The organism is Cupriavidus malaysiensis (genome assembly GCF_001854325.1).
Taxonomy (GTDB): domain Bacteria; phylum Pseudomonadota; class Gammaproteobacteria; order Burkholderiales; family Burkholderiaceae; genus Cupriavidus; species Cupriavidus malaysiensis.
Window position 1 is genome coordinate 1,418,404 of sequence record NZ_CP017755.1, and the last position, 56,093, is coordinate 1,474,496.

At 70.4% G+C, this 56,093-nt stretch carries 48 protein-coding genes (2 of these 48 only partly in view); 23 read left to right on the forward strand and 25 right to left on the reverse strand.

Annotated features, from left to right (window positions below; all coding sequences use genetic code 11):
• The 3 genes in view from BKK80_RS25910 to BKK80_RS25920 are tightly spaced (at most 4 nt apart) and all read right to left on the reverse strand, a layout consistent with a single transcriptional unit that may run on beyond the window.
• Nucleotides 1-1,346, reverse strand: partial view of a sensor histidine kinase gene (locus BKK80_RS25910; protein WP_232346362.1) — the 5' portion only. It extends 76 nt beyond the left edge of the window; the window shows 1,346 of its 1,422 coding nt (coding positions 1-1,346); it begins with the start codon at nucleotides 1,344-1,346; the stop codon falls past the left edge of the window.
• The gene (locus BKK80_RS25915) at nucleotides 1,343-2,014 is read right to left on the reverse strand and encodes a response regulator transcription factor (protein ID WP_071020743.1); all 672 of its coding nucleotides are present in this window, start codon (nucleotides 2,012-2,014) and stop codon (nucleotides 1,343-1,345) included. Before BKK80_RS25915 ends, BKK80_RS25910 begins: the two co-directional genes overlap by 4 nt.
• A 4-nt stretch (nucleotides 2,015-2,018) precedes the next feature.
• A complete protein-coding gene (locus BKK80_RS25920) occupies nucleotides 2,019-2,381 on the reverse strand; it encodes a PepSY domain-containing protein (RefSeq protein ID WP_071020740.1) in 363 nt (120 codons plus the stop codon).
• A 111-nt stretch (nucleotides 2,382-2,492) separates the two neighbouring features.
• On the opposite strand from BKK80_RS25920, the gene BKK80_RS25925 reads away from it, so the two are divergent.
• The 5 genes from BKK80_RS25925 to BKK80_RS25945 all read left to right on the forward strand — a co-directional run bounded on the left by BKK80_RS25925 (nucleotide 2,493) and on the right by BKK80_RS25945 (nucleotide 8,439).
• Nucleotides 2,493-2,795 carry a hypothetical protein gene (locus BKK80_RS25925; RefSeq protein ID WP_071020738.1) on the forward strand — a complete coding sequence of 101 codons (303 nt, stop codon included), beginning with the start codon at nucleotides 2,493-2,495 and terminating at the stop codon, nucleotides 2,793-2,795.
• 220 nt (nucleotides 2,796-3,015) lie between these two features.
• On the forward strand, nucleotides 3,016-3,978 hold the full coding sequence (locus BKK80_RS25930; protein WP_071020732.1) for a cyclase family protein: 963 nt from the start codon (nucleotides 3,016-3,018) through the stop codon (nucleotides 3,976-3,978).
• 109 nt (nucleotides 3,979-4,087) lie between these two features.
• Nucleotides 4,088-5,803, forward strand: coding sequence for a class I adenylate-forming enzyme family protein (locus BKK80_RS25935; RefSeq protein WP_236903962.1), 1,716 nt, complete (start codon nucleotides 4,088-4,090; stop codon nucleotides 5,801-5,803).
• Between the two features lie 413 nt (nucleotides 5,804-6,216).
• Nucleotides 6,217-6,678 carry an HU family DNA-binding protein gene (locus tag BKK80_RS25940; RefSeq protein WP_071020729.1) on the forward strand — a complete coding sequence of 154 codons (462 nt, stop codon included), beginning with the start codon at nucleotides 6,217-6,219 and terminating at the stop codon, nucleotides 6,676-6,678.
• Nucleotides 6,679-6,849: 171 nt separating this feature from the next.
• On the forward strand, nucleotides 6,850-8,439 hold the full coding sequence (locus tag BKK80_RS25945; protein WP_071020727.1) for an FMN-binding glutamate synthase family protein: 1,590 nt from the start codon (nucleotides 6,850-6,852) through the stop codon (nucleotides 8,437-8,439).
• A gap of 49 nt (nucleotides 8,440-8,488) precedes the next feature.
• On the opposite strand, the gene BKK80_RS25950 is transcribed toward BKK80_RS25945, so the two are convergent.
• From BKK80_RS25950 to BKK80_RS25965, 4 genes are all read right to left on the reverse strand, one after another.
• Nucleotides 8,489-9,427, reverse strand: a complete 939-nt coding sequence (locus BKK80_RS25950; protein ID WP_071073318.1) for a helix-turn-helix domain-containing protein — start codon at nucleotides 9,425-9,427, stop codon at nucleotides 8,489-8,491.
• Between the two features lie 93 nt (nucleotides 9,428-9,520).
• A complete protein-coding gene (locus BKK80_RS25955; RefSeq protein WP_084545759.1) occupies nucleotides 9,521-10,531 on the reverse strand; it encodes a tripartite tricarboxylate transporter substrate binding protein in 1,011 nt (336 codons plus the stop codon).
• Nucleotides 10,532-10,600: 69 nt separating this feature from the next.
• Entirely contained in the window at nucleotides 10,601-11,644 is a 1,044-nt protein-coding gene (locus BKK80_RS25960) for an NADPH:quinone oxidoreductase family protein (RefSeq protein WP_071073320.1), read from the reverse strand.
• Between the two features lie 29 nt (nucleotides 11,645-11,673).
• The gene (locus tag BKK80_RS25965; RefSeq protein WP_071071860.1) at nucleotides 11,674-12,948 is read right to left on the reverse strand and encodes a CaiB/BaiF CoA transferase family protein; all 1,275 of its coding nucleotides are present in this window, start codon (nucleotides 12,946-12,948) and stop codon (nucleotides 11,674-11,676) included.
• An 88-nt stretch (nucleotides 12,949-13,036) separates the two neighbouring features.
• On the opposite strand from BKK80_RS25965, the gene BKK80_RS25970 reads away from it, so the two are divergent.
• Nucleotides 13,037-13,984, forward strand: a complete 948-nt coding sequence (locus BKK80_RS25970; protein ID WP_071020719.1) for a LysR family transcriptional regulator — start codon at nucleotides 13,037-13,039, stop codon at nucleotides 13,982-13,984.
• Nucleotides 13,985-14,078: 94 nt separating this feature from the next.
• Here the strand turns inward: BKK80_RS25970 and kdgD are convergent, their stop codons facing one another.
• Nucleotides 14,079-14,993, reverse strand: a complete 915-nt coding sequence (gene kdgD / locus BKK80_RS25975; RefSeq protein WP_071020716.1) for a 5-dehydro-4-deoxyglucarate dehydratase — start codon at nucleotides 14,991-14,993, stop codon at nucleotides 14,079-14,081.
• 483 nt (nucleotides 14,994-15,476) lie between these two features.
• On the opposite strand from kdgD, the gene garD reads away from it, so the two are divergent.
• The 5 genes from garD to BKK80_RS26000 all read left to right on the forward strand — a co-directional run bounded on the left by garD (nucleotide 15,477) and on the right by BKK80_RS26000 (nucleotide 22,157).
• Complete coding sequence (gene garD, locus BKK80_RS25980) at nucleotides 15,477-17,024, forward strand: galactarate dehydratase (RefSeq protein WP_071020713.1); 1,548 nt, start codon at nucleotides 15,477-15,479, stop codon at nucleotides 17,022-17,024.
• 170 nt (nucleotides 17,025-17,194) lie between these two features.
• Complete coding sequence (locus tag BKK80_RS25985; protein ID WP_071039843.1) at nucleotides 17,195-17,704, forward strand: sigma-70 family RNA polymerase sigma factor; 510 nt, start codon at nucleotides 17,195-17,197, stop codon at nucleotides 17,702-17,704.
• Nucleotides 17,701-18,720 carry a FecR domain-containing protein gene (locus BKK80_RS25990; protein WP_071071862.1) on the forward strand — a complete coding sequence of 340 codons (1,020 nt, stop codon included), beginning with the start codon at nucleotides 17,701-17,703 and terminating at the stop codon, nucleotides 18,718-18,720. The genes BKK80_RS25985 and BKK80_RS25990 overlap by 4 nt, the downstream gene beginning before the upstream one ends.
• A 110-nt stretch (nucleotides 18,721-18,830) precedes the next feature.
• Nucleotides 18,831-21,344, forward strand: a complete 2,514-nt coding sequence (locus tag BKK80_RS25995; protein WP_084545760.1) for a TonB-dependent siderophore receptor — start codon at nucleotides 18,831-18,833, stop codon at nucleotides 21,342-21,344.
• 3 nt (nucleotides 21,345-21,347) lie between these two features.
• Entirely contained in the window at nucleotides 21,348-22,157 is an 810-nt protein-coding gene (locus BKK80_RS26000; RefSeq protein ID WP_197524001.1) for a hypothetical protein, read from the forward strand.
• Between the two features lie 465 nt (nucleotides 22,158-22,622).
• Here the strand turns inward: BKK80_RS26000 and BKK80_RS26005 are convergent, their stop codons facing one another.
• The 7 genes from BKK80_RS26005 to BKK80_RS26035 form a co-directional block, all read right to left on the reverse strand.
• A complete protein-coding gene (locus tag BKK80_RS26005) occupies nucleotides 22,623-23,570 on the reverse strand; it encodes a LysR family transcriptional regulator (RefSeq protein WP_071039845.1) in 948 nt (315 codons plus the stop codon).
• Nucleotides 23,571-23,578: 8 nt separating this feature from the next.
• Nucleotides 23,579-24,526 (reverse strand): 2-hydroxy-3-oxopropionate reductase, encoded by a 948-nt coding sequence (locus tag BKK80_RS26010; RefSeq protein ID WP_071071864.1) that lies wholly within the window; start codon nucleotides 24,524-24,526, stop codon nucleotides 23,579-23,581.
• Between the two features lie 37 nt (nucleotides 24,527-24,563).
• Entirely contained in the window at nucleotides 24,564-25,343 is a 780-nt protein-coding gene (gene garL / locus BKK80_RS26015) for a 2-dehydro-3-deoxyglucarate aldolase (RefSeq protein ID WP_071071866.1), read from the reverse strand.
• Nucleotides 25,344-25,405: 62 nt separating this feature from the next.
• Nucleotides 25,406-26,929 carry a UxaA family hydrolase gene (locus BKK80_RS26020; protein WP_071071868.1) on the reverse strand — a complete coding sequence of 508 codons (1,524 nt, stop codon included), beginning with the start codon at nucleotides 26,927-26,929 and terminating at the stop codon, nucleotides 25,406-25,408.
• A 105-nt stretch (nucleotides 26,930-27,034) separates the two neighbouring features.
• Nucleotides 27,035-27,406, reverse strand: a complete 372-nt coding sequence (locus BKK80_RS26025) for a 5-carboxymethyl-2-hydroxymuconate Delta-isomerase (protein ID WP_071020691.1) — start codon at nucleotides 27,404-27,406, stop codon at nucleotides 27,035-27,037.
• Nucleotides 27,407-27,470: 64 nt separating this feature from the next.
• Nucleotides 27,471-28,562, reverse strand: coding sequence for a malate/lactate/ureidoglycolate dehydrogenase (locus BKK80_RS26030; protein WP_071071870.1), 1,092 nt, complete (start codon nucleotides 28,560-28,562; stop codon nucleotides 27,471-27,473).
• Nucleotides 28,563-28,785: 223 nt separating this feature from the next.
• Nucleotides 28,786-29,724, reverse strand: coding sequence for a Bug family tripartite tricarboxylate transporter substrate binding protein (locus BKK80_RS26035; protein WP_071039849.1), 939 nt, complete (start codon nucleotides 29,722-29,724; stop codon nucleotides 28,786-28,788).
• 335 nt (nucleotides 29,725-30,059) lie between these two features.
• On the opposite strand from BKK80_RS26035, the gene BKK80_RS26040 reads away from it, so the two are divergent.
• Genes BKK80_RS26040 through BKK80_RS26050 form a run of 3 tightly spaced genes read left to right on the forward strand, consistent with a single transcriptional unit; the run spans nucleotide 30,060 to nucleotide 33,526 of the window.
• Entirely contained in the window at nucleotides 30,060-31,781 is a 1,722-nt protein-coding gene (locus tag BKK80_RS26040; RefSeq protein WP_071071872.1) for a thiamine pyrophosphate-binding protein, read from the forward strand.
• Entirely contained in the window at nucleotides 31,741-32,424 is a 684-nt protein-coding gene (locus tag BKK80_RS26045; protein ID WP_084545762.1) for a tripartite tricarboxylate transporter substrate-binding protein, read from the forward strand. The genes BKK80_RS26040 and BKK80_RS26045 overlap by 41 nt, the downstream gene beginning before the upstream one ends.
• Before the next feature lie 28 nt (nucleotides 32,425-32,452).
• On the forward strand, nucleotides 32,453-33,526 hold the full coding sequence (locus BKK80_RS26050; protein WP_071071874.1) for an Ldh family oxidoreductase: 1,074 nt from the start codon (nucleotides 32,453-32,455) through the stop codon (nucleotides 33,524-33,526).
• A 31-nt stretch (nucleotides 33,527-33,557) separates the two neighbouring features.
• Here BKK80_RS26050 and BKK80_RS26055 read toward each other — a convergent pair whose 3' ends face one another.
• The 3 genes from BKK80_RS26055 to BKK80_RS26065 all read right to left on the reverse strand — a co-directional run bounded on the left by BKK80_RS26055 (nucleotide 33,558) and on the right by BKK80_RS26065 (nucleotide 35,612).
• The gene (locus BKK80_RS26055) at nucleotides 33,558-34,439 is read right to left on the reverse strand and encodes an IclR family transcriptional regulator (RefSeq protein WP_236903964.1); all 882 of its coding nucleotides are present in this window, start codon (nucleotides 34,437-34,439) and stop codon (nucleotides 33,558-33,560) included.
• A 19-nt stretch (nucleotides 34,440-34,458) separates the two neighbouring features.
• On the reverse strand, nucleotides 34,459-34,743 hold the full coding sequence (locus tag BKK80_RS26060) for a hypothetical protein (protein WP_071071877.1): 285 nt from the start codon (nucleotides 34,741-34,743) through the stop codon (nucleotides 34,459-34,461).
• Between the two features lie 275 nt (nucleotides 34,744-35,018).
• Entirely contained in the window at nucleotides 35,019-35,612 is a 594-nt protein-coding gene (locus BKK80_RS26065) for an HAD domain-containing protein (RefSeq protein ID WP_071020669.1), read from the reverse strand.
• A 261-nt stretch (nucleotides 35,613-35,873) separates the two neighbouring features.
• On the opposite strand from BKK80_RS26065, the gene BKK80_RS26070 reads away from it, so the two are divergent.
• On the forward strand, nucleotides 35,874-36,359 hold the full coding sequence (locus BKK80_RS26070; RefSeq protein ID WP_071071879.1) for a MerR family transcriptional regulator: 486 nt from the start codon (nucleotides 35,874-35,876) through the stop codon (nucleotides 36,357-36,359).
• Nucleotides 36,356-36,790, forward strand: coding sequence for a PaaI family thioesterase (locus BKK80_RS26075; protein WP_071039854.1), 435 nt, complete (start codon nucleotides 36,356-36,358; stop codon nucleotides 36,788-36,790). The genes BKK80_RS26070 and BKK80_RS26075 overlap by 4 nt, the downstream gene beginning before the upstream one ends.
• A 34-nt stretch (nucleotides 36,791-36,824) precedes the next feature.
• Here BKK80_RS26075 and BKK80_RS26080 read toward each other — a convergent pair whose 3' ends face one another.
• Complete coding sequence (locus BKK80_RS26080) at nucleotides 36,825-37,151, reverse strand: hypothetical protein (RefSeq protein WP_157903344.1); 327 nt, start codon at nucleotides 37,149-37,151, stop codon at nucleotides 36,825-36,827.
• Nucleotides 37,152-37,368: 217 nt separating this feature from the next.
• A complete protein-coding gene (locus BKK80_RS26085) occupies nucleotides 37,369-38,973 on the reverse strand; it encodes a methyl-accepting chemotaxis protein (protein ID WP_071020659.1) in 1,605 nt (534 codons plus the stop codon).
• Between the two features lie 271 nt (nucleotides 38,974-39,244).
• Between BKK80_RS26085 and BKK80_RS26090 the strand changes: the two genes are divergently transcribed.
• On the forward strand, nucleotides 39,245-41,056 hold the full coding sequence (locus tag BKK80_RS26090) for a phosphodiesterase (RefSeq protein WP_071020656.1): 1,812 nt from the start codon (nucleotides 39,245-39,247) through the stop codon (nucleotides 41,054-41,056).
• 69 nt (nucleotides 41,057-41,125) lie between these two features.
• On the opposite strand, the gene BKK80_RS26095 is transcribed toward BKK80_RS26090, so the two are convergent.
• Nucleotides 41,126-41,872: a response regulator transcription factor gene (locus BKK80_RS26095; RefSeq protein WP_071020654.1), complete on the reverse strand. Its 747-nt coding sequence runs from the start codon at nucleotides 41,870-41,872 to the stop codon at nucleotides 41,126-41,128.
• 479 nt (nucleotides 41,873-42,351) lie between these two features.
• On the opposite strand from BKK80_RS26095, the gene cls reads away from it, so the two are divergent.
• The 4 genes from cls to BKK80_RS26115 all read left to right on the forward strand — a co-directional run bounded on the left by cls (nucleotide 42,352) and on the right by BKK80_RS26115 (nucleotide 46,688).
• Nucleotides 42,352-43,785: a cardiolipin synthase gene (gene cls, locus BKK80_RS26100; RefSeq protein ID WP_418235916.1), complete on the forward strand. Its 1,434-nt coding sequence runs from the start codon at nucleotides 42,352-42,354 to the stop codon at nucleotides 43,783-43,785.
• Nucleotides 43,786-43,857: 72 nt separating this feature from the next.
• Nucleotides 43,858-44,565 (forward strand): TetR/AcrR family transcriptional regulator, encoded by a 708-nt coding sequence (locus BKK80_RS26105; protein ID WP_071071883.1) that lies wholly within the window; start codon nucleotides 43,858-43,860, stop codon nucleotides 44,563-44,565.
• A gap of 264 nt (nucleotides 44,566-44,829) precedes the next feature.
• The gene (locus tag BKK80_RS26110) at nucleotides 44,830-45,261 is read left to right on the forward strand and encodes a hypothetical protein (protein WP_071071885.1); all 432 of its coding nucleotides are present in this window, start codon (nucleotides 44,830-44,832) and stop codon (nucleotides 45,259-45,261) included.
• Nucleotides 45,262-45,410: 149 nt separating this feature from the next.
• Nucleotides 45,411-46,688: a cation:proton antiporter gene (locus tag BKK80_RS26115; protein ID WP_071071887.1), complete on the forward strand. Its 1,278-nt coding sequence runs from the start codon at nucleotides 45,411-45,413 to the stop codon at nucleotides 46,686-46,688.
• Nucleotides 46,689-46,821: 133 nt separating this feature from the next.
• On the opposite strand, the gene BKK80_RS26120 is transcribed toward BKK80_RS26115, so the two are convergent.
• From BKK80_RS26120 to BKK80_RS26135, 4 genes are all read right to left on the reverse strand, one after another.
• Nucleotides 46,822-47,241 carry a hypothetical protein gene (locus BKK80_RS26120; RefSeq protein ID WP_071020643.1) on the reverse strand — a complete coding sequence of 140 codons (420 nt, stop codon included), beginning with the start codon at nucleotides 47,239-47,241 and terminating at the stop codon, nucleotides 46,822-46,824.
• Nucleotides 47,242-47,531: 290 nt separating this feature from the next.
• Nucleotides 47,532-49,112, reverse strand: a complete 1,581-nt coding sequence (locus BKK80_RS26125; protein ID WP_071020640.1) for a long-chain-fatty-acid--CoA ligase — start codon at nucleotides 49,110-49,112, stop codon at nucleotides 47,532-47,534.
• A 171-nt stretch (nucleotides 49,113-49,283) separates the two neighbouring features.
• Entirely contained in the window at nucleotides 49,284-49,952 is a 669-nt protein-coding gene (locus BKK80_RS26130; protein ID WP_071071889.1) for a DUF746 domain-containing protein, read from the reverse strand.
• An 8-nt stretch (nucleotides 49,953-49,960) separates the two neighbouring features.
• Entirely contained in the window at nucleotides 49,961-51,508 is a 1,548-nt protein-coding gene (locus tag BKK80_RS26135) for an efflux transporter outer membrane subunit (protein WP_083384564.1), read from the reverse strand.
• A gap of 165 nt (nucleotides 51,509-51,673) precedes the next feature.
• Here BKK80_RS26135 and BKK80_RS26140 point away from each other — a divergent pair, with 165 nt between their 5' ends.
• Entirely contained in the window at nucleotides 51,674-52,882 is a 1,209-nt protein-coding gene (locus tag BKK80_RS26140) for an efflux RND transporter periplasmic adaptor subunit (RefSeq protein ID WP_071022658.1), read from the forward strand.
• Nucleotides 52,883-52,946: 64 nt separating this feature from the next.
• Nucleotides 52,947-56,093 carry the 5' portion of an efflux RND transporter permease subunit gene (locus BKK80_RS26145; protein ID WP_071020635.1) on the forward strand. 24 nt of this gene lie beyond the right edge of the window, so only the first 3,147 of its 3,171 coding nucleotides appear in the window; the start codon lies at nucleotides 52,947-52,949; its stop codon lies beyond the right edge, outside the window.

The window sequence follows — 56,093 nt, forward strand, 5'->3', positions numbered from 1 at the left end:
CCGGCCACCTCGGTCACGATGGCCAGGCCCAGGCCGCTGCCGGCGGCGCTCTCGTCGAGGCGGCCGAAGCGCTCGGTGGCCAGGGCGCGCGCCTCGGGCGGCATGCCGGGGCCGTCGTCTTCCACCAGCACCTGCAGCATGGCCCCGGCGGTGGCATTGTCCACGGTGCCGGCAGGGGCCGCACCGGACTCCGCGCCGGACTCCGACAGCGAGACCCGCACGCGCGAGTGCGCCCACTGGCAGGCGTTGTCGAACAGGTTGCCCAGCATTTCCAGCAGGTCTTGCCGGTCGCCGGCGAAATGCCCGCTGCCGTCCACCGCGATCTCGAGTCCCTTCGCCGCGTGCAGGCGGCCCAGCGCGCGCGCCAGTTCGGCGGCTGCCGCGGCGGCGTCGATGCGCGTGCCGCGCGAGGCGGCCGCGCCGGCAGCGCGTGCGCGCGCCAGGTGCCGTTCCACCTGGCGCCGCATTGCTTCGATCTGCCGCCGCGCGGATGCCGCCGCCGCGCCGGGCAGCGCGTCCGCGTCGTTGGCCAGCACGGCCAGCGGTGTCTTGACCGCGTGGGCGAGATCCGCCGCCTGCCGGCGCGTGCGCTCCAGCGCCTGGGCATTGTGCGCCAGCAGCGCGTTGATCTCGCGCACCAGCGGTTCGACCTCGCTCGGCCAGGCGCCGCCGAGGCGGCTCTCGCGGCGCGCCTGCATGCCGGCCAGGGCCTGTCGCAAGCGCGCCAGCGGCGCCAGGCCGAATTTCACCTGTGCCGCCACCGCGAGCAGCAGGCCGGCGCCGAGTGCCGTCAGCGACCACCACAGCATCCGGTTGAAGGCCTGGCGCGCGGTGCGCAACTCGGTGCGGTCCAGTGCCACGGCCAGCTCGACCGGCGTGTCGGCCGATGCCAGCACGATGCGCCGCGCCACCACCAGCAGCGATTGGCCCTCCGGCCCCGGCCGCACGTCGGCGGTGGTGCCATCCACCCGGCGGGTGGCGGCGGCCGGCATTTCCGTATCCCACAGCGAGCGCGAGCGCAGCAGCGCCTTGCCGGCACGGGCCTGCCAGTAGGCGCCCGAATACGGCAGCTCGTAGCGCGGGTCGGCCGGCGCGCGGGTCAGGACCAGGTGCCCGCCGTCCCAGTCGAGGGCGGCGGCCAGGCTGCTGAGCTGGTGTTCGAGCTGGCGCACGTAGGTCTGGTCGACATGGCGTGCGAACAGGGCCGACAACAGCCAGCCGGTGCCGCCCAGCGCCGCCACCAGCCACACCGCCGCCACGGCCAGCAGGCGCAGCGCCAGCGAATGGCGCAGCATGCCGCCGGCGCGGCCGCCCGCGCCGGTGCCTGCGCGCGGCGGCGCGCTCATGCCGGCTCCGGTGGCGGCCGCAGGCGGTAGCCCTGGCCGCGCACGGTCTCGATCACGTCGACGCCCAGCTTGCGCCGCAGCCGTCCGACGAAGACCTCGATGGTGTTGCTGTCGCGATCGAAGTCCTGCGCATAGATGTGCTCGGTCAGCGTGCTCTTGCTGATCACGGCGCCGGGATGGTGCATCAGGTAGTCGAGTACCTTGAACTCGTGCGCGGTGAGCGCGACCGGGGCGCCGTCCACGCTCACGGTGCCGGCACGCGCATTGAGCCGCACGGGACCGCAGGCCAGCTCCGGCGACGGCATGCCGTGCGCGCGCCGGATCAGCGCACGGATGCGCGCGAGCAGCTCTTCCATGCGGAACGGCTTGGCCAGGTAGTCGTCGGCGCCGGCATCGATGCCTTCCACTTTCTCGGTCCAGCTGTCGCGCGCGGTCAGGATCAGGACCGGCACCGCGACCGCCGCGGCGCGCCAGCGGCGCAGCACGGTCAAGCCGTCCAGGCGCGGCAGGCCCAGGTCGAGGATGACGGCGTCGTAGGGCTCTTCGCTGCCCAGGTGCCAGCCGTCGATGCCGTCGGCGGCATGGTCCACGGCATAGCCGGCCTCGCGCAGGCTGGCGCCGACCTGCGCGGCCAGCGCGGCTTCATCTTCCACCAGCAGGATGCGCATGATGTCAGGAGCCCTTCCTGGCCTGCTCGATGCCGTGTCCCTTGGCCTTGAGCAGGGCCGCGCTGCGGGCATCGTATTCGAGCTTGGCCACCGAGCCGTTCGGCAGCAGCAGCTTGACTTCGTACTGCCAGGCACCGTCGTCGCGCTCCAGCTTGACGCCGATCACATCGCCGGCGAACTGGCGCGAGACGGTGTCGAGGATGCGCGACAGCGGCAGGATCTCGCCGGCCTGCACGGCGGCGCGCGCGCGGTCCGCGTCCTTGTCGGCGCGCGCGGGCAGGGACGGGCCCAGCGACAGCGCGAGCAGCAGGGCCGCGAGGATGGCAGGGCGCCGGGGCGGCCGGCGGAAGCGGGAGGCATGGAGCATAGGCGAAGGAGCGTGCCAGGGATGCGCTGAACGGAAGCTGAACGGCGGGCTCAGCCGGCGTTCAGGCGGGCGGGCGCAGACTGCGAAGCCTCTCCACCGTCCCGCACCGCCATGCCCGCAGAGCTTACACGCCAGCATGATATCTCTCACGCCGCGCGTCCCGGCGCCGTCCGTTCGCCTGACGGCCGCGCCGCGCCACCCGCTTCGCTCCGCACGCAGGCGCTGCTGGCGCTGGCGGCGCTGTCGAGCCTGCTCGGCGTGGCCGCCCTGTTCGCGCTGCATGCCGGCCTCGGCGCCGTGCTGGCCGAATGGCGGCGCTGCGGCAGCAGCCTGGCGCTGATCGCGCTGGGCGCGCTGGCAGCGGGGCCGCTGCTGGCCGCCTGCCTCGATGAGCGTGACGGCGACGAGGGCTAGCGCCGCGCGCGCAGCGATGCCTGCACGCCATGGCGAATGTACGGCGGCCTGCCTGGGCCGTCTCGCATGGACACCTTTCTCGGGCTGCACTACACTCGACCGCGATAAAACGCACGACCGTTCGAATTTATACGTCCGACGCATGGTCTGCCATGAATGCTCGACATGACCATTGCGGCGGTGTTTCTACCCTCGAAGTGCGAATGGAAGGAGACAAGGCATGGAATCGAAGAACGTTCCACACGTGGCAGAGCTGTTGCGCGACGCGCCGAAGAACTGGGGCAGGTGGGGGCCTGACGACGAAGTCGGTTCGCTCAACTACCTGACCCAGGCGGAGGTGCTGCGCGGCGTCGCCGCGGTGCGCTCCGGCAAGACGTTCACGCTGCAGATCCAGATGGGCCATCCCAAGGGCGACCCGGTCTGGCCCGGCCGCGCGCAGGCGCGCCGTCTCAACGTGATGGACAAGGGCCACTACCTGTGCGGCAAGGGTCCGGTCTTCCCCGGCGAAGGCGAGTACGCGGACGACATGATGATCATGTACCTGCAGGGCTCGACCCAGTACGACGCGCTGGGCCACGTGTGGTACGGCGACCAGCTGTGGAACGGCTTCGATGCCAGGTCGACCATCGGCGGCCTCGACAAGGCCAGCGTGCTGCCCATCGCCGAGCGCGGCGTGGTCGGGCGCGGCGTGCTGATCGACATGGCGCGCCATCGCGGCAAGGACGTGCTCGATCCCGGCGAGACCTTCACCCACCAGGACCTGCTGCAGGCCGCCGAGACGCAGGGCGTGCGCATCGAGAAGCACGACATCCTGATCATCCGCACCGGCTGGATCGGTTCCTTCTACCATCGCGACCAGACCGAGTTCTACCAGAACTTCATCGAGCCGGGCCTGACCTACAGCCCGGAGCTGGTCGAGTGGTTCCACAAGATGGAGATCCCCAACCTGGTGACCGACACCATCGCCAACGAGGTCACCATGGACCCCGTTTCGGGCGTGGCGCTGCCGCTGCACAATGCGCTGATGCGCAACCTGGGCGTGACGCTGACCGAGATCGCGCAGCTCGACCCGCTCGCCGCCGATTGCGCCGAGGATGGCCAATGGTCCTTCCTGTACACGGCGGCGCCGCTGAAGGTGGTCAACGGCAGCGGCGCGCCGGTCAATCCGGTGGTGATCAAGTAGGCGCCGCAGCACGGCCTGCCCCGTCCCGCGCCCGGCGCCCGCGCCGGGCGTTTCCCCGCCGCCGGCGCGCCCCCGGGCCGCGCCGCGGTGTCCGCTTCCAGGAGGGCACATGATGTCCCTGCCCAGCAGCACTCCCTACGACGGCAAACCCTGGCTGGCCCGCTACCAGGCCGGCCAGCCGCATGCCATCGCTCCCGCCTTCACCGATGCGCTCAGCGTGTTCCGCGCCGCCGTGGCGCGTGCCGGAGAGCGGCCGGCCATCCTCTACTTCGACGGCAGCCTGAGTTACGCGGAACTCGATGCCCAGTCCGACGCGCTCGCCTGCGCCTGGCTGGCGCGCGGCTGCGCGCGCGGCGACCGCATCGCGATCTACCTGCAGAACGTGCCCCAGTTCGTCATCGCCCTGGTGGCGGCGTGGAAGATCGGCGCCATCGCGGTGCCGGTGAACCCGATGAACCGCGCGCGCGAGTTGCGCCTGCTGCTCGCCGACTCCGGCGCGCGCCTGCTGGTCTGCCACGAGTCGCTGTATGCCGAGGTGGTGCATCCTCTGCTCGCGCAAGAGGCCGGGCTGGCCGGGCTGGCCGCACGCGGCGAGCCGGCGCTGCAGCCGGCGGTGATGACGACCTCCGAACTGGAGTACCAGTCGCGCCTCGATCCCCGCCTGTTCGCCGGCGGGCGGCGCGTGCCGGCCGAGGCGCTCGCGGGCGCCGAAGACCTGGCCGGGGTCATCGCGGCCCATCGCGGCAGCCGTCCGCCGCCGGTCTTGCTCGGGCCGTCCGACATCGCCATGCTGGTCTACACCTCGGGCACCACCGGGGTGCCCAAGGGAGCGATGAATACCCACGGCAACATCGCCTTCAATGCCCAGGTCTACCGCGACTGGATCGCATTGCAGGAGGGGGCCCCCATTCTCGGCGTGGCGCCGCTGTTCCATATCACCGGGCTGGTCGGGCATATCGGTGCGGCCTTCATCTGCGCGGCGCCGCTGGTGCTGGCCTGCCGCTTCGAGCCGGGCGTGATCCTGGATGCCATCCGCGAGCACCGCGTCGCCTTCACCATCGGTTCCATCACGGTCTTCATCGCCTTGATGAACCACCCGCAGGCCACGCGCGAGCACTTCGCCACGCTGACGCGCATCTATTCCGGCGGGGCGCCGATCCCGCCCAGCGTGGTCGAGGCCTTCCGCGCCCGCTTCGGGCACTACATCCACAACGGCTACGGCCTGACCGAGACCAACTCGCCCACCCACGTGGTGCCCTTCGGCAGTGAGGCGCCGGTCGATCCCGCCTCCGGGGCACTGGCGGTCGGCGTGCCGGCGTTCAACGTCGAGTCCTATATCGGCGACGACGAGGGCCGCCCGCTGCCGGTCGGCGAGGTGGGCGAGATCATCTCGCGCGGGCCGATGATCGTGCCGGGCTACTGGAACAAGCCGCAGGAAAGCGCGAAGGCGATCGTCGACGGCTATTTCCGCACCGGCGACGTCGGCTTCATGGACGAGCGCGGATGGTTCTACCTGGTCGACCGCAAGAAGGACATGATCAACGCCGGCGGCTACAAGGTCTGGCCGCGCGAGGTGGAGGACGTGCTGTACACCCACCCGGCGGTGCGCGAGGCGGCCGTGGTCGGGGTGCCGGACGACTACCGGGGCGAAACCGTCAAGGCCGTGGTCAGCCTGAAACCGCAGGCGCAGGCGACTCCGGAAGAGCTGGTGGCCTACTGCAAGGAGCGCATGGCGGCCTACAAGTACCCGCGCATCGTCGCCATCCTCGACGAACTGCCGAAGACGGTGACCGGCAAGATCCTGCGGCGAGAGCTGCGGGGCTAGCGTCGCGGACCGCGGGAGCGCGGACGGGTAGCGCCGGAGCGCCGGAGCGCCGTCTGCCTGCGCGGTGGCAACGGGGGCCGCCGTCGCGCGTTGCCGGCCTCCTGCGCGCGCGGTTCCGCAAGCTGCGCACGGTCCGCGCGCGCCGTGGGGCCGCGTTGCGCAGCGTTGCCGCAGCGGTGAAATCAGGTACCGCATGTCCATCGCAGTGTGCTGCTGAGGTAAAGCAGCGACAAAACACGGGGTTTTCACCCGGTTTGGCTTGCCGCATGCACGAAAAGTCCTTGACGTGTCGCAGTTTCCGCTATGATTCAGTGGGCGCCGGCAAGGGCGCGTCGGTTGGCGGGAAGCGCTTCCGCGCACCACCGCAGCGACGAACCGGCCGGCACCATTCTGTTCAACTCACGTATATCGATATGGCGACCAAAGCGAAACCGACCGCGAAGACTGCAACCAAGCCCGCTGCCAAGAAGGCCGCGGCAACCAAGGCTCCCGTGAAGGCTCCCGTGAAGGCTGCTGCTGCTGCCAAGAAGGCCGCGCCGGCTGCTGCCGCGCCGACGCCGCGCCCGCTGAAGGACACCTTCAACAAGTCGAGCCTGGTCGCTCACCTGGTTGCTCAGACCCAGCTGGAAGCCAAGGCCGTGAAGTCGGTTCTGGCCCATCTGGAAAACACCATCGTCAGCGCGCTGCACAAGAAGGGCGCCGGCGAATTCACGCTGCCGGGCCTGCTGAAGGTCACCGCGCAGCAAGTGCCGGCGAAGAAGAAGCGCTTCGGCAAGGACCCGTTCACCGGTGAAGAGCGCTGGTTCCCGGCCAAGCCGGCCAGCGTCAAGGTCAAGGTCCGCCCGCTGAAGAAGCTGAAGGACGCCGCGCTGTAATTCGCCTCCGCAGTCCAAGCTTGAAAGGGAGCCGCCTCGCGGCTCCCTTTTTTATTGCCGCGCCGCCGCCGGATCGCAACGGCAATGAGGCGCGTTCCGGCCTGCGGCGGCGGCTCGATGAGAGGATAATGCCCGCGTTGCCGGCACCACGCCGGCGCTCAAGGAGTCCCCATGTTCTCTCGTCGCTACGGTGCGGTGTGGTCGGCCGTGCTGGCCCTGGCGGTGCTGGCCGCCCTGGCCGCCGCGCACCGCGCCTCCGCCTGGTGGCTGGTGCTGCCGTCGGCCTTGCTGCTGGTGGGCCTGCACGACCTGCTGCAGTCGCGCCACGCCATCCTGCGCAACTACCCGATCTGGGGCCATCTGCGCTTCTTCTTCGAATTCGTGCGGCCGGAGATCCGCCAGTACTTCATCGAGGACGACACCGGCGAGATGCCCTTCTCCCGGCAGCAGCGCAGCATCGTCTACCAGCGTGCCAAGAGCGAGGTCGACAGCCGGCCTTTCGGCACCGAGCTGGACGTGCGCGCGGTCGGCCACGAGTGGGTCGGCCATTCGCTGGCGCCGAGCCGCATCGACTCGGCGGATTTCCGCATCACCGTGGGGCCGCAGCGCGCCCAGCCGGTGCAGCTGTCGGTGTTCAATATCTCGGCCATGAGTTTCGGCGCGCTGTCCGGCAATGCCATCCGCGCGCTCAACCGGGGCGCCCGCATCGGCGGCTTCATCCACGATACCGGGGAGGGCTCGATTTCCCCCTACCATCGCCAGGAAGGCGGCGACCTGATCTGGGAGGTGGCGTCCGGCTACTTCGGCTGCCGCCGCGCGGACGGCAGCTTCGACCCGGACAAGTTCGCCGAGCAGGCGCGCTCGCCGCAGGTCAAGATGATCGAGGTCAAGCTGTCGCAGGGCGCCAAGCCGGGCCACGGCGGTGTGCTGCCTGCCGCCAAGGTGACACCGGAGATCGCCGCCACGCGCGGCGTGCCGCTGGGGCAGGACTGCGTCTCGCCGGCCCGCCACAGCGAGTTCTCCACGCCGCTGGGCCTGCTGCAGTTCGTCGACCGCCTGCGCGACCTGTCGGGCGGCAAGCCGACCGGCTTCAAGCTCTGCATCGGCCATCCCTGGGAGTTCTTCGGCATCGTCAAGGCCATGCTGGAGAGCGGCATCCTGCCGGACTTCATCGTGGTGGACGGTGCCGAAGGCGGCACCGGCGCGGCGCCGCTCGAGTTCGTCGACCATATCGGCACGCCGCTGCAGGAAGGCCTGCTGCTGGTGCACAACACGCTGCTCGGCGTGAACCTGCGCGACAAGATCCGCATCGGCGCCAGCGGCAAGCTGGTGACGGCCTTCGACGTGGCGCGTACGCTGGCGATCGGCGCCGACTGGTGCAACTCGGCGCGCGGCTTCATGTTCGCGCTGGGCTGCGTGCAGGCGCAGAAGTGCCATACCGACCGCTGCCCGACCGGCGTGGCGACGCAGGATCCGGTGCGCCAGCGCGCCGTGGTGGTGCCCGACAAGGCTGAGCGCGTGGCCAATTTCCACCGGCACACGCTGCATGCGCTGCAGGAACTGCTGCAGGCCGCGGGTTTGCAGCATCCCTCAGACCTGCGCGCACACCATATCGTGCGCAGGGTCTCGGTCAACGAGGTGCGCCTGCTGTCCGACCTGCTGAAGTTCCTGGCGCCGGGCGACCTGCTCAACGGCAACTACCGCTATCAGCTCTACGAAAAGTACTGGCCGATGGCCCGTTCGGACAGCTTCGCGCTGTAGCGCGACATGGCACGATATGGCGCGACTTAGTGCCCCGGCGAGCCACAGCTCAGGCACCCGGCGCCGGCAGGCGCGCGCGGCCCTGCTGGCGGAAGGCGGTCGGCGTCTGCCCCACGTGCCGCATGAAGAAGCGGGCGAAGTAGGCGGCATCGGTGTAGCCCAGCGTGGCGGCGATCTGCTTGATGTCGAGGTCGCTGTACAGCAGGTCGCGCTGGGCCTCGACCACCAGCCGCGAGTGGATCAGGCGCAGCGCCGAGCTGCCCGCCAGCTGCTGGCAGATACGGTTCAGCTGGGTCGGCGTGACCCCGACCGCGGCGGCGTAGTGGGCGACGTCCTGGTGCTGGCGGAAGCCGGCTTCCAGCAGTTGCTGGAACTGGCGGAAGTGGCGCGCGGTGCGGCCGCCGGCCGGCGCCGTTTCCGCGGCCCCCGCCGCGGCCCGCCGCCGCGCGATGCCGACCAGTATCAGCGACAGCAGTGCTGCCAGCGCCGCCCCGCGCCAGAGCGAGACGGCGTGTATCTCGGCGCGGAACAGGCCGAGCGCGCCGGCCAGCACGGCATCGTCCCCCGCCAGCGGGCCGCCCGGGTTCGCTGAGTCCTCCGTGCCCCCGATCCTGCCCACGCGGTCGTGAAAGGGGCGCGCGAACAGCGGTAGCGCGTCCGGCACGCCGGCCAGCAGGTTGCGCAGGTAGTGGTCGGTCATGGTGATGACGATGCCGTCCACGTCCGGCGTGAAGCGGAAGCCGTGCACGCAGCGCGGGGGCACCGCCACCAGGGTGCGCTCCGCCAGCGCCAGCCGTTCCTCGTCGAGCAGGGCCTCGCCGCCGCCATGGTGCACATAGAGGATCTGGAAGAAGCGTTCGTGCCGGTGCGGCTTGATTTCCCAGTCGTTGACGCGGCTGCGGGCCGGGATCGATTCGAAATGCAGCTGCTCCAGCAGGGGCTCGTTGGAGTTGACCCCGTAGAGGGAATAGGTCGGTACGGTTTTCATCGCGGCAAGGACGGGCGCCGGGGCCGCCATTGTCCCGCCGCGGCAGGGCGCCTGTCTATCGGCTCCGGCCCGGGGCCTGAGCCCCGGCGGGCTTCACTGGTCGGCCCTGGCCCCCGAGCGGCGCACGATCTCGGCCCACTTGCGGCCCTCGGCCTCGGTGTAGCGGGCGAATTCCGCCGGCGTGGAGCCGACCGGTTCCGCTCCCATCTCGGCATACTGGCGCTGCACTTCCGGCTGCCGCAGCGCCTGCGCGGCGTTGGTGGCGAGTGTCTCGACCACCGCCGGCGGCGTGCCGCGCGGCACCCACAGCCCGTACCAGGTGCTGATGTCGAAGCCGGGCAGGCCCGACTCGGCCACGGTCGGCACGTCGGGCAGCGCGCGGGCGCGCTTGCGGGTGGTGACGGCCACCGCGCGCAGCTTGCCCGACTTGATGAAGGGCATGGCCGACGGCATCGAGTCGAACATCAGCTGGATCTGTCCGCCCATCAGGTCCGTCAGCGCCGGCGAGCTGCCCTTGTAGGGCACGTGCTGCATCGACACATGCGCGGCCAGCTTGAAGGACTCGCCCGCGAGTTGCTGCGCCGAGGCGTTGCCGGCCGAGCCGAAGTTGAGGGCGCCGTGCTTCTCCTTGGCCAGCGCGATCAGGTCCTGCACCGTGCGCACCGGCGAATCGGCGTTGACGACGAGCACCAGCGGCACCTCGGCGAGCTGGGTGACCGGCACGAAATCGCGGAAGGCGTCGTAGCGCATCCTGGGGTAGATGCTGGGATTGATCACATGCAGCGAGGCATTGGCCAGCAGGGTGTAGCCATCCGGGACGGCGCGTGCCACGGCTTCGGCGCCGATCATGCCGCTGGCGCCGGGCTTGTTGTCGACCACCACGCTCTGCCCGAGCGTGTCGCCCATGCGCACGGCGACCACGCGCGCCAGCAGGTCGGTCGGGCCGCCGGGCGGATAGGGCAGCACCAGGCGGATGGGCCGTTGCGGATAAGGCTCGGCGGCCGCGGCCGCGGCCGGGCCGGCGCCGAACAGCGCCGCCGCGCCCAGTGCCGCCAGCAGGGCGAAGGCCCGTGCCGGCGCGCGGCGCCGCGCGCCGGGACGCATGGAGCGGGCGCTCGCGCCCGCGGTCGGTTGTCTCATGGTGCTGTCTCCTCGTTCTCGTTCGCCCTTGGGCTAGTTCTTCTTCAGGGAATCGTTCGCGGTATCCGGCGGCCCGTCTGCCGCGATCCGCAGCGCGACCTTGCCCACCACCTGCCGCGTCTCGAGCGCGTGCAGCGCGTCGGCCAGGCCGCCGTGCGGGTACACCTGCGAGACGGTCGGGCGGATCCGGCCCGCGCATGCCCAGTCGAACAGGGTCTGCATCACCGCCTGCAGCGCGGGGGCGTGGCGGGCACGCTCGTCGGCGGGTGTCCAGCCGATGTAGCGGCCGACGAAGAAGCCGTGCAGCGTCAGGTTCTTCACCAGCAGCAGGTTGAGCGGCGCCTGCGGGACGCGCCCGCTGGCGAAGCCGATGCTGAGCAGGCGCGCGTTGGCGGCGGCGGCCCGCAAGGCCTGGTCGAACAGGTCGCCGCCGACCGGGTCGGCCACCACGTCGGCGCCGCGCCCGCCCGTCAGTTGCTTGACCCGGGCGGCGAGATCCTGCGGCGCCACCGCATGAGCGGCGCCGCGCCGCAGGGCTTCGGCGCGCTTGGCCTCGGTGCTGGCGCAGGCGATCACGGTGGCGCCGAGCTGGTGCGCGATTTCTACCGCCGCCAGCCCGACGCCGGCGCCGGCGCCGAGCACCAGCACGGTCTCGCCGGCCTGCAGCGCGCAGCGCCATACCAGGCCGCAGTAGGCGGTGCCATAGGAAAGCGGCACTGGCAGCGCCTGCAGCGCTTCGAGGGCGTCGGGCACCGGATAGACGGTGTATTCGGGCAGCCGCAGCACTTCGCCGAAGCAGCCCCAGTCGGCGATGGCCACCACGCGGTCGCCCGGACGCAGCCGCGTCACGCCGGCGCCGCAGGAGAGGACGCGGCCGACCGCTTCGGTGCCGGGCACGAAGGGCAGGGGCGGCCGCGTCTGGTAGCGCCCGGCCACCATCAGGCCGGTGGCGTGGCTGACGCTGGCGTACTCGACCGCCAGCGTGACGGTGTGCGCATCGTCCGCCGGCGGGCGCGCGACCTCGGCCAGTCGGGTGGATCCGGGCGGGCCGAAGGCTTCGCACAGCACGGCACGCATGGTGTCCGGGCCGATGGCGGCGGCGGGGCTCATGCCAGGTCTCCGTGCGCGGCGGGCAGCGCCGGCGCCTGCCGCACCACGCCGTCGCGCAGCCAGGCGGCGATCTGTGCCGGGGCGATGCCCGCCTCGCTCAGCACCGCCTCGGTGTGCTCGCCGATGCGGGGTGCCGCGCCGGCCGGCCGCCGCAGGCCCCGCGCCGGCACGCCGGCGAAAGGCAGGGTGCCCAGGCCCGGCTGCGCAAGCGGCTGGAAGCTGCCCTGCTGCGCTGCCTGGGGGTGGTCCAGGACCTGGTGGTAGTCGCGCACCGGCGCGTGCAGCACGTCATGCGCCTGCAGCACGCGCTGCCAGTGCGCGGTGTCGTGGCGGGCCAGGCAGTCGGCCACCGCGGCATGCAGCCATGGCGCGTGCGCCATGCGTGCGGCGTTGTCGGCGAAGCGTGCATCCTGCAGCCATTCCGGCCGCTCCAGCGCCTGGCACAGGCGGCTGAACTGGGCATTGTTGAGCGCCAGCACGCTGAGGCTGCCGTCGCGTGTGGCGAACACCCCATTGGGGGCGCTGACGGGCCCGGCGGCGACCGCGCCCTGGATCGCGTACTCAAGGATATTGTTGGCCTGCAGGGCGCAGCAGGCGTCGAACAGGCTCAGCTCGACATGCGCGCCGGATGGCGCTCCTTGCGGAGCCGGCATGGCTTCACGCCGGAAGCGGCGGCACAGCGCGGCCGCGGCCGCCTGCGCGGCGTACAGGCCGGTGGCGGCATCGGCCAGCAGCATGCCGACGCGGCGCGGGGTGCCGTCCGCGCCGCGGTTGGTGAACATCAGGCCGCTGTCGGCCTGCATCACCGAGTCGGAGGCGGGGTGGTCCGCGTAGGGGCCGTCGGCGCCGTAGCCGCTGATCGACACATAGACCAGGGCCGGCTGCTCCGCCGCCAGGTCCGCGTAGCCCACCCCCAGCCGCGTGGCCACCTGCGGGCGGAAGTTCTGCACCACGACGTCAGCCTGGCGCGCCAGCGTGCGCAGCAGGCGCCGTCCATCCGGGGTGGCGGCATCGATGCAGACGCCGCGCTTGCCGCCGTTGTAGGCGATGGCCAGCGCGCTCAGCTCGCCGCGTACCACGCCGACATGGCGCCCCCAGTCGCCGGAGGGCGGGTCCACCTTGATCACCTCGGCGCCCTGCTGCCACAGGATGTGCGCGCAGTAGGGGCCGGCGATGCCCTGGCTGATGTCGAGCACGCGCAGGCCGGCGAAGGGCAGCTCGGAGGCGGCGGGCGGGGAAGGGAACGCGCGGGATGCAGCAGGGGTTGCCATCTCGGAATCAGGGAAGCGGACGATGGCTTATGCTAGGCGGCGCGCCTGCTTCGAACAATCTGCCGACCTGTGCCAGCCGTGTTGACTGATGATTGACAATTCCCTCGACCTCAACCTCATCCGCCTCTTCGTCACGCTGGTCGAGGCCCGTACCCTGACGGCGGCGGCCGCGCGCAGCGGCATGACGCGCTCCAATGTCTCGCGGCGCCTGAAGTTGCTGGAGCAGCAGCTCGGCGCGCAGTTGATGCGGCGCACCACGCGCCATGTGGAACCGACCGAAGCCGGCAGGCTGCTCTATGCCCATGGGGTACGCATGCTGGACGAACTGCAGGCGGCGGGTGCGTCGATCGACAGCCTGGGGCAGACCGTGCGCGGCGACGTGCGTATCCGCCTGCCGACCGGGCTGGGCCATCTCTACCTGGCGCAGGTGCTGCTGGACTTCGCGCAGCAGTATCCGGCCATCTCATTGCGGGTGCTGATCAACGACTTCATCGGTGACCTGATCCCGGCGGAAGTCGACGTGGCGCTCAAGATCACCTCCACGCCGCCCGAGGACCACGTGGCGCGTCGCATCGGTGCCGTGCGCTGGTGCCTGTGCGCCACGCCGGCCTACCTGGCGCGGCGGGGCGCGCCTGCGGGCCCCGCCGAACTGCCGGGCTGCGCGCTGATCGCGCCGGCCTCGCTGGGCCGCCGCTTCGATCTCAAGCTGACCGCGGCCGGCGAGCCGCAGGTGCTGCGGGTGTCGCCGCGCATCCAGTCGGGCGACTATCCCTTCCTGCGCGAGGCGGTGCTGGCGGGCCTGGGCGTGGCGCTGCTGCCGCGCTATGCGGTCTGGCAGCAGATCGGCCGTGGCGAACTGGAGGAGGTCTTGCCCGGCCACGAGCCGGAAGGCGTGGGCGACAGCATCTATATGCTGACCGCGCCCAACCGTTTTCCGACGCTGGCCACGCGTACCCTGATGGATTTCATCCGCGCGCGCCTGCAGGGGCAGGAAGCCGTGTGGGAGGGCATGCCGGCACACACGGTGCCGGCATGACGCCGCGCCGCGCCGGAACCTCTGGCGGCGGCGCGGGGGCGGGTCGTGCATCGCCGCCCGCGGGCCGCGACGCACAAGGGGAGGGGGTGGTGTCTTACTGCGGTCCGAGCTTGCGGATCAGCGCGTCGAGCTGTTCGAGCTCCTGGGCGTCCAGGTCGGTCAGCGGCGCGCGCACCGGGCCGGCGTCGTGGCCGACCAGCTTGGCGCCGGCCTTGACGATGCTCACCGCATAGCCTGCGCGGCGGTTGCGGATCTCCAGGTAGGGCAGGAAGAACTCGTCGAGCAGCTTGCCCACGGTGGCGTGGTCGTCGGCGGCGATGGCGCGATAGAAGTCCATCGCCGTCTTCGGGATGAAGTTGAACACCGCCGAGGAGTACACCGGCACGCCCAGCGCCTTGTAGGCGGCGGCGTAGACTTCGGCGGTCGGCAGGCCGCCCAGGTAGGACAGGCGGTCGCCCAGGCGGCGGCGGATGCGCACCATGTTCTCGATCTCGCCCACGCCATCCTTGAAGCCGATCAGGTTGGGGCAGCGATCCGCGAGCCGTTCCAGCATGTCGGCGGTCAGGCGCGAGTTGGCGCGGTTATAGACGATCACGCCGATATCGATGGCCTTGCAGACTTCCTCGACGTGGGCGGCGATACCGGCCTCGCACGCTTCGGTCAGGTAGTGCGGCATCAGCAGCACGCCCTTGGCGCCCAGGCGCTGGGCTTCCTTGGCGTAGGCGATGGCGGTGCGGGTGGGGCCGCCGGCGCCGGCCAGGATGGGCACCTTGCCCGCGCAGGTCTCGACCGCGGTGCGGATGACGTTGGCGTAGTCATCCGGCGTCAGCGAGAAGAACTCGCCGGTGCCGCCGGCCGCGAACAGGGCAGTCGCACCGTAGGGGGCCAGCCATTCGAGCCGCTCGACATAGGTGTCGGGGCGGAAGTTGCCCTGGGCATCGAAGTCGGTGACGGGGAAGGAGAGCAGGCCTTCGGAGACGATCTGCTTCAGTTCTTGCGGTGTGGTCATGGGCTTGCGTCCGGTTGGCCTCGCGGGGAGGCGTTGCAGGTGGCGATTGTTTGCTATTTGTTATACGTCATCGTACAACTAGACGGCGCCTGGTGCAAGCCGTCCGGGGGGAAAGGGCCTCAGGGGAAACACGGGGAGGGACGGGCAGCCGTCGCGGCCAGCGATCCCGCGGCGCTCCCGTCCGTGATGGACAGCGTTCCCGGGCGGCTCGCGCCGGCGGCGGCACGGGCGATGGGAAAGGATGCGGCTGTCGCTAGGGTAAACACCGAGGTGGTGCTGCGAATCGTCTCCCTATAATCCAGGTCATATGATGACATATCACGATAAGCCGGCCATCTGCTTTTCCGATCGCCGCTGTGAGGAGACCCGATCGGATACGCGCCTGAGGACGACAGCCAGGATCAACCAGCCCGGTGCCGGATGGCAGCGGGCACAACCACTGAACGACAAGTGAACGAACGTCAAGGCGAGGGCGGCCAGGGCATGGCCCCGCTCTATATCCGCATGCATCCCCAGGACAACGTGGCCATCGTCGCCAACGACGGCGGCCTGGCCGAAGGCGGCGTCTTCCCCTGCGGCCTGGTGCTGCGCGAGCGCGTGCCGCAGGGCCACAAGGTGGCGCTGGCGGACCTGGCCGCGGGCGATCCCGTGATCCGCTACAACGTGGTGATCGGCTACGCGGCGCGCGACCTGCCGCGTGGCAGCTGGGTCAACGAGCGGGTGATCGAGATGCCGCCCGCGCCGGCGCTGGACGACCTGCCGATCTGCACGCGCGCCGCCGGGCCGATGGCGCCGCTGGAGGGTTACACCTTCGAGGGCTTCCGCAATGCCGACGGCTCGGTCGGCACGCGCAACATCCTCGCCATCACCACCACCGTGCAATGCGTGTCGGGCGTGGTCGAGCACGCGGTGCGGCGCATCAAGGCCGAGCTGCTGCCGCGCTACCCCAATGTCGACGACGTGATCGGGCTGGAGCACACCTACGGCTGCGGCGTGGCGATCGACGCGCCGGATGCGGCGGTGCCCATCCGTACCCTGCGCAATATCGCGCTGAACCCCAATTTCGGCGGTACCGCGATGATGGTCAGCCTGGGCTGCGAGAAGCTGCAGCCCGAGCGCCTGCTGCCGCCCGGCACCATTCCCATCCAGGCCGGCGCCGGCGAAGTGCAGGTCGGCGTGGTCTGCCTGCAGGACGAACAGCACGTGGGCTTCGGTTCCATGATCGCTGCCATCATGGAGATGGCCGAGACCCACCTGGCCAAGCTGAACGCGCGCCGCCGCGAGACCTGCCCGGTCTCCGACCTGGTGGTCGGCGTGCAGTGCGGCGGCAGCGACGCCTTCTCCGGCGTGACGGCCAATCCGGCGGTGGGTTTTGCCACCGACCTGCTGGTGCGCGCCGGTGCCGCGGTGATGTTCTCGGAAGTGACCGAGGTGCGCGACGGCATCGGCCAGCTCACCGCGCGCGCCGCCACGCCCGAGGTGGCGCAGGCGATGATCCGCGAGATGGCCTGGTACGACGCCTACCTGCAGCGCGGCCGCGTGGACCGCAGCGCCAACACCTCGCCAGGCAACAAGAAGGGCGGCCTGTCCAACATCGTGGAAAAGGCCATGGGCTCGATCGTCAAGTCCGGCAGCGCGCCGATCAGCGGCGTGCTGGCGCCGGGCGAGAAGCTGCGCCAGAAGGGCTTGATCTACGCCGCCACGCCGGCCAGCGACTTCATCTGCGGCACGCTGCAGCTTGCCGCCGGCATGAACCTGCACGTCTTCACCACCGGCCGCGGCACGCCCTACGGGCTGGCCGAAGTGCCGGTGATCAAGGTCGCCACGCGCAGCGACCTGGCGCGCCGCTGGCACGACCTGATGGACGTGGACGCGGGCCGTATCGCCACCGGCCAGGCCACCATCGAGGAGGTGGGCTGGGAGCTGTTCCGCCTGATGCTCGACGTCGCCAGCGGCCGCAAGCAGACCTGGGCCGAGCACCACCAGCTCTACAACGCGCTGGCGCTGTTCAACCCGGCGCCGGTGACCTGAGCCTACTCTCCGCAGAGGTGTGGCGGGGCCGCGTCAGTGCCGCTGGACGGGCAAGCTTGTTTGCGGCTTCCCATTGCCTGGGGATTTCCGGTCTTTATATAATAACGATTCTCATTATCGTTATTTGTGACTTGGCGCGCGGCCCGTCCGCAGGCGCCGGGAGCCGGATCATGGCCGCCGAAGCGGGGATACAGCAGGAAATTCAGGCGCTTTACCGCGGTCACCACGACTGGCTGCATGGCTGGCTGCGGCGCAGGCTGGGCTGCGCGCACCGCGCTGCCGACCTCGCCCACGATACCTTCATGCGCCTGCTGGCGCGCGAGGAGGCGCTGCAGGTCCTGGAGCCGCGCGCCTTCCTGTCCACCGTGGCGCAACGCGTGCTCGCCAACCACTGGCGCCGCGAGAAGCTGGAACAGGCCTACCTGGAGGCGCTGGCCTGCCTGCCCGAGCCGGTGGTGCCGTCGGCCGAGGCGCGCGCCATCCTGCTGGAGACCCTGCACGAGATCGATGCCTTGCTGGACGGCCTGCCGGTGCCGGTCAAGCGTGCCTTCCTGATGGCCCAGCTCGACGGCATGAGCCAGCTCGAGATCGCCGCCGCGCTCGATATCTCCGTCACCACCGTCAAGCGCTACCTGGTGCGCGCCGGCACGCAGTGCTATTTCGCGCAGGCTGGGGCATGAGCGCGGCCGGCAGCGAAGGGCGCGCGCGCACGCTGTCCGCGCGCCCTCCGGCGATTTCCCCCGAAGTGGCGCGCCGCGCGGTCGAGTGGCTGGTCACGCTGCAATCGGCCGAAGCCGACGGGCGCACGCGCGCCGACTGGCGCCGCTGGGTGGAAGCGCATCCGGACCACGCGCGCGCCTGGCGCCATATCGAATCCTTCAACGGGCAACTGCGCCAGGTCGCTTCGCCGCTGGCCAGCGCGGTGGCGCGCGCGGCGCTGGCCGCCCCCGGCTCGCCGCGCCGGCGCCATGCCGTGCGCGCGCTGGCGCTGTTGTTCGCGGGCGGCGGCGCCGCCTGGCTGGCACGCGAGCAGGCGCCGCTGCAGGGCTGGCTGGCCGACCTGCACACCGGTGTCGGCGAACGCCGCACCGTGCGCCTGGAGGACGGCACGGCCCTGGTCCTGAATACCGACAGCGCCGTCGACGTGCGCTACGGCGGCACCGGGCGTGTGGTGCGGCTGTTGCGCGGCGAGATCCTCGTCAGCACCGCCAGGGACCGGCAGGTGCCGGCGCGCCCCATGCTGGTGGAGACGCGGCAGGGCCGCCTGCGGCCGCTGGGCACGCGCTTCGCCGTGCGCCAGTTCGAGGACAGCAGCTGGGTCGGTGTGCTGGAAGGCACCGTCGCGGTCGAGCCGCTCGACGTTGCCGGCGGCGGGCCGGTCGTGGCTGCCGGCGGGCAGGTCCGCTTCGGCCGGGGCGGGGCCGAGGCAGCGGCGCCGCTGGCCGACACGGCGGTGGCCTGGACCGACGGCATGCTGGTGGCCAGCGCCATGCGGCTGGAGGACTTCCTGGCGGAGCTCGGCCGCTACCGCCCGGGCCGCCTGCGCTGCGATCCCGCCGTGGCCGGGCTGCGTGTCTCGGGCACCTATCCGCTGGCCGATACCGGCCGCGTCCTCGACCTGCTGCGTACCACGTTGCCGGTGCGCATCCACTTCGTGACCCGCTACTGGGTCACGGTGCTGCCGGCGCCGGCCTGACCGGCCGCGCGTTTTTTTCGCTTTTTTGCTGGCCGGGTGGCCTGTTTGGAAATCTCGCGTGACTTAGGAGATGAGAACACCGTCTTCGAGTCCACCGCGAGTCTGCCTTCATGACGCATCACCATCGCCCGGCCCGGTCCCGCGCCGGCTCCGTTTCCTTCCGACCCGCGCGCCGCGCCGCGCTCGGCCAGCAGGCCCTGCGCGTGCTGCGGCACGCCATGCTGGGTGCCAGCCTGGGCGGTGCGCTGCCGCAGGCAGGCCTTGCCCAGGCTGCCCCCGCCGGCGCGGCGGCCGAGGCGCCGCGCAAGTCCTACGACATTCCGGCCGGCCCGCTGGAGGCCGCGCTCAACCGCTTCGGCCGCGAGGCCGGCATCCTGCTGTCATTCACGCCGGAGCAGACGGCGGGGCGGCACAGCGGCGGCCTGCGCGGCAGCTATGGCACCGCCGCCGGCCTCGCCGCCCTGCTGCAGGGCACCGGCCTGGCCGCGGTGGCGCAGCCCAATGGTGGCTACGCGCTGGCGCCGCGGAGCGGTGCGCAGGCCGCAGCGCCGGCAGCGGGGGATGCCGCCACGGCCCTGCCGCAGGTGACCGTCAGCGCGCAGTCGATCGGCAGCTACCGGCCTGCCGCCAACAGCTCGGTGATGCGCTCGGACCTGCCGCTGCAGGACACGCCGCAGGCGGTCAACGTGGTGCCGGCCCAGGTGCTCAAGGACCAGCGCCCGCGCAACCTCGACGACGCGCTGGCCAACGTCAGCGGCATCACCCAGGGCAATACCCTGGCGGGAACCCAGGACACGCTGATGAAGCGCGGCTTCGGCGGCAACCGCGACGGCTCCATCATGCACAACGGCATGCCGCTGGTGCAGGGCCGCGGCCTGAATGCCGCGGCCGACAGCGTGGAGGTGCTCAAGGGGCCATCGTCGCTGCTTTACGGCATCATGGATCCGGGCGGCGTCATCAACATCGTCAGCAAGCGCCCGCAGCTCAAGCAGAGCACGGCCCTGTCGCTGCTGGGCAGCACCTACGGCCATGGCAAGAACGGCGCCGGCATCACGCTCGACACCACCGGCCCGCTTGGCGAATCGGGCCTGGCCTACCGCATGGTGGCCGACCATGTCGACGAGCAGTACTGGCGCAATTTCGGCGTTCATCGCGAAACCCTGATCGCGCCGTCGCTGGCCTGGTATGGCCGCGATACGCAGGTCGTGCTGTCCTACGAGTACCGCGACTACCTGTATCCCTTCGACCGCGGCACCGCGATGGATCCCCGCAGCGGCGCGCCGTTGCCGATCCCGGCCCGCCGGCGCCTGGACGAGCCGTTCAACAATATGGTCGGCAACTCCCACCTGGCCCAGCTGGCCGTGGACCACCAATTCAACGGCGACTGGCGCGCGCACTTCGGCTACAGCTACAACCGCGAGACCTACGACGCGAACCAGATCCGCATCACCGGCATCAATACCACCACCGGCCTGGTGAGCCGCAGCAACGACGCCACCCACGGCGCGCTCAGCACGGACAGCTACGGCATCGCCTACGTCGACGGCAACTTCCAGCTCGGCGGCATGCGCAACAACCTGCAGATGGGCATGGACAGCGAATACCGCCTGATCTACCGCGCCGACCTGCTGCGCCAGTCCGTGTCCAGCAAGTTCAGCTACCTGAACCCGGTGTACGGGCAGATCAGCCCGTCCAGCACGGTCTCCGCCAGCGACAGCGACCAGACCGACGCCCTGCACAACACCTCGGTGTTCCTGCAGGACAGCCTCTACCTGACCGACCGCTGGATCCTGGTGGCCGGCATGCGCTTCCTTTCGTACAGCCAGTGGGCCGGACGCGGCCGTCCCTTCCATGCCAACACGGACATCGAGGGCAATCGCTGGCTGCCGCGCGCCGGCCTGGTCTACAAGTGGAGCCCGGCGCTGTCGCTCTATGCGAGCTATACCGAATCGCTCAAGCCGACCTCGACCATCGCGCCGCTGAGTTCCGGCGTGGTGATCGATTCGGCCGTGGCGCCGGAGCGGGGCAGGTCGTGGGAAGTGGGCGCCAAGGCCGACCTGGCCATCGGCCTGACCGGCACGCTGGCGCTGTTCGATATCGACAAGCGCAACGTACTGGTGTCGCAGTACAACGATGCCGCCAAGCTGACCGAATGGCGCACCTCGGGGCGGGCGCGCTCGCGCGGTGTCGAGCTGGATATCACCGGCCAGGTCGGGCCGCGCTGGAACGTCATCGCCAGCTATGCCTACATCGATGCCAAGACCACCGAGGATCCGCTCTACGCGGGCAACCGCCTGTGGAACGTGGCGCAGCACACCGCCTCGCTGTCCGCCGTCTATGACTTCGGCAGCCTGTTCGGCGGCGACCGCCTGCGCCTGGGCGGCGGCGTGCACTACGTCGGCAACCGGCCCGGCGACTCGGCCAACAGCTTCATGCTGCCGGCCTACGCGGTGGCCGACGCCTTCGCCAGCTACGACACACGCGTCGGCGGACAGAAGGTGCGTTTCCAGCTCAATGTCAAGAACCTGTTCAACACGGTCTACTACCCGTCCAGCGCCAACCAGTACTTCGTCGCCGTGGGCGACGCGCGCCAGGTGTCGCTGCTGACCACGATGGAGTTCTGAACCATGCCGCATCCGCTTCCCTCACGACCGTGTGCCGATGCGGCCGCTGTGGCAGGGGCCGCGCGCCGGCCCTCGCGCAGAGCCTTCCTGGCCGGTGCCGCGCTGGCCGCAGGCGCGGTCCTGCTGCCGGGCGCGGCCCAGGCGCAGCCGGCGGCGCGTGGCCGCGTGGTGCTGGTCGTGCAGCAGCAGGGGCCCAGCCTGGCGGTCGACCAGGCCATCGCGGCGCACCTGCGCCGGCGCGGCTTCGCCGTGGACCTGCTGGACCAGTCGGCGGCCCCGGCGGCCGCGGCAGGGGCCGGCCTGGTGGTGCTGTCCTCGACAGTGGCGGCCAAGTCGGTCCAGGCCGGCTGGCGCCAGCTCGCCATCCCGCTGCTGACCTGGGAGAACGACCTGCTGGACGATCTCGCCATGACCGGCAAGCGCCTCGACAGCGACTACGGCGAGGCCGGGCGCGAGCGCTACCTGTGGCTGGTCAACGCGCCCCACCCGATGGCCGCGGGACTGCCCGCCGGCAGCGTCAACGTCTATGCGCGCCAGGCGCCGATGAGCTGGGGCAGGCCCGGCCTGGGCGCGAGCATCATCGCCACGCTCTACGGGCAGCCCGAGAAGGCAGCCATCTTCGCCTACGAGAAGGGCGCCACGATGGACTACGAAGCCCTCGCGCCCGCACGCCGCGTGATGTTCTTCCTGGCCAACGACACCTTCACCAACCTGTCCGCGCCCGGCCTGCGGCTGTTCGATGCCGCGATCGACTGGGCCATCGGCGCGCCGGACACGGCCTGCGTGACGGCGCGGGGGGCGGAGGCGGGCTGATGCTGGGCTCGGCCGGCGGTGGCTGCCGGCTGGCTTCAGCGGGGGCAGGCCTCGTGCCTCTCGTCTCATCTTATTCAATTAACGGCCAGGCGTTTTTTGTTCTGCTTCAGACGCGGCAGGGCCGCGCCATGACGATAGTGTCATGGGGAGGGAAAGGGCCGCTGCCGGTTGGCCGTGGGGCTTGTCGGCTTCGATTCTGTGCTCGCGTGCTGGATCACACCGTTGGCTTCGCTTGGGCGTGGCGCCTTGCTAAACCACCCCTCTCCCCCGCCCTCTCCGTGCGGGGAGAGGGAGCCAAGACCGTGTGCTTGGCGCTCGGTGTTGGTGCATCTCGTCGGCTTCGTCCAGCGCGACGTGGTTCGCACCGCGCCGCTTCGCTCCCCTCTCCCGCCTGCGGCAGAGGGGCCGGGGGAGAGGGCCGGCATTCGCTAGCACGATGGCGTTCGCAGGCCGGCAGGCGCCGCACTACACCAGCCGCGCGCCGGGCCAGGCGCCCGACATCACCGTATTGCGCACCGATTGCCGCACGGTCTGCATGATGTCCCACAGTTCAGGCACCGGCGGGCGGTTGCGCGCCGTGGCGAGCGCGACCTGCCGCGTCACCACCGGCTCGATCAGGCGCGCCGAGTGCAGGCGGCCCTGGGCGACGCGGTCGGCCACGGCGGCGAAGGGCAGCAGCGTGGCGCCGCAGCCGTCTTCCACCAGGCGCATCGACACCGTGTTCGATGCATCGCATTCCATCGCCAGTTGCAGGGAGGCACCGTTGCGCGCGGCCAGGGTCTCGGCCAGCACGCGCAGGCCGTGTCCGGTGCTGGGCAGGATCAGCGGCACTTCGGCCAGCCGCCGCACGGGGAAGGTCGGGCCGAGGTGGCTCCAGGAGGTGGGGGTGACCAGGGTCAGGTCTTCCTCCAGCAGGATGTCGACCTTGAGCGCGCCCTGCTGCTCGGGCAGGTAGAGCAGCGCGACGTCGATCTCGCCGGCGGCCAGCCAGGCCAGCAGCGGGCTGGCCAGTCCTTCGACGAAGCGCACCTTGGTGGCGGGAAAGCGCAGCTTGAGCGCGGTGCCGATGGCGGCGAAGGCGGTGTTGGCGATGGTCGGCTGGGCCGCGATCACCAGCTGGGCCGGCCCCTTGGCCGAGGAGGCGCGGATGGCCTCGCGCGCTTCGGCCAGCGTGGCGGCGACCTGGCGTGCATAGCCGAGCAGCGTCTGCCCGGCCTCGGTCAATACCACGCCACGGCCGCTGCGGTGGAACAGGCGCGCATCCAGCGCGGCCTCCAGCCGGGCGATCTGGCGGCTGATGGTCGACTGGTCGGCGCCCAGTTCGAGCGCGGCGCGCGAAATGCTCTGCGTGCTGGCGACGCAGACGAAGCAGGCCAGGTCGTCGGAGTTCAGGGCGGAGGGCGGGGTGGCCATGCCGGGCGTCAGGCCTTGCCGGCGCTGCCGGCAGTCCCGTCCGCGCTGTCCGCACCATCCGCGCCGGGGACCTTGTCGCCGATGGCGAACGACGCCATGTGTTCCAGCGCCCGCACCAGTCCGGCGTGGTCCCAGCGCGCGCCGCCGAGCGCGCTGCAGGTGTTGAACAACTGCTGGCAGGAGGCGGTATTGGGCAGGTTGACACCGAGCTTGCGCGCGGTGGACAGCGCCAGTTCCAGGTCCTTCTGGTGCAGCGCGATGCGGAAGCCGGGCTCGAAGCGGCGCTCGATCATGCGCTCGCCGTGCACCTCGAGGACGCGCGAGCTGGCGAAGCCGCCCATCAGCGCCTGGCGCACGCGTGCGGGATCGGCGCCGGCCCTGGCCGCCAGCACCAGCGCTTCGCCCACGGCCTCGATGGTCAGGGCCACGATCACCTGGTTGGCCACCTTGGCCACCTGGCCGTCGCCCACGCCGCCCACCAGGGTGATGTTCTTGCCCAGGCATTGCAGCAGCGGCTGCACGCGCGCAAATACTTCGGGCTTGCCGCCGGCCATGATGGACAGGGTGGCGGCCTTGGCGCCGACCTCGCCGCCCGACACCGGCGCATCGACATAGTCGCTGCCCAGTGCCTCGATGCGTGCAGCGAAATCGCGCGTCTCGATCGGCGAGATCGAGCTCATGTCCACCACCGTCTTGCCCGCGCCCAGTCCCTCGGCCACGCCGCCGGCGCCGAACAGCACGCGCTCGACGTCCGGCGTGTCGGGCAGCATCAGGAACACGGTGTCGGCCTGGCGCGCGACCTCGGCGGCGCTGGCGCAGGCCTGCGCCCCGGCGTCGCGCAGGGCCTGCGGCACGCCGCTGCGGGTGTGCGCGTACAGCGTGTGGCCGGCGGCCAGCAGGTGTGCCGCCATCGGCGTGCCCATCACGCCCAGGCCGATGAATCCGATCTTGCTCATGTGTCGCTCCCTGCCTCAGGCATGTATGCGGCGCCGCTCACGAGGCGAAGCGCTCGCGAAGCGCCCGCGTGGCGTCGCGGAACAGGTTCTGGTCGAGCCCGACGGCGACGAAGGCGGCGCCGCGCTCCAGGTAGCGGCGTGCGTCCGCCTCCACCGGGGCGAGGATGCCGACCGCCTTGCCCGCGCGTTCGGCGGCGCCGAAGATGCGCTCCATCTCGGCCTGCACCTCGGGGTGGTTGGGGTTGCCGAGATGGCCGCAGGCGGCGGCGAGGTCGGACGGGCCGATGAAGACGCCATCGACGCCATCCACGGCGCAGATCGCCTCGGCGGCATCCACGCCCTTGCGGCTCTCGATCTGTACCAGCACGCAGATATTGTCGTTGACCTGCGTGAAGTAGTCGGCGACGGTGCCGTAGCGGTTGGCGCGCTGGACCATGGACACGCCGCGCGTGCCCTGGGGCGGGTAGCGCGTCGCCGAGACCGCGCGCGCGGCTTCGTCGGCGCTTTCCACCATCGGGATCAGGAAATTGTAGAAGCCGATGTCGAGCAGGCGCTTGAGCAGGATGGGGTCGTTGGCGGGCGGCCGCACCACGGGCGCGCTGGCGCTGTCCTTCAGCGCCATCAACTGCGGCACGAAGCTCAGCACGTCATTGGGCGCGTGTTCGCCATCGAGCAGCAGCCAGTCGAAGCCGGCCAGGCCGAGGATCTCGGTGGTGGTGGGATTGGCCAGCGAGCACCAGCAGCCGATCTGGCGCTGGCGTGCCAGGATGGCCGAACGGAAGCGGTTGGGCAGCGGCGAGGGCAGGAGGGAAGGCATGAGGATTCCTGTGCGGGATAAGGGAAGGCAGGCGGCGCGGCGGTGCGATGATGCGATTGCGTTCAGCCGGTGATGCCGATCTGCCACGGCGCGAATTCGTGGTCGCCCAGGCCGAGCAGTTCGCTTTTGCTGCGGCGGCCGGAGGCGGTGGCGAGGATGTCGGCGAAGATACGTTCGCCCATGCTCTCGATGGTGGCGGTGCCGTCGAGGATCTCGCCGCAATTGATGTCCATGTCCTCCTCCAGCCGGTGGTACATCGGCGAGTTGGTGGCCAGCTTGAGCGAGGGCACCGGCTTGGCGCCGAACATCGAGCCGCGGCCGGTGGTGAAGCAGATCAGGTTGGCGCCGCTGGCGATCTGGCCGGTGGCGGAGACCGGGTCGAAGCCCGGCGAATCCATGAACACCAGGCCCTTCTGCGCGATCGGCTCGGCGTAGCGGTAGACCCCCATCAGCGGGCCGGTGCCGCCCTTCATCGAGGAGCCCAGCGACTTCTCGAAGATATTGGCCAGGCCGCCGGCCTGGTTGCCCGGGCTGACGCGGCCGTTGATCTGCACGTCGCGCCCGGCTGCGTAGACGTCCTTCCACCAGCGGATGCGCTCGACCAGCTTCTCGCCGATCTCGCGGCTGGCGGCACGGCGGGTCAGGGTGTGTTCGACGCCATAGATCTCCGGCGTCTCCGACAGGATGGCGGTGCCGCCGTGGCGCACCAGCAGGTCCATGGCGGCGCCCAGCGCCGGGTTGGCGGTGATCGAGGAGAAGCTGTCGGAGCCGCCGCACTGCAGGCCGATGCTGATGTGCTCGGCGCTGACCGGCCGGCGCCGCGCGCGGTCGGCCTCGGGCAGCAGCGCCTGCACCGCGGCCACGCCGGCCTCGATGGTCTTGCGCGTGCCGCCGGTGTCCTGCATGGTGAAGGGCACCAGGCGCGGGCCGGCCTGCAGGCCCTCGGCTTCCAGCAGGCCGGCGACCTGGTTGCGCTCGCAGCCCAGTCCCACCACCAGCACCGCGGCCAGGTTGGGATGGCGCATGTAGCCGGCCAGCGTGCGGCGCAGCAGCGCCATCGGCTCGCCGCTCATCTCCATGCCGCAGCCGGTGCTGTGCGCGAAGGCCACCACGCCATCGACGTTGGGATAGGCGGCCAGCCGCTCCGGCGTGAACCACTCCGCGATCTTGTGCACCACCGTGGCGGAGCAGTTGACCGTGGCCACCACGCCGATGAAGTTGCGCGTGGCCACGCGGCCGTCGTCGCGCACATAGCCGTCGAAGGTGGCGCGCTGGTGTGCCGGCAGCACGGCGGCGGGGACGTAGTCGCGCGCGTGGGCGTAGTCGCGCTCGAATTCCTCGAAGGCGATGTTGTGCCCCGAGACCAGGCTGCCGGGCGCGATGTCGGTGCTGGCGAAGCCGATGGTGGTTTGGTACTTGAGGATCGGCTCGCCCTTGCGGATCTGCCGCGCCGCGATCTTGTAGCCGGCGGGCACCTGGGCGCGGACATGGAAATCCGCGCCGGGCACGGGGGTGCCGATGGCGAGGTCGGTGCGGGCGATCAGGACGTTGTCGCCGGCGTGCAGTCGGATCACGGGGGGGATCATGCGGGGGTCTCCTTGTTCTGGTGGGGGGGCGCCGCATGGCGCCGGCTCGCCCCGGCGCGCGGCGGCGGCCTGCCGGCGGCCAGCGCCGCCGGCAGGCCAGGCGGGTCAGCTCGCGCTGGTGATGACCTGCTTGGCGTAGCTGGCGCGCTCCATCTCGGCCACTTCCACGCTCACCTGCACTTCGCCGCCGGCCAGCGGGCGCACGGCTTCGGCGATGACGTCGCATACGGCCTGGCCGAGCGCGCGGCGCGTGGCCAGCTCGCGCCCGTCGAGGATGCACAGGCGTGCATGGACGAAGGCACGCTCGCGCGCCTCGGTGCCCTGGCGGTAGACCGGCAGGGTGATGCAGCGCGACTTGATGTCGGCTTCCTGGAACTGGCCGCTGGCCAGCAGGGCGGCGTTGACCTCGTCGAGCAGCTCTTCCTGCGAGCGGTTCAGGCGGGTGTTTTCCGTGAGTTCGATGGTGACGTGCGGCATGTGGCTTCCAATCGGGTGATACAGAGACAGATGATGCGGGTGCTACGGATGAGGCGCTCCGACGTCAGGCGGCCAGGCGCGACAGCGGTCCCGGTGAGCTGCCGCGCGCGGCTTGCACGCGGGCGGCGGCATCGTCGAGCTGCGCCAGCGTGCCGGCGTCCACCGGCACCCATTCCGCGCGGGCGCGGCGCCAGGCGCGCTCGGGTTCGCCCGGCAACTGTACGCCTGCGCAGCCTGGCTGGAGCGCCGACGAGCGGATCCAGTCGACGAAGGCCTCGACCTCGTGGCCGAAGCTGGTGCTGCTGCCCAGCCGCGCCGGATCGAAGACCAGGGCCAGCATATTGTTCCAGACCGCGTGCTCGTGCGTCAGCGTCTCCGGACGGATGGTGTGGCCGCCGGTGACCGCGGCGCCCAGCAGCTCGCACATCACCGCCAGCACATAGCCCTTGTGCTCGCCGAAGCTGCGCAGCGCGCCCTGGGGCGCACCGGCCGGCGGGAACATCACGCCCGGGTCCTCGGTGGGGTGGCCGGCCGCGTCCAGCAGGCAGCCCGGCGGGACCGGCACTTCCTTGTTGTGGGCGACCCGTACCTTGCCCAGCGCGATCGCGCTGGTGGCGAAGTCCAGCACCAGCGGCGCCTGCCCGGGCACCGGCACGCCGATGGTGAAGGGATTGGTGCCGTAGCGGGCCTGGTAGCCGCCATGCGGGGCCACGATAGGTTTGGACAGCACGTTGACGAAGTGGATGGAGATCAGGCCGGCGGCGCTGGCCTGCTCGGCCCAGTGGCCGACCCGCCCCAGGTGGTGCGAGCGGCGCAGCCCCATCACGCAGACGCCGTGTTCGCGCGCGCGGCCGATGGCCAGTGCCATCGCCTGCTCGGTGACCGCCTGGCCCATGCCGCGGTTGCCGTCCAGGCTCAGCATGGCGCCGGTGTCGTGCAGCACGCTCACCTGCTGGTTGAGCTGGAGCTGGTCGCCCAGCCATGACAGTACGTACTTCGGGATCATGCCGACGCCGTGCGAGTCGTGGCCGGCGAGGTTGGCGCCGACCAGGTGGTCGGCGGTCAGGCGGGCTTCGCGGGCGTCGCAGCCGGCGGCGAGCCAGAGCTCGTCGACCCAGCGGTGCAGGGCGTCGGTGGGAATGCGGGATTCGCTCATGGGATGTCTGAGGTGGGCTATCAGGGGTGGGCGATGGCTGGCGGCAGGGCGGGCTTGCCGGCGTGGCGCAATGCGGGTTCGCTCGGTCGCGGCCCGAGGGGCCGGCCGGCGCGCAGGTGTGTGCCGGCGGCCGGACCCTCATGATAGCGCCCGGCGGCTCCGGCGCCACATGACGCTGCAAGGAGCCACATGGCGCCGGGCAAGGTGATCGAGCCGCGGTCGCTCATTCGAGCCGGATGCCGGCGCTCTTGACCAGCTGGCCCCACTTTGCCACCTCGGCCTTCTGGAAGGCGCCGAGCTGGGCCGGGCCGGCACCCGAGGGCTCGATGCCGAGCTGGGCCAGGCGGCCACGCACGGCCGGGTCGGCGAGGATCTTGCCGATCTCGCCGGCGAGGCGGTCCACCACCGGTGCCGGCGTGCCGGCCGGCGCGAAGATGGCCTGCCAGGAGACGATCTCGTAACCCTTGAGCCCGGCCTCCGCCAGCGTGGGCACGTCGGGCAGCTCGCCGGCGCGCTTGCTGCCGGTAGTGGCCAGCGCGCGCAGCTTGCCGGACTGGATCAGTGGCATGGCCGCCACGCTGTTCTCGAACACCAGGTCGACCTGCTTGCCGAGCAGGGCCTGCATGGCCGGGCTGCTGCCCTTGTAGGGCACGTGCAGCAGCTTGACGTCCGCCAGCTTGGCGAAGAGCTCGCCGGCCAGGTGCTGCGAGGTGCCGTTGCCGGACGAGCCGAAGGTGACCTGGGTGCCAGGCACGCGCGCGGCGGCGATCACGTCCTGCACGCTCTTCCACGGGCTGTCGGCATTGACCACCAGCACGTTCGGCAGGGTGCCGATCAGCGCCACCGGTTGGAACTGCTTGACCGGGTCATAGGGCATCCTGGGATAGAGGCTGACGTTGATGGCATGCGAGCTGATGGTGCCGCCGACCAGCGTGTAGCCGTCCGGGGCCGCCTTGGCGACGTAGTCGGAGCCGATATTGCCGCCCGCGCCGGCGCGGTTCTCCACCACCACCGGCTGGCCCAGCGCGACCGAGAGGCGCTGGCCGATCAGGCGGCCCAGCACGTCGGTGGTGCCGCCGGCGGCGAAGGGCACCACGTAGTTGATCGGCTTGCTCGGCCATTTGTCCTGGGCGTGGGCCTGGGTGGCGGGCAGGGCAGTCATGCAGGAAAGGCAAAGCGCAGCGAATGCTGCCCGGTGGCGGGAGGGCAGGGTGGGCATGGCGGTAGTCTCCTGTGTTCTTTTATATGTGGGGCGGCACTTGCGGATCCGCGCGGGGCACGCCGGGCGTGGCGGGATACGGTGGCCTGCCGCCAATCTACACGCCGCGCGGGGGACGAGCCTTGCGCTGGATGCATAGCAGAAATGCGCCAGGTGCCGGGCGCTGCCCGCGGCACCGACGCACACTGGCGGACATCCCGGCTTCTCCGAGGAGGCCGGGCGGACCGGCAGCCGCTTGCGCTGCCGGCAGCGCAAGCGCCCGCACAGACCACACCGACATGACCCGCACGCCACCCGCCTCCGCCTCCGCCTCCGCTTCCGCATCCGGCCAGCCCCAGCCGCTTTCCGACACCCGCCGCCGCAGCGGCGGCCGCGCCCTGGTCGATGCCCTGCGTATCCATGGCGCCGAGCGCATCTTCTGCGTGCCCGGCGAGAGCTTCCTCGACGTGCTCGATGCCCTGCACGATCAGCCCGCCATCGACCTGGTGGTGTGCAAGCACGAGGGCGCCGCGGCCAATATGGCCGAGGCCGACGGCAAGCTGACCGGGCGCCCCGGCATCTGCTTCGTCACGCGCGGGCCGGGCGCCACGCACGCGAGCATCGGTGTGCATATCGCCGCGCAGGACTCGACGCCGATGATTCTCTTCGTGGGCCAGATCGCACGCGGCCACAAGGGGCGCGAGGCCTTCCAGGAGGTCGACTATGCCGCCATGTTCGGCGGCATGGCCAAATGGGCGGCCGAGATCGACGATGCCGAGCGCATCCCGGAGATGGTGGCGCGCGCCTTCCGCGTGGCGACCTCGGGCCGGCCGGGCCCGGTGGTGCTGGCGCTGCCCGAAGACGTGCTCGACGGCGAATGCGCCTGCGCCGACACTGCGCCATACCGCCCGGTCAGCGCGGCACCGTCCGCGGCCGATGCATCCGCCCTGGGCGAGATCCTGCGCGGGGCGCAGCGGCCGCTGGTGATCGCCGGCGGCGCCAACTGGAGCGACGCCGCGGCGGCGGCTTTCTCCCGCTTTGTCCAGGCCTGGAACCTGCCGGTGGCCTGCGCCTTCCGCCGCCAGGACGTGTTCGACAACCGCGACGCGCACTACGCCGGCCACCTGAGCCTGGGCATGAACGCGCGCCTGGCCGAGCGCGTGCGCCAGGCCGATGTGATCCTCGCCTTCGGCACCCGCCTGGGCGACATCGCCACCGATGGCTATACCTTGCTGGACGTGCCCCGTCCGCGCCAGCGCCTGATCCACCTGCATGCCGACAGCGCGGAACTGGGCCGGGTCTACCAGCCCGTGCTGGCCATCCAGAGCGGCATCGAAGCGGGTGCGGAGATGCTGGCGACCCTGCCGGCCCCGGCTTCCGCGCCTTGGGCCGAATGGACGGCCGGCGCGCACGCCGACCACCTCGCCTTCGCCGCACTGCCGGCGCCCCATGCGGAACTGAGCGGGGTCGACCTGGGGGCGGCGGTCGCCCACCTCGACCGCGTGCTGCCCGACGACGCCATCCTCAGCAACGGCGCCGGCAACTACACCGTCTGGCTGCACCGCTTCTATGCCTACCGTCGTCCCCGCACCGAGCTGGCGCCGACCTGCGGCGCCATGGGCTACGGACTGCCGGCCGCCATCGCCGCCAAGCTGCGCGCGCCCGAGCGCACCGTGGTCTGCTTCGCCGGCGACGGCTGCTTCCTGATGTATCCGCAGGAACTGGCCACGGCGGCGCAGGCCGGCGCCAACCTCATCGTGGTGGTGGTCAACAACGGCATGTACGGCACCATTCGCATGCACCAGGAGAAGCGCTACCCGGGCCGCGTCAGCGGCACCGGCATCGCCACCCCGGACTTCGTGCAGATGGCGCAGGCCTGTGGCGCCTGGGCCGAGCGCATCGAGCGCACCGAGGACTTTGCCGCGGCCTTCGAGCGTGCCCGCGCGGCGGGCCGGCCGGCACTGCTCGAGCTGATCACCGATGCGCGCCAGATCACGCCGGCGATGCGGCTGGCCGACTGAGGGCTGGCCGACTGAGCAGGACCGGGCGCGGCCGCGCACCGCGCCGGCAAGGACCCGCCCACAGCTGCCGGTCAACAACGTTGCCGAACTGACGCGCTACGTGAAGCAGGCCAACGGCAAGGTGACCTTCGCCTCGTCCGGTACCGGCACCTCCATCCACCTGTCGGGCGAGCTGTACAAGGTGATGACGGGCACCTCGATGATCCATGTGCCTTACAAGGGTAGCGCGCTGGCCGACACCGACCTGATGGCCGGCCAGGTGCAGCTGATGTTCGACAACGCGCCGACCGCGCTGCCTTTCGTCAAGGGCGGCAAGCTCAAGGCCCTGGCCGTGACCGGCGCCAGGCGCATGAATGCGCTGCCCAATGTGCCGACCATGGAGGAGGCCGGGCTGCACGGCTTCGTCACCGGCTCCTGGTTCGGCGTGTTCGCGCCGGCGGGCACGCCGCGCGAGATCGTCGCGCGCCTGAGCGACACCATCGTCGCCGCCGTGCGCCGGCCTGACATCCGCGCGCTGCTGCTCAATGCCGGCGCCGAGCCGGATCCCAAGCCGGCGCCCGAGTTCCAGGCCTTCGCGTTGGCCGAGAAGGCGCGCTGGGAGAAGGTGATCAAGGCGGCCGGCGTGTCGGGCGACGCAGATTGAGCCAGGAACCGGGAGCCAGGAGAGCGAGATGAAGGAAGAGACGCAGACGGTGCGCCACGACAGCGCGGCGCTGGTGGAACTGGCCGGCAGCCTGCTGCGCAGCGCGGGCATGCCGGGTGACCGTGCCGACGACGTGGCGGCGATCCTGGTCGAGGCCGACCTGATGGGGCACGACACCCACGGGCTGCAACTGCTGCCGACCTACCTGGCCGAGATCGAGAGCGGCAGCATGGCGGTGCAGGGCGACTACACGGTGCTGAGCGAGCGCGCCGCGGTGGCCACCTGGGACGGCCATCGCCTGCCCGGCCCGTGGCTGACGCTGCGCGCGCTCGACGCCGCCATGGCACGCGCGCGCGACTACGGCACCGGCACCGTGACGATCCGGCGCAGCCACCACATCGCCTGCCTGGCCGCCTACCTGGAGCGCGCCACGCAGGCTGGCTACGTGATGCTGCTGTTCTCGTCGGCACCGGCCGCGGCCACCGTGGCGCCGTTCGGCGGCACCCGCGCGGTGTTCTCGCCCAGCCCGCTGGCGGTCGGTTTCCCGACGCCGCGCGGTCCGGTGCTGATCGACGTCTCCACCTCCATCACCACCAACGGCCTGACCGGACGCCTCTACCGGGAAGGGAAGCGCCTGCCGCATCCGTGGCTGATCGACGCGCAAGGCCATCCCAGCGACGACCCCGCCGTGCTGTTCGCGCCGCAGGCCGGCTCCATCCTGCCGCTGGGCGGGCTCGACGCCGGCCACAAGGGCTTCGCCCTGTCGCTGATGGTGGAAGCGCTGACCGCCGGCCTGTCCGGCCACGGCCGCGACGACCCGGGCAAGCGCTGGGGCAATACCGTCTTCCTGCAGGTGCTCGATCCCGAGGCCTTTGCCGGCGGCGAGGCCTTCGCCCACCAGATGGGCTGGGTCGCCGGGGCCTGCGCCGACAACCCGCCGCGGCCCGGCGTCGATGCCGTGCGCCTGCCCGGCCAGGGCGCGCTGGCACGCAAGGCGCGCCAGCTGCGCGACGGCGTGGCGCTCAATCCGGCCATCGTGCCGCAGTTGGCGCCATGGCTGGAGAAGTACGGCGTGGCGATGCCGGCGCCGGTGGCCGGTTAGGGCGGGCCCGGCACGCGCCCCGGTGCCGCCTTCAGCCCGCCATCACCCCCAACGCGGTCTCGATCTTGCGGATGCTGGCCAGCAGGTGCGGCCGCACCGTGTCGAGCAGCTGTGCGGCCGGCACGATGGCGGCGGGGCCGCTGCAGCTCAGTGTCATCGGCGGCAGGGCCGGACCGGGGCGGAAGGCAGCGGCGATGGAGTTGATGTGCGGCAGCCATTCGCCGAAGGAGGTGGTGCAGCCCAGCCGCTTCACCTCGTCGTGGCTGGTGGCGAGGATGGCATCGGCACGCGCCGCGTCGATGCCGTCACGGCCGCGGAAGGCCGCCACGGCACGACGCTGGTCGATGCCGCCGAGCGCGTCCAGGTAGGCGCGCCCGGCCGCGGTGGCCAGGCCGGAGATGCGTGTGCCGACGGCCACGCGCAGGGTCAGGTAGGACTCTGACTGGCAGTTTTCGAAGATCATCATGTGCGCGCGGTCGCGCACGATCAGCGAGGCCACGCCTTGCGACAGTTCGGCCAGCCGCTGCATGTGCGGGCGCACCACGGCCAGCACCTCGGCGCCTTGCTGGGCGGCGGGCGCCAGCGCCAGCGCCGAACTGCCGAGCCGGTAGCGGGCCGGCTCGTACAGCGGCTGCAGGTAGCCCAGCTCGGTCAGCGTGTGGGTCAGGCGCGAGACGGTGGATTTCGGCAGCCCGCAACGCTGGGCGATCTCGGCATTGCCCAGCACGGTGTCAAAGGAGCGGAAGCAGGCCAGCACGTCGAGTCCGCGCGCCAGCGCCGTGACGAAATGGCGGTCTTCCTTGCCGGCCCGGACCGCCGTATCTGTGCCATCCGCGCCATCCGCGGCGTCCGCCACGGCAGAAGCGCCGTTCTCCTCTGGCTGTTCCGCAATCATTTCCTGTTGTGCTTGCATGGTGGCTTCGTGTCTGGGGTCAGGCCGTCGCGACGAGCGGCTTGCGCGGCCAGGCACTGGACGTGCCGAGGCGACGCGCGGTTTGATCAATGGTCTTCGGCAATTCCCCATAGCGCCGCGCGCTTGCGGCATGCCGCAGCGCTACCCGCTCCGGCACCTCGGCCACCCGGGGGCCGCTGGTCTGGTACGGGCGCGCGCAGACAGGCTGAAGGCAGATGGAGCGGGCGATGGCCAGGGAGGGGGAAGCAGGCAGGGCGGGCAAGTCAGTGGCGCCGGCAGTGGCGGGCCGCTGGGTGCTGCGCATGGGGGTCTCCGGGACGGCTTCCGGCGTGGGCACCGGTCTTGTTGGTTGGCGCTATGGTCCCATCGATTGCCTGGAGGCGTCAACCGCATTGTGGAATTCATATTCTGCATTGCGGAATATGGAGGCAAGGCGCCTTGAGCCTTGAGCCTTGAGGCAGGGCGGGCAGGGCGCGGGCAGGACGCCGCCATGAATGCGGCCCGCGCCGGCGTGTGCCGGGGCGGGCCGTGGCCGGAGGACCGGGGAGGGGCCGGGAGGGGCGGCGCGGCCGCCCGCGATCAGGAGTGGAACAGGGTTGCCGGAGCGGCGGCCGGCGCGGCCGGACCGAAGCGCTCCGGCGCCAGGCGTGCCAGTTGCTGCAGTTGGCGCAGCCGCTCGGCCAGCTCGGGGTGGGGCTGCACGTCCAGGCACATGCCGGAAGGGCAGCCGACGCCGAGCACGTCGAGCGCGCGGCGGAAACCGTCCGGGGTCAGCCCTTGCGCGGGATCCACGCTGACCAGATGCGCAAGCTGCTGTGGCTGCAAGCTGTCCGGCGCGGCGCTCAGGATCACGTAGGCGGACGGAGCGGGGCGCTTGGCGAAGTAGGCCGCGATCTCGGCGCCGAAGCCGCCCGGCGCCGGCGGCATCATGTCCTCGACCTGCAGGTCCAGCTGCTGCAGGATGGCGGCGGGGATGCCGCGCCGCCAGTGGTCGGACACCACGACGCGGGCACCGGCCAGCCCGAACAGCCGGCGGATGAAGCCGAGCGCGACCGGGTCGAAGAAGCGGACATCCTTCAGCGTGCCGCTGTCCGGCGTGCCGCCCAGGCGGGTCGCCGAGCTGGCGGAGTAGAGGACACCAGGGATGTCGAGCAGGATGAGGCGGTCGGACATGGTTTCCTGTGCGGTTTGCGCGTCGGGTTGAGTTGTCTCAAGACTACGCGGCGGCGCGCAGGAAGCCGAGTGCCTCCGAGGGCATAAGTTGCAACATATCTGTAACTTTTAGATGGAAGTCGTAAAAGCCACCTGCACGTGTCTGACATTTGTTTCCGGCAGACACATCTGCGGCCCGGAGGGCGTGCTGGTGTCGCTGCCAGGGGATTTTCTTGTGACAGGCCAACCTTCGTGCAACCCGAAGCCCTTTAGTCTTGAGCCATGCAGATATCGGAACTTGCCAAGCGCGTCGGCGTGACCGCCCACGCTGTCCGCCACTACGAAAGCCTCGGCTTGCTGGTCGCGCGGCGGCGGCCGTCCGGCTACCGCGAGTTCGACGAAGGCGCCGTGCGCGAACTGCGCTTCATCACCATGTCGCGCCAGTGCGGCTTCTCGCTCAAGCAGATCGCCGCGGTGCTGCCGGATTACCGCAGCGGGGTGCTGACGGCGGCCGACATGATCGGCATGCTGCAGGCCCGCATCGCCGAGGTGGACGCCGAGATCGACAAGCGGCAGGTATTGCGCGCCCATCTGGTGGCGCACATCGGCTGGTTCGAGGCACGCGAGCAGCGCCGCTCGGACAAGGCGGCGCAAGGTGGGCGCGGCTTTCCGCGCGCGCCGCGCGAGGCCTCGCTGGCGGCCAAGGGACGGGCCGCCGGGCCGGACGACAAGAAGGTTTCGACACGTAGCAGGAGACAAGGACCATGACAGAGAACCCCGCCGATTTCGCCCGCGACCTGGAGGCAGCCGTGATGGCCATGCCGGCGGCGCGCACGCTGGGCTTGCGCTTCACGCGCATCGAGGCCGGCCAGGTGGAGCTGGAGCTGCCTTACCAGGAGACCCTGAGCTTCCGTCCGGGCCAGCTCCAGGCCACGCCGATCTTCGCCGCGGCCGACTTTGCCGCCGTGTCCGCCGCCGGCACGCTGCTGCCGAAGGGGTGGGCCAACGCCACCATCGACTGCGCCCTCAAGATCGTGGGGCCGGCCCGTGGCGACCGGCTGGTGGCGCGCGGCCGCGTGGTGCAGGCGGCCCGGCTGCTGACGGTCGCTGCCGCCGAGGTCTTCGCCTGCGATGCCGAGGGGGAAACGCTGTGCGCCACCATGCTGGCGACGGCACGCAATCTCGCGCCGCCGGCCTGAGCCGGCACCTTCGCGTGGCCGCTGCCTCATTCGATCATTCGACGCCGGCGTAGCGCCGCAGTGCCTCGGCGCTGCAGGCGCGGGCGTCGAAGGTGATGACCCTGCCGGCCGAATCGAAGTAGACGCTGAGCGCGCCGCTTCCCAACGGTGCCGTGGCCGGCGACGTGTACTGGAAGCATTCCAGACCGGCTTCGCCGATGCGGCTGTCGGGGTGGCCCTTGATCCGGATGACCTGCTGCTTGCTCATGCCCACGGCCAGCGCGGGCCGTTTCGGCGCCGGCGGCGGCGGAGGGGTCGGCTCGAGTAACGAGCAGGCCGGCAGTACCACGAATGCCAGTACGATCATCCAGGTCGTTCGCATGTCTTCTCCTTGCTTGTCTGGGAACAGGAAGAAGGGCGGCACGGACCTCCACGTGCATCGCGCAGGGCCGCGGCGCTTTCTCTGATGCAATGGACAAGCATACGCGATGTCCGGCGGGCTGCCGCCCAGGTGGACCGGGGGAGGATCGGCCCGCTGCCGCCGCGCACGGCATGGCCGTGCGCGGCGAGGCGGCTGCGGCGGCCCGCCGGGAGGGGGCTCAGAAGCGGAAGCGGGCCACGTCGGCGGCCAGCGCCGCGGCCTGGTCGTCGAGGCGGCTGCCCTGGGCGGACAGGTCGTCGACCAGGGCGGCATTCTGCTGCGTGGTCTGTTCGAGGCGGCCGATGGCCGCGCCGGCCGCGCGGATGCCGCCGGCCTGCTCCTCGGCCAGCACGCGCAGGCCGTCGGCCAGTTCATGGCTGTGGGCGACCGCGTTCTCGATGCCGGACATGGCGCGCACCACCTCGCCGCTGAGGCGCGCGCCGCTCTCGATCTCGCGGCCGGCGTCGCCGATCAGGGTGCCGATCTCGCGCGCGGAGGTGGCGCTGCGCTGGGCCAGCGCGCGCACTTCCTGCGCCACCACGGCGAAGCCGCGGCCGGCCGCGCCGGCACGCGCGGCCTCCACGGCGGCGTTCAGTGCGAGGATATTGGTCTGGAAGGCGATGCTCTCGATCACCGCGACGATCTCGGAGATGCTGCGCGAATGGGCATGGACGGCATCCATGGCGCCGCTCATTTCCCGCACCACGGCGATGCCGGCGTCGGTGGCCGCGCGCGCCCGGCGCGCCATCTCGCTCGACTCCAGCGCCTGCTGGTGGGCCTGCTCCACCAGCGTGGTGAGCCGGCCCACGCTGGCGGCGGCTTCGGCCAGGGCCTGCACCTGCTGGGCGGTGCGTGCCGACAGTTCCTGGTTGCCGCCGGCCACGCCCTGGCTGGCGGCGGTGATCTCCAGCGTCGAGCGGTGGATACGCTCGAGCACGCCGGCGAGCTGGTCGCGCATGCCGCCGAGGTAATACAGCAGGCTGCCGCGGTCGCCGGCCCGCAGCGGAATCGACGCGGTGAGGTCGCCGGAGGCGATGCGGTTGGCCACCTGCGCCGCCGCGCGCGGTTCGCCGCCGAGTTCGGCGGTCAGGCTGCGCGCGGCCAGCCAGGCCAGGCCGACTGCGGCCAGCAGGCTGGCGCCGAGCAGCACCGCCGTCATGGTCTGCGCGGCGATCTGCTTGCCGGCGACGTGCGCGACGGTGTCGGCCGCCTGCCGTTCCTGTTGCGCGCGCAGGGTCTCCATGTGGGCGCCCAGCTTCTGCAGCGCTTCGCTGACGAAGTGCCCGTCCACGGAGACCGCGCTGTCGAACTGCAGGGTGTCGAGCGGCTGGCGCTTGACCAGGTCGACATAGCTGGCGATCAGCTTGCCGGCCGCCGCGCGCTCCGCGAGCAGCGACGCGACGCGGTCGGGCGCAGCCTGCTTGACGTGGTCGAGTGCGCCGTCCAGGCGGCGCAGGCCGGCGTCGACATCGGCGCCGGCGGCGTCGCGCTCGCTGGTGCTGGTGGCCATGGTGAGCGCCAGCTGGGCGCGTCCGATCTGCTCGAGCGCGGTCTGGGCATGGGCGGCCGCGATGGCGCCGTTCATGTCGCGCTGGTAGAGCGTGTCGGTCATCTGCTTGATCGACACCAGGTTGACGATGCCGCTGAGGCCCACCGCAGCCCCGAACAGATAGACCAGGGCGAAGGCGGCGCACAAGCGCGCCGCCAGCGGCAGGCGCGCCAGCCAGGCGGGGGCATCCGGCAGGATCCGGCCCGCCAGCTTGAGTTTGAGGACTTGTGACACGGAGAGGACTCCTGGCAGGCCGAAGCCTGGCTTGCTGCTGACCCGGACCATGCGCGCTGCCGGCTGTTTTGCGGGCTGGCACTCGGCTGCCCGGGACGGTCGAATCGCGCATGGCGTTGCTGTAGCGCGATGATGTCGCATCGATGTGACGCCAACATGACATTCATGTGTCATTCACAAAATTGCGTTTTGTCACGGCACTGTCATGTTCGTGTCATGAAATGTCGATGCGGCAGCACAACAGGCCGCGGTTCCTGTTTGCCATCCGATCATGTCCACCGCCGCTTCTGCACCGGCCCTGCGGCCGGCGCTGCCTGGCCTGCCTCCCGTGCAGGCCGTTTTCCAGCCCATCGTGCAATTGCACGACGCGGCGCTGCTTGGCTACGAGGCGCTGGTGCGCGGCCCCGAGGGGTCGCCCTATGCCAGCCCGGATGCCTTGTTCGGACTGGCGCACGACAGTGTCGGTACCATCGCGCTGGAACTGCATGCGGCGCGCGCCGCGCTGGCTTCGTGGCAGGAGCAGGGCCTGCCGGGCCGGCTCTTCCTCAATTTCAGCCCCTTGTCGCTGCGCCATCTGCTGGCCGAGCGCGGCCGTGCGATGGGCGCGCTGCTGGGCCAGCGCGCGCCGGCCAGCCGCGTGGTCATCGAGGTCACCGAGCAGACGCCGATCGGCGACGCCGCCGGCTTCGCGCAAGCGATGGAGGTGCTGCGCGCCATGGGCCTGCAGTATGCGCTCGACGACTTCGGCACCGGCCACGCCAACCTCGATCTGCTGGCCCATCTCTCGCCGCACTACGTCAAGATCGACAAGTCGCTGATCCGGGGCATCGCCACCTGCTCGCGCCGGCTCGAAATCCTGCGCGCGGTGCTGCGCATGGTCAGTGCCTTCAGCGGCCACGTGATCGCCGAGGGCGTGGAGGAGGAGGATGAATTCGCCGTGCTGCGCGACCTTGGTGTTTCCTGCGCGCAAGGCTTCTACCTGGGGCGGCCACAGGCGCGTCCCGTGCCCGAGGTCTCGCCGCATGCGCTGCGCGCGCTCGCCTCGCGCCAGATCGCGGTGTTTCCGCAGATGGTGAGTTCCGGCTGGTCGGGGCTGACGGCCGGGGCCTTGATGCGCGATGCGCCCACCATGCGGCCGGCCACGGTCAATGACGAGGTGCTGGGCTGCTTCCATGCGCATCCGGACCTGCACGCGGTGGCGGTGGTGGACGAGGCAGGCAAGCCCCTCGCGATCATCAACCGGCAGCATTTCATCGATCGCTACGCGGCGCCGTTCCATCGCGAGCTGTATGGGCGCAAGGCCTGCGTGGTACAGGCCAACCGCGAGCCGATCTGCTTCGACCGCCATGTCAGCGTGGAGGAGATGGCGCAGGTCCTGGCGCGCGCCAGCCAGCGGGCCCTGGCCGATGGCTTCATCGTGACCGAGCAGGGCCGCTACGCCGGAATCGGTACCGGTGCCGAACTGGTGCGTGCGATCACGGACATCCGCATGCAGGCGGCGCGCCATGCCAATCCGCTGACCTTGCTGCCCGGCAATATCCCGCTGAACCAGCACATCGACCGCCTGATCGCCTCGGGCAATGCCTTCCATGCCTGCTATGTGGACCTGAATCATTTCAAGCCCTACAACGATCAGTACGGCTACTGGAAGGGCGACGAGATGCTGAAGGGGGCGGCCGCGATCCTCGCCCAGGCCTGCGATCCGGCGCGGGATTTCCTCGGCCATGTGGGGGGCGATGATTTCCTGGTGCTCTATCAGAGCGCGGACTGGGCCGAGCGCGTGCGCGCCGCCATCGACAGTTTCAATGCCATCGCCAGTGCGATGTATCCGCCGCAGGCCAGGGCGGCCGGTGGTATCCACGCGGAAGACCGGCTCGGGCGGAAGACCTTTTTCCCGACGGTGTCGATGGCGGTCGGCGTGGTGCGTGTCGGCGCCTCGGGCATGGCCAGCCTGCGCCGCCAGGGCAGCAGCCTGATCGGCAGCGCCGCAGCCGCGGCCAAGCGCGAGGCGAAACGCGCGCCGGACGGACTGGCGATCATCGAACTGAATGCGGCGGATGCGCTGCGGTCACCCGTCCACTGAATCCCTGAAAGCGGTCGGTGGGGTCGGTGCCTGGCATGGCCTCCACCTCCCGTTTCATGATGCGATGGGCTAGCGTGACGCGTGGCGGCGCCGCATGGCGGAGGCGTGCCGGCCAGGCAGCACGTCCAGCCGGTAGCCCCTCGCATAGACCACGGACAACAGCACGCCATTCTCCTCGTGCAGCCTGAGCGTCCGCCGCAGGCGCGACACCAGGCCGGAGAGGGCACGCGATAGCGGCGGCAGCTCGCGGCCCCAGACCGCTTTCTCGATGCGGTCGCCCGACAGCACCTCGCCGGCATTGGCGAACAGCAGCAGCGCCAGTTCGAATTCCTTGGTGGTCAGTCCGATGCATTTCCCGTCGGCACGCGTGACCTGCTGCGTCTGCGTGTGCAGCGTATAGGGCCCCACGCGCAGATTGCCGCCACGCGTCGGCGCTCCCGGCGCGGGACGCCGGCTCAGCGCACGCATGCGCGCCAGCAGTTCACGGGGGCGCTGCGGCCAGGCGACGCAGTCGTCGGCGCCGGCGAGGAAGGCCTCGAGCACCCGCTCTTCGTCGGCGCTGTCGGTGAGCATCAGGATCGGAAGGTGGCGCGAGCGCAGGTTGCGGATTGCGCGGATGACGTCGGCGGCGTGCCAGTCCTGAGTGGTCGCCTCGACCAGCAGCAGCGAGAATGGACCGTGGCAGAGGCCGTGCAGCAGGTCAGCGCTGCGGCGGAAGGTCTGGCAGGCGAAGCCGGCATCGTCCAACTGGGTGGGCAGACTGGCGGCTTGGGAGGCACAGGACGTCAGCAGGGCGACGGGAAGAGTGGCTGACATGGAGCTTGCGAAGCGAAGGTCGGGTTGCCACGGCCTTGGGGTGCGTGGTGGGAACCAGGTGCGGAGCCGGCCTGGAACCGCGTGCCAGCATAAGCACGGGGGGCGCTTGTCAGTTTCGGAATCGTCTGCATTGCCGGCGGGAGCCGGCGCATTCTCGCTGCGTCAAGCGGCCGTCAAGCGGGCTTTGTATGGTCTTGCAGTCATTGATTGAAGAACGGGCGTCTTATCCACACGAAGTGTGGATAACCCATCCGTCCAGGCGCCGCCACCCCGTTGTTTGCGTGTTTCCATCGGCGTGCGCAAAAAATGAGCAGGAGCATGCTGTAATGTGCGGTTTGGGGCTTCCCCTGGCCCCGGCGCGAGCCGGAAGCCGCTCGCGCCCGGGGGAATCCTGCCGCTGCTGCAGTGCCGTATGCGCCGCCGCCTATGCCAGAATAGCGGCATCGCCACTCTTGCTTGCGCATGCGAGATACCCGCTGATGTCCAGCCCCAGCACCATCGCGACCATCGTCCTGTGCTTGCACGGGATCGGCATGCTGGCGGCCCTGCACGCCATCATGACGGTGCGCACGGCGCCGGGGGCGATCGCCTGGGCTGGCTCGCTGGTGCTGATGCCCTACCTGGCGCTGGTTCCCTACCTGATCTTCGGGCGCAGCCGCTTCGCCGGCTACGTGAGCGCGCGGCGCTTCAACACCGACCGGCTGCGCGAGCTGACCGCCGGCATGCAGGCCGGCGAGCGCGAGGCCAGGCGCGCCAGCGTGGTGGCCGAGCCGCCGCTCGCGGCCATGCGCGCGCTGCCGGGCCTGACCGGCGTGCCCTGCCTGGCCAACAACGACGTGCGCCTGCTGATCAACGGACAGGCCGCCTTCGAGGCGATCTTCGCCGCGATCGCGCAGGCGCGCGAAGTGGTGATGGTGCAGTTCTTCATCGTGCACGACGACGGACTCGGCCGACGCCTGCTGGAGTTGCTGTGCGAGCGCGCGGCGGCCGGCGTGCAGGTCTATTTCCTCTATGACAGCATCGGCTGCCATGCGCTGCCCAGGCACTATGTGCAGGCGCTGATGGCGGCCGGCGTGCGTGCGCGCGCGTTCGCCACGCGGCGCGGTTTCGTCAATCGCTTCCAGCTCAACTTCCGCAATCACCGCAAGCTGGTCGTGGTCGACGGCGAGCAGGCCTTCACGGGGGGGCTGAACGTCGGCGATGAATACCTGGGAAAGCGCCCGCCGCTGGCGCCCTGGCGCGATACCCATATCGCGGTGCGCGGTCCGGTAGTGCTCGATCTGCAGATGGCCTTCGCCGAAGACTGGTACTGGGCCGCGCGCGAGGTGCCGCGCCTGCTGCCGCCTCCGCCCGGGCCGGCCGGCGCGATGGTGTGCCAGCTCGTACCCTCCGGGCCTGCCGATCCACAGGAAACCTGCTCCCTGTTCTTCGTCGAGGCCATCCAGTCGGCCCGGCGCCGCGTGTGGATCACGACCCCGTACTTCGTGCCGGACGAGGCGGTGTTCGCGGTGCTGCGGCTGGCGGTGCTGCGCGGCGTCGACGTGCGCATCCTGATTCCGTCGCGCCCCGATCACCAGGTCGTGTACGCGGCGTCGAAGCTGTACGCCTACCAGGCCGTCCGCGCGGGCGTGAAGATCTATCGCTACCAGCCGGGCTTCCTGCACCAGAAGGTGATCCTGGTCGACGATGTGGCGGCTGCGGTCGGCAGCGCCAACCTCGACAACCGCTCGTTCCGCCTGAATTTCGAACTGATGCTGCTGACCGCCGACCGCGGCTTCGCCGCCGAGGTGGAGACGATGCTGGAAGCGGATTTCGCGCAAGCCAGGCAGATCGACAAGGAAGAGTACCAGCGCAGTCCCGCGCTGCTGCGCGTGGCCACCCACGTGGCGTCCTTGTTCGCGCCCATCCTCTGACGCGTGGGACCGGTCCGCCGGTCCGCCGGTCCGCCGGTCACCGGCCGCGGCTGCTTGTGTACACTGTCTACTATGACATCGCGCGTTCCCGCTCCGCCTTCCCGCCATCGCATCTCGGCGCCGGCCGCCACGTCGCCGCCGCGCCGCGAGACCTACCGGCATGGCGACCTGCGACGTGCCCTGCTCGAGGCCGGCGTCGAACTGGCGCGCGCAGGAGGGCCGGGCGCGGTGGTGCTGCGTGAGGCGACGCGCCGTGCCGGCGTCGTGCCGAATGCCGCCTACCGGCATTTCGCCAGCCGCGAGGCGCTGCTGGACGCCGTGCGCGCTGCCGCGCTGTCGGCCCTGGCGGTCGCGATGGAGGCCGAGCTGGCCAGGCTGCGGCGCGGCGCCGACGCCGCCGCGTTCGCGCGTGGCGGCCTGCGCGCGGTCGGCACCGGCTACCTGAAGTTCGCGCAGGCGCAGACCGGGCTGTTCCGCACCGCGTTCAGCGTGGCCGAGCCGGTGCACGAGTCCGCCACCGGTGGCCAGATGCCGGCCGATCCGGCCATGGCCGGGCACAGCGGGCGGAATCCCTTCCAGTTGCTGGAGGATGCGCTCGACGGGCTGGTCGAGGCCGGCGTCCTGCCGGCGGCGCGCCGGCCCGGGGCCGAGTACCTGGCGTGGTCGGCGGTGCACGGGATGGCGATGTTGCTGATCGACGGACCGCTGCGGCGGCTCGGCAAGGGCCAGACAGCGGTGCTGGGCCAGCGGCTGCTGGACATGGTGGAGCAGGGCCTGTAATCCAGCCGGCCGCAGAGGGGGAGCGCGCTGGCAAAAAAAGTGCTGCGATGCGCGATGCATCGCAGCACGTCAATGAGGCGCATCTGCCGGTGCAGGCAGATGGGGGTGTGGGCCTCAGATCGGGACACCCCGTCGGGGGGACGGGGTGCGGTAGAACTTTATTTGCAACCGCCTGCGAGTTGTTTGGGAGTAGTCCGCAAGGCTATTTGGAAGTATCTGAATGATCGGCAAACCGGCGTCAAGGGCCGCGACAGCAGGGCCGGGATGATGCGCTCACTGCTGCTGGTACCCGCCGCGGCATTGCTGCTGGGCGCCTGCGCCGGCGAGCCGGCCTTCCCGGGCGATGCCGAACGGGGCTGTCCGCGCTATCCGGCCTATGCCTCGCCCTACGCCTGCGACGGCTGGCCCTACGACGACAGCTACGTGCCCTATGCCCATCCCTATCCCTTTGGAGGGCCGATCCGGCCCTCTTATTACGACGGGCCGGGGTGGCCGGGCTTCGGTGCCTTCTCTGTCGGGGTCGACAGCCCCTTCTACGGCTATCGGTACGGCTATCGGCATGGATTCCGCTACGGTCTTTACTACGGTCGCTACTACCACGGCTACCGCGGAGGCTACGCCGACCGGCGGGGCTGGCGCGGCAGCCGCGCGGGCGCTCCGGCGGCGGGCGGCCGCTCCGGTGGACGCGGCCGCTAGCCGGCCCGCAAGGTTCTGGAGTATTCCCGCAGGGTAGATTGCGCCAATGCCTAGTCCTGAAGGGCACCGGCTTCCTACACACTCCTCCTTTTCAGTCAGGCGGCGAAGCGTTCGCCGACCTTTTTCCTTAGCATGGAGTTCATCTGCTTATGAGTGTCTTTCAAGGGACCGGTGTCCTGCTCGCCTTGATTGCCGTCTTCGGCGTCATCAACCATCGCTTCATCAAGCTGCCCGACACGCTGGGCATCACCGCCGTCGGTATCGTCGCCTGCCTGGCGGTGTCGGCATTCGGCTTCAGCCACCCGCAACTGGTGGCACAAGCGCGCGCCCTGGTGGCGCGCATCGATTTCCCCGAAGTGGTATTCCACGGCCTGCTGGGCCTGCTGCTGTTCGCGGGCGCGCTGCACGTCGACCTGTCACGGATGCGCCAGCAGCGGCGCGCCGTGCTGTTGCTGGCCACGATCGGTGTGCTGATCTCCACCCTGGCGGCGGGCACCGGATTCTATTTTGCCGCGCAGTGGCTCGGCCATCCGATCAGCCTGCCCTGGTGCCTGGTGTTCGGCGCACTGATCTCGCCGACGGATCCCATCGCCGTGCTCAGCGTACTCAAGAAGGCGGGCGCGCCGGAAAGCCTGGAGGCCAAGATCGCCGGCGAGTCCCTGTTCAACGACGGTACCGCCGTGGTCGCCTTCCTGACGCTGCTGGGCCTGGCCACAGGCGCAAAGGAGCTTTCCGCGCCGGACGTGGCCACGGTCCTGGTGCGCGAGGTGGCGGGTGCGCTGGCGCTGGGCGCGGCGGTCGGCTACTGCGCGTCGCTGCTGTTGCGCAGCGTGGACAGCTATCCCGTGGAAATCCTCATCACGCTGGCATTGGCCATCGGCGGCTACGCCCTGGCCGAAGCCGTGCACGTGTCGGCACCGCTGGCGGTGGTCATCATGGGCCTGGTGATCGGCAACCACGGTGCGGCGACGTCGATGTCGGAGAAGACCCGCGAACACCTGTTCTCATTCTGGGGGCTGCTGGACGAGCTGCTGAACCTCGTCCTGTTCGGCCTGATCGGCCTGGAAATCATCGCGCTCTCGCTGCAACAGCACATCGTCTGGCTCGGCCTGGTAGCGATTCCCGTCGTGCTGGCAGCCCGCGCCGTCAGCGTGGCCGTGCCGCTGCTGGCATTGCAGCGCTTCCGCCGCCTCAACCCGCATTCCGCCACCATCATGACCTGGGGAGGGCTGCGCGGCGGCATTTCGATCGCGCTGGCGCTTTCGCTGCCGGATTTCGACGGCCGCGAGATAGTGATCGGCGTGACCTACGTGGTGGTGGTGTTCAGCCTGCTGGTCCAGGCCACCACCTTGGGCCGCCTGGTCAGGCGCCTGGGCGCAGGGCCGGGGGCGCGCGCCGATACCGCACAGCCAGCACAGCCGGCCTAGTCGCCTGCATCAAGGGATGCGGGACCCGGGCCAGCGGCGCGGCTACCAGCAAGGTCACAGGTCACCGGCATCGCGCCACCTGTCCCGCATGCGAGGACGTTTCCGGCTTCACCCGGCGGCGTGCTCGCCCCGCTCAGGTGAGCTGCCGCAGCTGGCCGATGACGTTCATCAACTGCCCGTGTGCCACGATCACGCCGGATTCGTCCTGCAGCGCTTCCTGGTAGCGCTTGCAGAAGGCCGGGTCTCCGCGCTGGCTGAACAGCTTTTCGCTGGCCGCGGCGACCGCGCGGCAGGTTTCGTCGTGATGTTCCTTGCTGTCGAGTTCTTCGTCGATCTCGATGATCAGGCGCGAGAGGGGGTCGAGCCAGCGAAAGTAGGCATCCTCGGTCACGATCTGCACGAACTGCCCCGCTGGAATCGGGCCGTACAGGCGTTCATATTGACCTCGGTCATACCCGATCACTTCCTTGTGCACCTGGAGCAGCGCCGCGCGCAGGGCTCTCAGGCCTGAACGGCGATTCTCCTGGATGGCGAGGAACTGTTCGCTGGGCATGCTCTCCTCCTTTTCTGAGTGTTGCTAAGCGGATCCCGATGTCGTGCCGGACACTTCCAGCCAGTGCTCGGACGCGCTTGCCAGTATAGGCAGAGGCTATCGGTCCAGCCAGCGGCCAGCCCTAGCGAGTTTCCCGCATGCGGTTTGTCCCGATTGGCGCTGCGGGGCGGCTGGCGCTTGAGGAGGCGAGGGCCAGCGAAGGGCGGCCGCCGGATCACGCGCGGCTTGCGTGCCGGCCGCGCTACCCGGGGTCGGGCGGCGGGCGCCGGACGGCCCCGCCTGCACTTGGCTCAGGCTGCCTGCGCAGCCGCTTGCAGCAGGTGCTTCTGGATCTTGCCGCTGGTGGTCTTGGGCAATGCCGCGACGAAGTGGTAGCGGCGCGGGCGCTTGTAGGCGGCCAGCCGGTCGCCGTGGACGAGGAAGCGGTCGAGCGTGGCGGCGTCGACCGCGGCGCCGTCGCGCGGCACCACGTAGGCGCTGACGACCTGGCCCCAGACCGCATCGGCCTCGCCCCGCACGGCGACCTCGAGCACGTCGCCGTGCTCGATCAGCGCATCTTCCACTTCGCGCGGATAGACGTTCTCGGCGCCGGAATTGATCATGTGGTCGATGCGGTCGCGGATCCACAGGTAGCCGTCGCCATCGAGCACGCCGACGTCGCCGGTGTGGTACCAGCCATGGGCCAGCGCGCGCGCGTTGGCTTCGGGCCGGTTCAGGTAGCCGCGCATCATGCAGGGGCCGCGCACCAGGATCTCGCCCGCCTCGCCCGGGGCGCAGGCGTCGGCGGGATCGGTCGGGGCGCCATCGTCGCGCAGCCGCGCCACCACCAGGTCGTGGTTCAGCGCGGGGGTGCCCGCCGAGCCGGGGTGGCTCAACTGCTCGTGCGGATAGAGCACCGACATGCAGGGGCCCATCTCGGTGGTGCCGTAGACCTGGATCAACTGTGCGCCGACGAGCCGGTCCCATTCGCGCACCAGGTGCGGGGCCATCGACGCGCCGCCGTACTCGACCAGGCGCAGCGAGGCGAGGTCGCGTGCCGGCAGGTCGGGATGGTTGAGCAGCATGCCCACCATGGTGGGCGCCGCGAAGAAATGCGTGACGCGCTCGCTCTCGATCAGGTGCAGGGCCTCGGCGGCGTCGAAGCGCCGCTGCAGGACCTGGGTGGCGCCGACCTGCAGCCGCGGCAGGAAGCTGGTGTGCAGTTCGGCGGTATGGTTCAGCGGTGCCACGGACAGGCCGACGTCCTCGCGCGACAGGCGCATGGCCTGGTGCATCAGCGCGTTGTGCGCCAGCTTGCTGCGGTGGGTATGGAGCACGCCCTTGGGCCGGCCGGTGGTGCCGCTGGTGTACATGAGGATGCAGTCATCGTCCTCGTCCACCGCGATGCCAGGTGCCGTGGCGGGGCGGCCCGCGGCGAGGGCTGACAGGCGCGACGTGGCGAAAGCCGGCGCCGCATCCTCGTCCGCATAGATCCAGTGCGTGGTCGCGGGCGCCAGCGTGGCGGCCTTTTCCGCCACGTTGGCGCCCTCCGCTTCGAACAGCAGGGCCTTGGCGCCGCCATCCGCCAGGATGAAGGCGAGTTCCTGCGCGGCGAGCCGGTAGTTGACCGGATTGAAGACCGCGCCGATGCGCGCCGCTGCCAGCAGGCTGAAGACGAAGGCGGGGGTGTTGTAGAGGAAGGCAGCGACGACGTCGCCCTTGCCGATGCCCAGCGACAGCAGGCCGTGTGCGTGCCGGTTGACCTCCGCATCGAGTTCGGCGAAGGTCCAGGCACGGCGCTGCGCGCCATGCCCGTAGACGAGAGCGGTCTTGCCCGGCAGGTAGCGCGCGGGCCAGGCGAGGGTGTCGCCCAGGGTCTGGCTGTGCTTCAAGTCTTGTCTCCGGCTCGCCGGCAGCGATGTCTGCCGGGTAAAGCCGAAAACTATAAGGCGCGCCGCGCCGCAGGGGAAAGAACCTTTGGAAGTTTGCTTATGCCGGAAACGGCATATTTGCCGGCGACCGGGATCTTCCAGGCATCCGGGCCATCCGGGCGGCCCGCGCGCCTAGCGCGCGCTGTCGCACTGCGGGCAGACGCGCAGCAGCAGCGGGCCCTCCAGGCCGAGTTCGCCATCCTGGGGCAGGGGGCGTGCCTCGCCTCCGGCACCGGCCAGCATGCAGCGGCAACCGGCCGGACGCGGTTCCAGGCGGCGCGGCGTGCCTGCCGGCACGACCGCATAGTGGACGCCGAGCTGTACCCGGCGTTCCCACTGGCCGCTCGGGTCGAGCATCAGCAGCCACTGGCGGATCTGCGTCGACCAGTGCGCCACCGTTTCCGCCTTCACTTCGAGTTGCCGGGCCGCTTCCGCCAGCGACATGCTGCGCGCCAGCAGCGGGAAGATCTGCGCGAAGCGATCGACATGCCGCAGCCGGGCCAGCGGCGTGGCGCTCAGCCGGGTGAAGCGCCGCCGGCAATGGCGGCAGCGGAACTGGGGCAGTTCGTCGCCGCTCGGCGCGCAGGCATGGGCATCGTCCGCGCCGCAGTGCGGGCAGGCCGGCGCGATCGCCGCCTCGCTGCGCAGCACCTGCCAGGCGGCCTCGAGATAGGCGGCCAGCTCCGCATCGCCGCGGTTGCGGTTGCCGCTGCTCACGTGCATCAGGCTCGTCGGGCGCGGCTGCGCGCCGGCGGTGGACGCGAGGCCGGTGCAGGTGCGGAGGGCGGAGTGCTGGCGCATGGATGGAATCATGGTTGGCTTGTCTTGGCGCCGCTGTCTCCGGCGGCGATGGAAGAGGTGTCGCCGTGCCACCAGCCGCCACCCAGGGCGAGGTAGAGCGCGGCGGTATCGGCGAAGCGGCTGGCGCGCGCTTGCACGGTGGCCTGCACGGTGGTCTGGTAGGCCTGTTCGGCGTTGAGCAGCGCGAGCACGTTGATCTGTCCGAGTTCCAGTTGCCTGCTGGTGATGTCGAGCGTGCGGTTCGCCGCTTGTTCGGACTTCAGGGCCGCCTGCAGCACCAGCGCGTCGGCGTCCAGCGCATGCAGGGTGTCGGCCACGTTCTGGAAGGCAACCACCACGGTCTCGCGGTACTGCGCTTCGGCCTGGGCCATGGCGGCATCGGCAGCGCGCTTGCGCGCCAGCAGCGTGCCGCCGGCGAACAGTGTCTGGGTCGCGCTGCCGGCCAGGCTCCAGAACACGTTGCCGTCGTTGAACATCTGGCTGAACACGGTCGAGCTGCCGCCCAGGCTGCCGGTCAGCGTCAGCTGGGGCAGCATGTTCGCGATCGCCACGCCGACCTGCGCGGTCGCCGCATGCAGGTTGGCTTCGGCGGCACGCACGTCGGGGCGCTGGTGCACCAGTTGCGACGGCAGCGAGACAGGGAGTTCGCGCGGCAACTGGAAGTCGGCGAAGGTGAAGGTGTCCTCCGGGCCTTCGGCGGGCAGCTTGCCGGTCAGGGCGGCAAGCTGGTCGCGCTGCAGCGCGAGCTGCTTGCGCAGCGTGGGCAGCGCCTGCTCGGCCTGCGCCAGCTGGGTCTGCGCCGCCGCGACGTCGAGGCCGCTGGCCGCGCCCAGACCTTGCTGGCGCTGGAGATTGTCGAACAGGCGGGTATTGATCTCGACGATGCGCTCCTGTGCGTGGATCTGGGCGCGCAGGCCCGCTTCCTGGATCGCGGCCACGACCAGGCTCGAGGCCAGCGTCAGGTAGGTCGCCTCCACCTGGCAGCGCTGCGCTTCCTCGCTGGCGCGCAGCGATTCGACCTGGCGGCGGTTCAGGCCGAACACGTCGGGGGCATAGCTGATCGCCAGCTGCGCGGTGTGGAGGGTGAAGTATTCGTCGCCGGAAGTCAGCGTCGGCGAGATCGTGCCGACCGCGTTGCGCTGGCGGCTGGGCGAGTACGAGGCTTGCAGGGTTGGGAAGAAGGCCCCTTGCTGTGCCTTCACGTTCTCGTGCGCCTGCCTCAGTGCCGCTTGCGCCGCGGCCACCGTCGGGCTGGCCTGGAAGGCATCTTCGATCAGGCGGTCCAGCTTGGGCGACTGGAACAGCTGCCACCACTGGCGCGGAATGTCCATGCCGGCGACAAAGCGCTGGGCTTCGCCGCCCACGGTTGCTGCCGCGGCAGTCTGCGCCGGCAGCGGGGCCGGCGTGTAGCCGGCCGTGGCCGGTGCAGCAGGCGTCTTGAAATCCGGGCCGAAGGCGCAGGCCGAGAGCAGCGCACAGCCCGCGGCGGCGGCGGCCAGGGTGCTGCGTTGCCACCGGAATGGCCCGGTCTGCGGCGTGCGGTTGGGGAGAGACATCGATACGGCCTGCAGGCGTCCGGCTGGAATGTGCAGCGATTCTAGGAGCGATCCCGCAGGCCGAATACTGTGATTCGTCACAGTCCTGTGATTCCTCACAGTAGACTGCCCCCCATTGGTGCAAGCATGATGCGGGCAAATTTGCGCTATCTGTGGGGGTCCGCCGTGCCAATCGATGTCAAATCCGCCGCCATCGGGGCGACGGCCGCCGCTGTCGTGGTGGGAGGACTGGTGTTAGGCCTGTCCGGGCACACGCAGCCGACAGCCCTCTACGGCCCGCCTGCGGGCGGGCCCGCTTCGGCGCCGGCCGCGACCGTGCGCGGTGCGCAGGAAGTCACGCTCAACCAGGGGCAGATGCAGCACGTCAAGGTGGCCCCGGTGGAGGAGCGCGATTTCGCCAACCGGCGCGAGGCCATCGGCAACGTCGACTTCAACGAGGAGCGGTCGGTCCAGGTGTTCCCCACCAACCAGGGCAGGATCCGGCGCGCGTTTGCCAGGATCGGCGAAGACGTGCGCAAGGGCCAGCCCCTGTTCGAGATCGACAGTCCCGACCTGGTGCAGGCGGAATCCACGCTGATCTCCACGGCCGGCACGCGCGAGCTCACCACGCGCGCGCTGCAGCGCGCGCGCGGGCTGCTGGAGATCCAGGGTAACGCGCAGAAGGACGTGGACCAGGCCGTTGCCGATCAGCAGACGGCGGACGCCGCCTACAAGGCCGCGCGCAATGCGGTCGCCATCTTCGGCAAGAGCGAGGCCGAGATGGACCGCATGATCAAGGAGCGCCGCACCGATCCCGTCCTGACCGTGACCAGCCCCATCGATGGGCGCGTCACCGCGCGCAACGCCCAGCCCGGACTGCTGGTGCAGCCGGGCAGCAGCACCGCGCCTTATACCGTGTCCGACCTGTCGACCATGTGGATGCAGGCCTTCGTGCCCGAGACCGACAGCCCGCTGCTGCGCGTCGGCCAGCCGGTCAAGGTCAAGGTGATGGCCTTCCCCGGGCGCGTGTTCGACGGCAAGGTCACTTCGATCGGTGCCACCGTCGATGCCGGCACGCACCGCGTGCTGGTGCGCTCCGAGATCCAGGATCCGCACCACGAACTGCGCCCCGGCATGTTCACCTCGTTCGAGATCCGCACCGGCGAGCCGATCCGATCGCCCGCGCTGACGGTGGACGGCGTGGTGCGGGAAGGGGACGGCACCATGACCGCCTGGGTCACCGCGGACCGCAAGCGCTTCACGCGCCGCGTGGTGAAGATCGGCCTGATGCAGGACGACGTGATCCAGATCGTCGACGGCCTGCGGCCGGGCGAGCTGGCCGCCACCGAGGGCGCGCTCTTCATCAGCAACGCCGCCGCCATGTCCGGCACCTGAGCCGGCGATGCGCACCGAATCCATCCATACCCGATGAGCATCGAGCTGAACAAGAGGTAAATCCGTGCTGAGTGCCCTTCTCAAGCTGTCGCTGACTCGCCGGCCGCTGATCCTGCTGTTCCTGCTGGTGTTCGCCGGCGCCGGCCTGTTCGCCTTTTCCAAGCTGAACATCGAGGCCTATCCCAATCCCGCGCCGGTGATCCTGGAGATCACGGCGCAGGCGCCGGGCCTGTCGGCCGAGGAGATGGAGCGCTACTACACGGTGCCGATGGAAGTCGGGCTGGCGGCCACGCCCGGCGTCGAGAGCATCCGCTCGACATCCTTCTACGGCCTGTCCTTCGTGCGCGTGACGTTCAAGTACGGCATCGACTACTACTTCGCCTACACGCAGGCGGCGCTGGCGCTGCAGCAGAACGTCAGCCTGCCCAACAACGTGCAGCCGCAGATCCAGTCCTCCAGCCTGGTCGGCGAGATCTACCGCTACCAGCTCAAGGGGCCGCCGCACTTCGGCCTGACCAACCTGCGCACGCTGCAGGACTGGGTGCTGCAGCGCCGCCTGAAGACCGTGCCGGGCGTGATGCAGGTGGTGAGCTGGGGCGGCACCACCAAGGAATACGACGTCGATGCCGACCTGCACAAGCTGGAGGCCTACAACGTCACGCTGCCGCAGATCGTCACCGCGCTGGGCAATGCCAACGCCAATGTCGGCGGGCGCACCATCAACTTCGGCCAGCAGTCGGTCAATATCCGCGGCGTCGGCCTGATCCAGGATGTGTCCGACATCGAGAACATCGTGCTGACGCAGAGCAACGGCGTGCCGGTGCTGATCAAGGACGTGGCCAGGGTCAAGGTCGGTTTCACGCCGCGCCTGGGCCGCTCGGGGCGCGACAACGAGGATGATGTGGTGACGGCCGTGGTGGTGATGAACCGCACCCTGCAGACCAACGAGGTGGTGGCCCGCGTCAAGGCCGAGATCGACAAGATCAACAGCGACGGCACGCTGCCGGCGGGCGTCAGGATCGATCCCTACTACGACCGATCCTCCCTGGTGGCGGTGACCACGCACACCGTGCTGCACAGCCTGCTGTTCGGCTGCCTGCTGGTGTTCTTCATCCAGTGGGTCTTCCTCGGCGACCTGCGCAGCGCCATCATCGTCAGCGTCAATATCCCCTTCGCGCTGTTCTTCAGCATCATGATCCTGGTGCTGGTGGGGGAGTCGGCCAACCTGCTCTCGGTGGGGGCGGTCGACTTCGGCATCATCGTCGACTCCTCGGTGATCCTGGTCGAGAACGTGTTCCGCAACCTGCAGATGCCGGCCGCCGAGCAGGCGCGGCTGCTGGCCAGCCGCGAGGCTCGCGTGCTCGGCATGCGCGTGCCGGAGCGCATGCGCATGATCTTCGTCAGCGCGCTGCAGGTCGACAAGGCCGTGTTCTTCTCGGCCGCCATCACGGTGGCCGCCTTCGTGCCGCTGTTCACCATGCAGGGCGTGGAAGGACAGATCTTCGGCCCGATGGCGCGCACCTACGGCTACGCATTGCTGGGCGCGCTGATCGCCACCTTCACCGTGACGCCGGTGCTGTGCAGCTACCTGCTGCCCAAGGACATCGAGGAGAAGGAAACCTGGCTGGTGCGTGCGCTCCACCGCGTCTACGCGCCGACGCTGAAGTGGTCGCTGTCGAACAAGCGCTTCGCCGTGGTCGTCGGCGCCTGCGTGCTGGTGCTGACCGGCGTGCTGATGTCGCGCCTGGGGACCGAGTTCCTGCCGGCGCTGGAGGAAGGCAACCTGTGGATCCGCGCGACCATGCCGCCGACGGCCTCGCTGGAGGCAGGGGTCCAGCCGGTGGCGCGCATGCGCCAGATCCTGCTGCGCCACCCGGAGGTGGCCACGGTGGTGTCCCAGCATGGCCGCCCCGATGACGGCAGCGATGCCGCGGGCTTCTTCAATGCGGAGTTCTTCGTGCCGCTGAAGCCGTTCGACCAGTGGCCCGCCGGCATGACCAAAGAAAAACTGGTGGCGCAGGTGCAGAAGGAGTTCAACGATGAGTTCGCCGGCATCGCGCTGAACTTCTCGCAGTACATCCAGGACAACGTCGAGGAAGGGCTGTCCGGCGTCAAGGGCGCCAACTCGGTCAAGATCGTCGGGCGGGATCTCGACACGCTGGAGCGCCTGGCCGACCAGGTCGAGCGCGAGATGTCGCAGGTCAAGGGCGTGACCGACCTCGGTGTGTTCCGCGTGATGGGCCAGCCCAACCTGAACATCCGCATCCGCCGCGACGCGGCGGCGCGCTACGGCTTGAACACCGGGGACGTCAACACCGTGATCCAGGCGGCGCTGGGCGGCACGCAGGCGACCACCGTGCTGGAAGGCGACCGGCAGTTCGCGCTGACGGTGCGCCTGGCGCCGGAGTATCGCAACAACATCGATGCCATCCGCAACCTCAAGGTGGCCTACCAGACCTCGGGCGGCGGCAATGCCTATATCCCGCTGAGCGAACTGGCCGACATCACGCTGGACACCGGCGCTTCGTACATCTTCCACGAGCGCAACCAGCGCTTCATCCCGGTCAAGTTCAGCGTGCGCGGGCGCGACCTGGGCGGTACCGTGGCCGAGGCGCAGGCGCGCATCGCGCGCAACGTCAAGCTGCCGGAAGGCTATCGCATCGACTGGGCCGGCGAGTTCGAGGAACTGGAGCAGGCCAAGCAGCGCCTGGAGGTGATCGTGCCGATCAGCATCCTGATGATCCTGGTGCTGCTGTACGGCCTGTTCAACTCGCTGCGCGACAGCCTGATGGCGCTGGCCGGCATCCCTTTCGCCATCGCCGGGGGCGTGGCCGCGCTGTTCCTGACCGGGCTGGACTTCAGCATCTCGGCGGCGATCGGCTTCGTCTCGCTGTTCGGCGTCTCGGTGATGGACGGCATCCTGATGATCACCTACTACAACGACCTGCGCGGCCAGGGCATGCCGTCGGGCGGAGCGATGTTCCATGCCGCGCAGCACCGCATGCGGCCGATGCTGATGACGGCCCTGTCGGCCTGTATCGGCCTGTTCCCGGCGGCCATTTCCACCGGCATCGGCAGCCAGGTGCAGCGGCCGCTGGCGACGGTGGTGGTGGGCGGCATGCTGGTCGGGCCGATCATGCTGCTGGTGATCGTGCCGGCGCTGCGCATGGTCTTCCTCGGCAAGGATGCGCAGCCCGACGGCGAGGGCGGC

Bases quoted from the DNA above. Each gene is read 5' to 3' on its own strand.
- BKK80_RS25930 (WP_071020732.1), top strand. From the start codon at position 3,016: ATGGAATCGAAGAACGTTCCACACGTGGCAGAGCTGTTGCGCGACGCG.
- BKK80_RS25985 (WP_071039843.1), top strand. From the start codon at position 17,195: ATGGCCGCCGAAGCGGGGATACAGCAGGAAATTCAGGCGCTTTACCGC.
- BKK80_RS26025 (WP_071020691.1), bottom strand. From the start codon at position 27,406: ATGCCGCACGTCACCATCGAACTCACGGAAAACACCCGCCTGAACCGC.
- BKK80_RS25955 (WP_084545759.1), bottom strand. From the start codon at position 10,531: ATGCGTCCCGGCGCGCGGCGCCGCGCGCCGGCACGGGCCTTCGCCCTG.
- BKK80_RS25950 (WP_071073318.1), bottom strand. From the start codon at position 9,427: ATGAAAACCGTACCGACCTATTCCCTCTACGGGGTCAACTCCAACGAG.
- BKK80_RS25965 (WP_071071860.1), bottom strand. From the start codon at position 12,948: ATGGCAACCCCTGCTGCATCCCGCGCGTTCCCTTCCCCGCCCGCCGCC.
- BKK80_RS26045 (WP_084545762.1), top strand. From the start codon at position 31,741: ATGCGCGCCAGATCACGCCGGCGATGCGGCTGGCCGACTGAGGGCTGG.
- BKK80_RS26120 (WP_071020643.1), bottom strand. From the start codon at position 47,241: ATGCCCAGCGAACAGTTCCTCGCCATCCAGGAGAATCGCCGTTCAGGC.
- BKK80_RS26065 (WP_071020669.1), bottom strand. From the start codon at position 35,612: ATGTCCGACCGCCTCATCCTGCTCGACATCCCTGGTGTCCTCTACTCC.
- cls (WP_418235916.1), top strand. From the start codon at position 42,352: ATGTCCAGCCCCAGCACCATCGCGACCATCGTCCTGTGCTTGCACGGG.
- garD (WP_071020713.1), top strand. From the start codon at position 15,477: ATGGCCCCGCTCTATATCCGCATGCATCCCCAGGACAACGTGGCCATC.
- BKK80_RS26095 (WP_071020654.1), bottom strand. From the start codon at position 41,872: ATGTCAGCCACTCTTCCCGTCGCCCTGCTGACGTCCTGTGCCTCCCAA.
- BKK80_RS26080 (WP_157903344.1), bottom strand. From the start codon at position 37,151: ATGCGAACGACCTGGATGATCGTACTGGCATTCGTGGTACTGCCGGCC.
- BKK80_RS26020 (WP_071071868.1), bottom strand. From the start codon at position 26,929: ATGATCCCCCCCGTGATCCGACTGCACGCCGGCGACAACGTCCTGATC.
- BKK80_RS26005 (WP_071039845.1), bottom strand. From the start codon at position 23,570: ATGGCCACCCCGCCCTCCGCCCTGAACTCCGACGACCTGGCCTGCTTC.
- BKK80_RS26000 (WP_197524001.1), top strand. From the start codon at position 21,348: ATGCCGCATCCGCTTCCCTCACGACCGTGTGCCGATGCGGCCGCTGTG.
- BKK80_RS26075 (WP_071039854.1), top strand. From the start codon at position 36,356: ATGACAGAGAACCCCGCCGATTTCGCCCGCGACCTGGAGGCAGCCGTG.
- BKK80_RS26115 (WP_071071887.1), top strand. From the start codon at position 45,411: ATGAGTGTCTTTCAAGGGACCGGTGTCCTGCTCGCCTTGATTGCCGTC.
- BKK80_RS26040 (WP_071071872.1), top strand. From the start codon at position 30,060: ATGACCCGCACGCCACCCGCCTCCGCCTCCGCCTCCGCTTCCGCATCC.
- BKK80_RS25995 (WP_084545760.1), top strand. From the start codon at position 18,831: ATGACGCATCACCATCGCCCGGCCCGGTCCCGCGCCGGCTCCGTTTCC.
- BKK80_RS26055 (WP_236903964.1), bottom strand. From the start codon at position 34,439: ATGCAAGCACAACAGGAAATGATTGCGGAACAGCCAGAGGAGAACGGC.
- BKK80_RS26035 (WP_071039849.1), bottom strand. From the start codon at position 29,724: ATGACTGCCCTGCCCGCCACCCAGGCCCACGCCCAGGACAAATGGCCG.
- kdgD (WP_071020716.1), bottom strand. From the start codon at position 14,993: ATGACCACACCGCAAGAACTGAAGCAGATCGTCTCCGAAGGCCTGCTC.
- BKK80_RS26135 (WP_083384564.1), bottom strand. From the start codon at position 51,508: ATGTCTCTCCCCAACCGCACGCCGCAGACCGGGCCATTCCGGTGGCAA.
- BKK80_RS26030 (WP_071071870.1), bottom strand. From the start codon at position 28,562: ATGAGCGAATCCCGCATTCCCACCGACGCCCTGCACCGCTGGGTCGAC.
- BKK80_RS26050 (WP_071071874.1), top strand. From the start codon at position 32,453: ATGAAGGAAGAGACGCAGACGGTGCGCCACGACAGCGCGGCGCTGGTG.
- BKK80_RS26105 (WP_071071883.1), top strand. From the start codon at position 43,858: ATGACATCGCGCGTTCCCGCTCCGCCTTCCCGCCATCGCATCTCGGCG.
- garL (WP_071071866.1), bottom strand. From the start codon at position 25,343: ATGCCTTCCCTCCTGCCCTCGCCGCTGCCCAACCGCTTCCGTTCGGCC.
- BKK80_RS26060 (WP_071071877.1), bottom strand. From the start codon at position 34,743: ATGCGCAGCACCCAGCGGCCCGCCACTGCCGGCGCCACTGACTTGCCC.
- BKK80_RS25990 (WP_071071862.1), top strand. From the start codon at position 17,701: ATGAGCGCGGCCGGCAGCGAAGGGCGCGCGCGCACGCTGTCCGCGCGC.
- BKK80_RS26010 (WP_071071864.1), bottom strand. From the start codon at position 24,526: ATGAGCAAGATCGGATTCATCGGCCTGGGCGTGATGGGCACGCCGATG.
- BKK80_RS26110 (WP_071071885.1), top strand. From the start codon at position 44,830: ATGATGCGCTCACTGCTGCTGGTACCCGCCGCGGCATTGCTGCTGGGC.
- BKK80_RS26070 (WP_071071879.1), top strand. From the start codon at position 35,874: ATGCAGATATCGGAACTTGCCAAGCGCGTCGGCGTGACCGCCCACGCT.
- BKK80_RS25925 (WP_071020738.1), top strand. From the start codon at position 2,493: ATGCCCGCAGAGCTTACACGCCAGCATGATATCTCTCACGCCGCGCGT.
- BKK80_RS25960 (WP_071073320.1), bottom strand. From the start codon at position 11,644: ATGCGTGCCGTGCTGTGCGAAGCCTTCGGCCCGCCCGGATCCACCCGA.
- BKK80_RS25945 (WP_071020727.1), top strand. From the start codon at position 6,850: ATGTTCTCTCGTCGCTACGGTGCGGTGTGGTCGGCCGTGCTGGCCCTG.
- BKK80_RS25920 (WP_071020740.1), bottom strand. From the start codon at position 2,381: ATGCTCCATGCCTCCCGCTTCCGCCGGCCGCCCCGGCGCCCTGCCATC.
- BKK80_RS26130 (WP_071071889.1), bottom strand. From the start codon at position 49,952: ATGCGCCAGCACTCCGCCCTCCGCACCTGCACCGGCCTCGCGTCCACC.
- BKK80_RS25935 (WP_236903962.1), top strand. From the start codon at position 4,088: ATGATGTCCCTGCCCAGCAGCACTCCCTACGACGGCAAACCCTGGCTG.
- BKK80_RS26090 (WP_071020656.1), top strand. From the start codon at position 39,245: ATGTCCACCGCCGCTTCTGCACCGGCCCTGCGGCCGGCGCTGCCTGGC.
- BKK80_RS25940 (WP_071020729.1), top strand. From the start codon at position 6,217: ATGGCGACCAAAGCGAAACCGACCGCGAAGACTGCAACCAAGCCCGCT.
- BKK80_RS25970 (WP_071020719.1), top strand. From the start codon at position 13,037: ATGATTGACAATTCCCTCGACCTCAACCTCATCCGCCTCTTCGTCACG.
- BKK80_RS25915 (WP_071020743.1), bottom strand. From the start codon at position 2,014: ATGCGCATCCTGCTGGTGGAAGATGAAGCCGCGCTGGCCGCGCAGGTC.